48 protein-coding genes, 1 tRNA gene and 1 other RNA gene are annotated in these 57,671 nt (G+C 33.5%); 24 read left to right on the top strand and 26 right to left on the bottom strand.

What is annotated here, in order from left to right; translation table 11 throughout:
- Nucleotides 1-10 precede the first annotated feature (10 nt).
- From ABW636_RS14075 to ABW636_RS14060, 4 genes are read right to left on the bottom strand one after another with little or no spacing between them, the layout of a single operon-like run.
- Entirely contained in the window at nucleotides 11-1,435 is a 1,425-nt protein-coding gene (locus ABW636_RS14075) for a VapE domain-containing protein (protein ID WP_367590700.1), read from the bottom strand.
- A complete protein-coding gene (locus tag ABW636_RS14070; protein ID WP_367590699.1) occupies nucleotides 1,419-1,943 on the bottom strand; it encodes a hypothetical protein in 525 nt (174 codons plus the stop codon). Before ABW636_RS14070 ends, ABW636_RS14075 begins: the two co-directional genes overlap by 17 nt.
- Complete coding sequence (locus ABW636_RS14065) at nucleotides 1,936-2,151, bottom strand: hypothetical protein (RefSeq protein WP_367590698.1); 216 nt, start codon at nucleotides 2,149-2,151, stop codon at nucleotides 1,936-1,938. Before ABW636_RS14065 ends, ABW636_RS14070 begins: the two co-directional genes overlap by 8 nt.
- Nucleotides 2,152-2,163: 12 nt before the next feature.
- The gene (locus tag ABW636_RS14060; RefSeq protein ID WP_367590697.1) at nucleotides 2,164-2,442 is read right to left on the bottom strand and encodes a helix-turn-helix domain-containing protein; all 279 of its coding nucleotides are present in this window, start codon (nucleotides 2,440-2,442) and stop codon (nucleotides 2,164-2,166) included.
- Between the two features lie 714 nt (nucleotides 2,443-3,156).
- Between ABW636_RS14060 and ABW636_RS14055 the strand changes: the two genes are divergently transcribed.
- Nucleotides 3,157-4,059 (top strand): hypothetical protein, encoded by a 903-nt coding sequence (locus ABW636_RS14055; protein ID WP_367590696.1) that lies wholly within the window; start codon nucleotides 3,157-3,159, stop codon nucleotides 4,057-4,059.
- A gap of 144 nt (nucleotides 4,060-4,203) precedes the next feature.
- Here ABW636_RS14055 and ABW636_RS14050 read toward each other — a convergent pair whose 3' ends face one another.
- Nucleotides 4,204-5,505 (bottom strand): tyrosine-type recombinase/integrase, encoded by a 1,302-nt coding sequence (locus ABW636_RS14050; protein ID WP_367590694.1) that lies wholly within the window; start codon nucleotides 5,503-5,505, stop codon nucleotides 4,204-4,206.
- 324 nt (nucleotides 5,506-5,829) lie between these two features.
- Between ABW636_RS14050 and ABW636_RS14045 the strand changes: the two genes are divergently transcribed.
- Nucleotides 5,830-7,749 carry an FG-GAP-like repeat-containing protein gene (locus tag ABW636_RS14045; RefSeq protein WP_367590693.1) on the top strand — a complete coding sequence of 640 codons (1,920 nt, stop codon included), beginning with the start codon at nucleotides 5,830-5,832 and terminating at the stop codon, nucleotides 7,747-7,749.
- A gap of 208 nt (nucleotides 7,750-7,957) precedes the next feature.
- Here ABW636_RS14045 and ABW636_RS14040 read toward each other — a convergent pair whose 3' ends face one another.
- The 10 genes from ABW636_RS14040 to ABW636_RS13995 all read right to left on the bottom strand — a co-directional run bounded on the left by ABW636_RS14040 (nucleotide 7,958) and on the right by ABW636_RS13995 (nucleotide 17,263).
- Nucleotides 7,958-8,263, bottom strand: a complete 306-nt coding sequence (locus ABW636_RS14040) for a hypothetical protein (RefSeq protein WP_367590692.1) — start codon at nucleotides 8,261-8,263, stop codon at nucleotides 7,958-7,960.
- A 158-nt stretch (nucleotides 8,264-8,421) separates the two neighbouring features.
- Nucleotides 8,422-9,609 carry a hypothetical protein gene (locus ABW636_RS14035; RefSeq protein WP_367590691.1) on the bottom strand — a complete coding sequence of 396 codons (1,188 nt, stop codon included), beginning with the start codon at nucleotides 9,607-9,609 and terminating at the stop codon, nucleotides 8,422-8,424.
- Between the two features lie 170 nt (nucleotides 9,610-9,779).
- Nucleotides 9,780-10,151, bottom strand: a complete 372-nt coding sequence (locus ABW636_RS14030; protein WP_367590689.1) for a VOC family protein — start codon at nucleotides 10,149-10,151, stop codon at nucleotides 9,780-9,782.
- 172 nt (nucleotides 10,152-10,323) lie between these two features.
- Nucleotides 10,324-11,637: a UDP-N-acetylglucosamine 1-carboxyvinyltransferase gene (gene murA / locus ABW636_RS14025; RefSeq protein ID WP_367590688.1), complete on the bottom strand. Its 1,314-nt coding sequence runs from the start codon at nucleotides 11,635-11,637 to the stop codon at nucleotides 10,324-10,326.
- Between the two features lie 54 nt (nucleotides 11,638-11,691).
- A complete protein-coding gene (locus ABW636_RS14020; RefSeq protein ID WP_367590687.1) occupies nucleotides 11,692-12,339 on the bottom strand; it encodes a DUF4290 domain-containing protein in 648 nt (215 codons plus the stop codon).
- A gap of 283 nt (nucleotides 12,340-12,622) precedes the next feature.
- Nucleotides 12,623-12,907, bottom strand: coding sequence for a DUF493 family protein (locus ABW636_RS14015; protein ID WP_367590686.1), 285 nt, complete (start codon nucleotides 12,905-12,907; stop codon nucleotides 12,623-12,625).
- A 59-nt stretch (nucleotides 12,908-12,966) separates the two neighbouring features.
- Nucleotides 12,967-13,581, bottom strand: a complete 615-nt coding sequence (locus ABW636_RS14010; protein ID WP_367590685.1) for a nucleotidyltransferase family protein — start codon at nucleotides 13,579-13,581, stop codon at nucleotides 12,967-12,969.
- Nucleotides 13,559-14,614 carry an XdhC family protein gene (locus tag ABW636_RS14005; RefSeq protein ID WP_367590684.1) on the bottom strand — a complete coding sequence of 352 codons (1,056 nt, stop codon included), beginning with the start codon at nucleotides 14,612-14,614 and terminating at the stop codon, nucleotides 13,559-13,561. The genes ABW636_RS14010 and ABW636_RS14005 overlap by 23 nt, the downstream gene beginning before the upstream one ends.
- Nucleotides 14,615-14,627: 13 nt before the next feature.
- Nucleotides 14,628-16,781, bottom strand: coding sequence for a xanthine dehydrogenase family protein molybdopterin-binding subunit (locus tag ABW636_RS14000; RefSeq protein ID WP_367590683.1), 2,154 nt, complete (start codon nucleotides 16,779-16,781; stop codon nucleotides 14,628-14,630).
- 20 nt (nucleotides 16,782-16,801) lie between these two features.
- A complete protein-coding gene (locus ABW636_RS13995) occupies nucleotides 16,802-17,263 on the bottom strand; it encodes a (2Fe-2S)-binding protein (protein ID WP_367590682.1) in 462 nt (153 codons plus the stop codon).
- Nucleotides 17,264-17,424: 161 nt separating this feature from the next.
- On the opposite strand from ABW636_RS13995, the gene ABW636_RS13990 reads away from it, so the two are divergent.
- The 5 genes from ABW636_RS13990 (at nucleotide 17,425) to ABW636_RS13970 (ending at nucleotide 21,983) form a co-directional block, all read left to right on the top strand.
- A complete protein-coding gene (locus ABW636_RS13990; RefSeq protein WP_367590680.1) occupies nucleotides 17,425-17,973 on the top strand; it encodes an AAA family ATPase in 549 nt (182 codons plus the stop codon).
- 1 nt (nucleotide 17,974) lies between these two features.
- Nucleotides 17,975-19,876 (top strand): RecQ family ATP-dependent DNA helicase, encoded by a 1,902-nt coding sequence (locus ABW636_RS13985; protein WP_367590678.1) that lies wholly within the window; start codon nucleotides 17,975-17,977, stop codon nucleotides 19,874-19,876.
- Between the two features lie 4 nt (nucleotides 19,877-19,880).
- Complete coding sequence (fmt, locus tag ABW636_RS13980) at nucleotides 19,881-20,828, top strand: methionyl-tRNA formyltransferase (RefSeq protein WP_367590676.1); 948 nt, start codon at nucleotides 19,881-19,883, stop codon at nucleotides 20,826-20,828.
- Nucleotides 20,829-21,014: 186 nt separating this feature from the next.
- Complete coding sequence (locus tag ABW636_RS13975) at nucleotides 21,015-21,287, top strand: HU family DNA-binding protein (protein ID WP_367590675.1); 273 nt, start codon at nucleotides 21,015-21,017, stop codon at nucleotides 21,285-21,287.
- Between the two features lie 135 nt (nucleotides 21,288-21,422).
- Nucleotides 21,423-21,983: a YqgE/AlgH family protein gene (locus tag ABW636_RS13970; protein ID WP_367590674.1), complete on the top strand. Its 561-nt coding sequence runs from the start codon at nucleotides 21,423-21,425 to the stop codon at nucleotides 21,981-21,983.
- Here ABW636_RS13970 and ABW636_RS13965 read toward each other — a convergent pair.
- Together ABW636_RS13965 and ABW636_RS13960 are read right to left on the bottom strand one after the other, a co-directional pair.
- Nucleotides 21,980-22,828, bottom strand: coding sequence for an aminotransferase class IV (locus tag ABW636_RS13965; protein WP_367590673.1), 849 nt, complete (start codon nucleotides 22,826-22,828; stop codon nucleotides 21,980-21,982). The genes ABW636_RS13970 and ABW636_RS13965 overlap by 4 nt on opposite strands.
- A gap of 64 nt (nucleotides 22,829-22,892) precedes the next feature.
- Nucleotides 22,893-23,285: an START-like domain-containing protein gene (locus ABW636_RS13960; RefSeq protein ID WP_367590671.1), complete on the bottom strand. Its 393-nt coding sequence runs from the start codon at nucleotides 23,283-23,285 to the stop codon at nucleotides 22,893-22,895.
- A 176-nt stretch (nucleotides 23,286-23,461) separates the two neighbouring features.
- Here ABW636_RS13960 and ABW636_RS13955 point away from each other — a divergent pair.
- Nucleotides 23,462-23,535 (top strand) — tRNA-Met (locus ABW636_RS13955).
- 290 nt (nucleotides 23,536-23,825) lie between these two features.
- Here ABW636_RS13955 and ABW636_RS13950 read toward each other — a convergent pair.
- The gene (locus ABW636_RS13950) at nucleotides 23,826-24,626 is read right to left on the bottom strand and encodes a helix-turn-helix domain-containing protein (RefSeq protein WP_367590670.1); all 801 of its coding nucleotides are present in this window, start codon (nucleotides 24,624-24,626) and stop codon (nucleotides 23,826-23,828) included.
- Nucleotides 24,627-25,189: 563 nt separating this feature from the next.
- Nucleotides 25,190-26,050, bottom strand: coding sequence for a helix-turn-helix domain-containing protein (locus tag ABW636_RS13945; RefSeq protein WP_367590669.1), 861 nt, complete (start codon nucleotides 26,048-26,050; stop codon nucleotides 25,190-25,192).
- A gap of 791 nt (nucleotides 26,051-26,841) precedes the next feature.
- On the opposite strand from ABW636_RS13945, the gene ABW636_RS13940 reads away from it, so the two are divergent.
- The 11 genes from ABW636_RS13940 (at nucleotide 26,842) to ABW636_RS13890 (ending at nucleotide 35,031) form a co-directional block, all read left to right on the top strand.
- A complete protein-coding gene (locus ABW636_RS13940) occupies nucleotides 26,842-27,552 on the top strand; it encodes a helix-turn-helix domain-containing protein (RefSeq protein WP_367590668.1) in 711 nt (236 codons plus the stop codon).
- Between the two features lie 149 nt (nucleotides 27,553-27,701).
- On the top strand, nucleotides 27,702-28,247 hold the full coding sequence (locus ABW636_RS13935) for a YceI family protein (protein ID WP_367590667.1): 546 nt from the start codon (nucleotides 27,702-27,704) through the stop codon (nucleotides 28,245-28,247).
- A 1-nt stretch (nucleotide 28,248) separates the two neighbouring features.
- Entirely contained in the window at nucleotides 28,249-29,397 is a 1,149-nt protein-coding gene (locus tag ABW636_RS13930) for an NAD(P)/FAD-dependent oxidoreductase (protein ID WP_367590666.1), read from the top strand.
- Entirely contained in the window at nucleotides 29,394-30,095 is a 702-nt protein-coding gene (locus ABW636_RS13925) for a methyltransferase domain-containing protein (RefSeq protein WP_367590665.1), read from the top strand. Before ABW636_RS13930 ends, ABW636_RS13925 begins: the two co-directional genes overlap by 4 nt.
- On the top strand, nucleotides 30,096-31,148 hold the full coding sequence (locus tag ABW636_RS13920; protein ID WP_367590664.1) for a type III polyketide synthase: 1,053 nt from the start codon (nucleotides 30,096-30,098) through the stop codon (nucleotides 31,146-31,148).
- Nucleotides 31,142-31,936 carry an SDR family oxidoreductase gene (locus ABW636_RS13915; RefSeq protein ID WP_367590663.1) on the top strand — a complete coding sequence of 265 codons (795 nt, stop codon included), beginning with the start codon at nucleotides 31,142-31,144 and terminating at the stop codon, nucleotides 31,934-31,936. The genes ABW636_RS13920 and ABW636_RS13915 overlap by 7 nt, the downstream gene beginning before the upstream one ends.
- 2 nt (nucleotides 31,937-31,938) lie before the next feature.
- Nucleotides 31,939-32,373 carry a 3-hydroxyacyl-ACP dehydratase FabZ family protein gene (locus ABW636_RS13910; RefSeq protein WP_367590662.1) on the top strand — a complete coding sequence of 145 codons (435 nt, stop codon included), beginning with the start codon at nucleotides 31,939-31,941 and terminating at the stop codon, nucleotides 32,371-32,373.
- 1 nt (nucleotide 32,374) lies between these two features.
- Complete coding sequence (locus ABW636_RS13905; protein ID WP_367590661.1) at nucleotides 32,375-33,649, top strand: beta-ketoacyl-[acyl-carrier-protein] synthase family protein; 1,275 nt, start codon at nucleotides 32,375-32,377, stop codon at nucleotides 33,647-33,649.
- 18 nt (nucleotides 33,650-33,667) lie between these two features.
- Nucleotides 33,668-33,922 carry an acyl carrier protein gene (locus tag ABW636_RS13900; protein WP_367590660.1) on the top strand — a complete coding sequence of 85 codons (255 nt, stop codon included), beginning with the start codon at nucleotides 33,668-33,670 and terminating at the stop codon, nucleotides 33,920-33,922.
- Nucleotides 33,919-34,497 carry a 4'-phosphopantetheinyl transferase family protein gene (locus ABW636_RS13895; protein ID WP_367590659.1) on the top strand — a complete coding sequence of 193 codons (579 nt, stop codon included), beginning with the start codon at nucleotides 33,919-33,921 and terminating at the stop codon, nucleotides 34,495-34,497. Before ABW636_RS13900 ends, ABW636_RS13895 begins: the two co-directional genes overlap by 4 nt.
- A 99-nt stretch (nucleotides 34,498-34,596) precedes the next feature.
- Nucleotides 34,597-35,031, top strand: a complete 435-nt coding sequence (locus tag ABW636_RS13890; protein ID WP_367590658.1) for a hypothetical protein — start codon at nucleotides 34,597-34,599, stop codon at nucleotides 35,029-35,031.
- Nucleotides 35,032-35,160: 129 nt separating this feature from the next.
- Here ABW636_RS13890 and ABW636_RS13885 read toward each other — a convergent pair whose 3' ends face one another.
- The gene (locus ABW636_RS13885; RefSeq protein WP_367590657.1) at nucleotides 35,161-35,595 is read right to left on the bottom strand and encodes a doxx family protein; all 435 of its coding nucleotides are present in this window, start codon (nucleotides 35,593-35,595) and stop codon (nucleotides 35,161-35,163) included.
- A gap of 457 nt (nucleotides 35,596-36,052) precedes the next feature.
- On the opposite strand from ABW636_RS13885, the gene ABW636_RS13880 reads away from it, so the two are divergent.
- Complete coding sequence (locus ABW636_RS13880) at nucleotides 36,053-36,928, top strand: sterol desaturase family protein (protein WP_367590656.1); 876 nt, start codon at nucleotides 36,053-36,055, stop codon at nucleotides 36,926-36,928.
- A gap of 75 nt (nucleotides 36,929-37,003) precedes the next feature.
- On the opposite strand, the gene ffs is transcribed toward ABW636_RS13880, so the two are convergent.
- An RNA gene (ffs, locus tag ABW636_RS13875) (signal recognition particle sRNA small type) lies at nucleotides 37,004-37,102 on the bottom strand.
- Nucleotides 37,103-37,190: 88 nt separating this feature from the next.
- On the opposite strand from ffs, the gene ABW636_RS13870 reads away from it, so the two are divergent.
- The 4 genes from ABW636_RS13870 to ABW636_RS13855 all read left to right on the top strand — a co-directional run bounded on the left by ABW636_RS13870 (nucleotide 37,191) and on the right by ABW636_RS13855 (nucleotide 44,145).
- Entirely contained in the window at nucleotides 37,191-38,243 is a 1,053-nt protein-coding gene (locus ABW636_RS13870; protein WP_367590655.1) for a glutaminyl-peptide cyclotransferase, read from the top strand.
- A gap of 144 nt (nucleotides 38,244-38,387) precedes the next feature.
- Entirely contained in the window at nucleotides 38,388-40,154 is a 1,767-nt protein-coding gene (locus ABW636_RS13865) for a DEAD/DEAH box helicase (RefSeq protein WP_367590654.1), read from the top strand.
- A 129-nt stretch (nucleotides 40,155-40,283) separates the two neighbouring features.
- Complete coding sequence (locus tag ABW636_RS13860) at nucleotides 40,284-41,051, top strand: carboxypeptidase-like regulatory domain-containing protein (protein WP_367590653.1); 768 nt, start codon at nucleotides 40,284-40,286, stop codon at nucleotides 41,049-41,051.
- Nucleotides 41,052-41,157: 106 nt separating this feature from the next.
- Nucleotides 41,158-44,145, top strand: a complete 2,988-nt coding sequence (locus ABW636_RS13855) for a fibronectin type III domain-containing protein (RefSeq protein ID WP_367590652.1) — start codon at nucleotides 41,158-41,160, stop codon at nucleotides 44,143-44,145.
- Between the two features lie 62 nt (nucleotides 44,146-44,207).
- Here the strand turns inward: ABW636_RS13855 and ABW636_RS13850 are convergent, their stop codons facing one another.
- From ABW636_RS13850 to ABW636_RS13830, 5 genes are all read right to left on the bottom strand, one after another.
- Entirely contained in the window at nucleotides 44,208-44,873 is a 666-nt protein-coding gene (locus tag ABW636_RS13850) for a TrmH family RNA methyltransferase (protein ID WP_367590650.1), read from the bottom strand.
- A gap of 2,594 nt (nucleotides 44,874-47,467) precedes the next feature.
- The gene (locus ABW636_RS13845) at nucleotides 47,468-48,283 is read right to left on the bottom strand and encodes a mechanosensitive ion channel family protein (RefSeq protein WP_367590648.1); all 816 of its coding nucleotides are present in this window, start codon (nucleotides 48,281-48,283) and stop codon (nucleotides 47,468-47,470) included.
- A gap of 398 nt (nucleotides 48,284-48,681) precedes the next feature.
- Nucleotides 48,682-50,658: an OmpA family protein gene (locus tag ABW636_RS13840; protein WP_367590647.1), complete on the bottom strand. Its 1,977-nt coding sequence runs from the start codon at nucleotides 50,656-50,658 to the stop codon at nucleotides 48,682-48,684.
- 14 nt (nucleotides 50,659-50,672) lie between these two features.
- Nucleotides 50,673-51,629, bottom strand: coding sequence for a PorP/SprF family type IX secretion system membrane protein (locus ABW636_RS13835; protein ID WP_367590646.1), 957 nt, complete (start codon nucleotides 51,627-51,629; stop codon nucleotides 50,673-50,675).
- A 66-nt stretch (nucleotides 51,630-51,695) separates the two neighbouring features.
- Nucleotides 51,696-57,671 (bottom strand): T9SS type B sorting domain-containing protein (locus ABW636_RS13830; protein WP_367590645.1); only part of this gene is annotated, 5,976 nt, incomplete at its 5' end.

The following is a 57,671-nucleotide window of genomic DNA, read 5'->3' as shown; positions in this document are numbered from 1 at the left end:
AAAGAAGGTGCTAATTTTGATCTGTAAATAAGTCCGGGTCATCATTAGTCTCTGAATCCTTATCCTTGTCAGAAGGTTTAGGCTCTTCTTTCTTTTTTAAACTGTCTTTACGGCTCTCTTTTCTGCTGTCCCTTTGAAATTTATTTTCCTCTTCATCTGACACCCTACAAACACTATATACCTTTCTGGGGCTTCTGCCATCGATACGTTTTGAAATAGGTGTGCCATATCCTAATTTTTCAAAAGCTTGTGATAGTTTTTTATGATTCAATTTTAATCCTGAAAAAGCGCATAGGGTAGATAAGATTTCAGAAGACATTAAAAACATGGCTTTTTTAGAGGTAGGTTCGCAAGGTTCATAAATCTTTGCTAACCATTCCTGTTCTATGGTTGTTGTTTGAAAATGCTCATTCATTTTATTGAGTTGTTCGATTTCTTGATGAGAAAACCAATACGCATACCCTTGATTTAGTAAGTGTAATGCTTGCGCCCAAACCTTATGCATATCAATAGTATGTTTAAAATTTATGTTCTCCGTAGAAAATACCAAGTACCTACGGTTTGAGGTATCGGTTAAAAACTGTGGATTGTTGACCGACCCCATAAAAGAGCATACCCTTGCCCTTGTTTTGGTTAATCTGGCAAAAGCTTTCCTATTGGTCACATTAGGGGCAGTAATAATAGCCTTTAAAGAATTGAAATCTTTAAAAAAGATATTCTCTAATTGGTCATCAATATTAACTAACCATTTTTCGGCAAGTAAATTAACAGTTCTATTATCGGTCATAGAGGGGTTAATATGCCCACAAACGGCAAAGTCCTCCATTCCTATAGGACAAAGTTTATTGAGCCATGTTGTTTTACCACTTCCTTGCCCTCCGACCAGGATAAGGCAAGTGTGGTTCGTTCCTCTTCTTAAACAGTTTGCCACGCTTGCCACTAACCATTTTTCTAAATAGGTGCGCCACAATTCTTTTAGTAGCAAATCGTCTGCTGATAAATCAGTAATTTCTATGGTTTTTGCTAATGCTCCTATATAATCGTTGCCATCATGTGGGGCTAATTTTTCAAAGTAATTTCTAAGAGGGTGGTATGATTTGGTATATTCCGACCTCATTATTTTATCAAGAGTTTTGTCAGAACACTTAATACCTTCTAATTGTAAGTTTATCCAAATGGTATTAAGTGCCCTATCATCTAAAGTTTCAAACTTCTCATCTTCGATTTTTTTAAACTCTAGTGTGAGGGTTAGCAGATTAAATCTTATATCGTAGTTCTTTTTTAAATACCTCTGAATAGCCGTAATTACATTCTCGTTATTTTGGGAAGTTTTAGGTTTATTTTCTCTGCTTACATCTTCTATCGAATAGTTATTATTTTCTTGTTGGTTGTTGGATTCATCATCGCCACCAATTTCTTTATATTCTAATGCCATCTTTTAGTATTTTGTTGTTCTTTACTCCTTTGAGTAGGGTATTAATTTCGTCATGTACATTTTTAAACAAGATATCTTCAAGCAATTTGCCCTTATCTGTGGGCAGTTCTTTAAAAAAGTCTATTTGCATATCTGAATACAAGAACCTATTTTCTTTGTTCAGACGCTTAGCCCAATCAATTAAAACAAATTGAGGTAAAGCGATAAAACGAGGGAAATCGATAATACCGTGCATAATACAAATGGCTTCAAATTGTATAATACGGTTCTCTAATTTCTCCCGATACAAGCCATTGGCTTTTTGGGTATCGATAAGCTCTGATTTAAAAAATAGAATCTGTTCTTGGGTATGATTGTAATAATAAATAAGGGCTTTAAGTATGTGATTTTGTTTTTTTACAAACCCTTTACTTACATTGCCCTTATCTACTAAATACTGTAAATCTTTTTGCATCTGATGAACTGCCCGTTCGAAGTCTAAAGAAATATCATGGTGATTTTTAGACACAAATTAAATTTGAACGTTCTGGCATTCCCAAAATAGAAACAATGGTTTCTATTTGTCTGGGCGTATAGCACCGTGAAAGATATTCGCCAATTTGTTCTTGATGGGGAGATAACCATTTGTTTAATGTCTTATCCGTAACATTATAGGCATGAGCCAAAATCTTTTTGGTTGTGGATTTAAAACTATGTGTTTCTATTTTTGTTTTCATGTGATACTTCAATTATGAGATTTTACTTTCTTCCAGAAATTCTAAAATGCTTTTTCGGCTATAAACAATGGTTCTACCGTGTTGTGATGCACAGATATATTTGTTACTCACTAACTGTTTTAGTTTACCATTGCTTTTAATCCCTAATAATTCTTTAGCTTCTTTAGAGGTTACCCATTCCTTTTGTTCTGGTTCTTTTTTAGGTTTCATTTGATTAGTTACCCTACTGGTAACTTCTTCAATAAGCTTATAAAATGCTTTGGTTTCAAAGGCTATAAATTTTCCTTCCATTTACTTTTTAAATTACTCTTTTAAGTTTTTAATTGACTTTGCAAAGTCTGACGTTGGCTTAAGCTGTTGTAAATTTTGACTAAAAAAGATTAAAAGTCAATACCCAAACCGGTATCAAACCTGTTATGGCTTGAAAAGGTTCGTAATGGTTTCAAATGATGGGTTAAAATTATGTTAACGTATTCCAATGGTACATAATGACACTTGAAAAAGCCCATTTTTAAGTACGTTTTCGAGCCTAAAAGCTATATTTTAAACTCGAAAACATCAGGTTTGGGTATATCCCATATAAAAACTGATTAAAAATGAAGGGTAGGAAATCACTTTTGAGGGTACAGTTACTATACTTATCTTAAAATCTTAATTACTCTTTTTATAGGTGTTTTATAAACTTAAAATGTTACTGTTTGTTACAAGTAAAAAACATTCGATTAAATACAATATTAAAATTGATGCAGTTTATTTTTAATCTTACATATCTTAAAAAACAAAATATAAAACATAAAGCAATTTAGATATTCATTCGAAAGCCCATGATTTCTGTGATGTCAACAAATATAAAATTTGGTATTTACAAAGAATGATAAACACAAAATATTTATTTTTGACGTAATCTTAATTCGAAACGTATTTCATATCTCTTATCCTACGATTTTTTATACTTAAAGTTATATGTTCTTGAACTATTATTGAATTAAACCTTAAATAACTGGAATGAAAAACTCAAAAATATTTTATCTAATATTATTAATAACAACTAGTATTTATAGCCAATCCCCTGGTAGAGATCCTGGAATAAATATGAATATTCTAAGTAATATTAGGCAATATCTAAATCTCCAGAAAAATCTTTCAAAAGTAGAAACACAAAAAATTACACGGCAATTGTCTAAAGGATATAACACAACAATAAAGCTATTAGATAATAAAAAATTAAAGTTATACCATGATAAAGAATTAATTAACTTTTATAAAGAAGTAGAACCCAATGATTATTTTTTATTCAAAGGTATTCAGGAAAATTCAAAAGGTTTCATCTATAAGTTTGAAAAAAACTCAATATATTATTATTCTGATTTGAATACAATGGACCATATTGATACATTCAGCGATTCTTATGGTTTATATTATATTCATACTGTATTAAAAGATATAATTTCCGACTATCAGGAAAAGGATTTTTTTCATTCCAATTTAGCCCCACTAAAACCAGTCGACTCAAATTTTGACTCTCCAGAACTAATTTTTGATTTATTCTATTTCATAAAGAGAAAAAAGAAAATAAAATCACCTTTAAGTTTAGAAATTAAATTGACAACAAAAATCAATAGTTTAGCAGAAGTTAAAGGTAGAGGTGAAATAGAATTAAGAATAAATGATCTTAATTACTTAGTGAGACCTAGATACACGCATGGAGCTTCTAATGATAAGACTGAAATTTTCTTTTTTGAAGAACAAAATTATGGGATGCTCTTCGGTTTGAATAAAATTAATTCCATCGAAACAATAAAGGTTACTATTAAAAGTGGAGGGTTTTATGCTGTATTTAATTTACCAAAAAAATATATTGATAAAATAGAAAATATGATAAATACTCATCGAAAATTAGTTTTTTAATTTTCGATGAGTATTTATCATATAAAAATTAGGTTCGGAGATAATCTGAAAAGTCAAGATCTTTTTTTAGATATTACTTTCTTAAACAAGATCATTCATACTAATTTTTCAATTGTCATATTTGGTTAAATAGATTTTAAAAATCTATATTGCAATAGTCTTCGTGACGCTATCCTTCTTTTCAGTTTCAAAATTTGCTAGATAGGTTCTTGTAGTATCTACTGAATCATGCCCCATTTGCTCTGATATTATATTTTCATCGACCCCAGAGTGTTTTAATCCTGTCGCAAAAGAATGACGCAACACATACGAAGTTACATTTTTATCTATCTCGCAAATAGATGCTATTTTCTTAAGATTCTGGTTAAAAACCTTTCTTCTACTTTCATATAAAGTTACTTCTTTTCTCCCTTGCCCTATTATGTTTTCAGGAAGTATCGGAAAAATCAATTCATTTGAGTTTACCTTTTTATCGCCTGCATAGTACCTTAAAATATCCTTAGATTTTCCTGCAATAACAATATCAAAATCACGGTGGGTTTTAGCCCTATTATACACCACCCTTTCAAAATCACCAATGATTTGGTTCATTCGTAAATATGCTAAATCCCTAAAGTTTATTCCATTGGTATTAAACATAAATATAGCTTGCTGCTGTGTATGCCAAATACTTGTCTCTTTTTCTAATTGTACCGTAAACAATTGTTTAACAACGTCGATATTTAAAGCTCGTTTGGTCGTCTCTTTTGGAGTTCCAACCGTAAAATATTGAAACCCATAATTACCATCTTTAGGCAACTTATGGTCTTTGATACCATGATTTATAATTGCTCTTAAACCTCTTAAATATGCATTATATGAGGTATCCTTCATAGGTTTATTGCGCATATTAGTTTTCCATTCTTCTAAAACTTTTGAAGTAATTTGTGCAAAGGTTATTTCTTTATCATAATTAGTAAATTTTATAAAGGCACTTAAAGCTTGTTTATATGACTTAGCCCTACCATACAACTTTAAACCTTCGCAATGTTTTATCAACTCTTCTCCATACTCGAAAAGTTTAATTGTTTTTACTCCTTTTGGTGTTGTAAAGGTAGTATTGGTTTTATTTTGATTCTTTTCTCTTTTTTCAATTTTACTTTTATCTATTGTATCCGCAATAAAATCTCGTAATTGTTTACAGCTCCAAGTACGTATTTCAACTTCATAATCACTTAGCATATTTTCTGCCAGAGTTAAATAATTTTGTAAATCAAGGTTCTCCTTTTTATATCCTTTATATTTACTATTTAACTTCCCATTTTTCCAATGCTCTAAAAGAGCATATCTCTTTAAATTAAGTGGCAAATGTTTACCCTTATGTTCTACTTTCATTTTAATAGGAAAAGAACCATCCTTACGTTGATTATTCTTCTTGGTATCTAAAACTATTTTGACTGTTGCCATTTATTATTTTTAAAAATTGCCCGAAAATTGCCCGAAAACAAAAATCTGTAATATTTTTCAATATTACAAAAAAATGCCTTAATACCAATAAAAACAATACATCTAAACAACATTAGAAATCATTACCCATCATTAAGAATCAAAAATAATCTGCCTTCTAAGCAGACGGTCACAGGTTCGAATCCTGTCGCGATCACGAAAAGCCAGACGTAATGTCTGGCTTTTTTGTTTTTAGTATTTTTTAGTGAAAAATATCATTTTTTTGTGGTAACATTTTTAAATACCAAAACATAAACCCTTATAGAATAACAAAAACAAGAAACTATGAAAAATAGCTTATTTGCTTTACTATTAACACTTATTCTTATGAGCTCAAGTTGCACCAATGACGAGTTAGAACAAGAATTAACCAATGATCTACAGAACGAAAAAATAAAACCAAAACAATTAATTAGTAACAATTGCTCATTCAATTATGGAGTTGATGACGTTGGTAACCCTATTGGGGGCGGTAATCCTATTGGGGGTGGTAATCAATATAATGATATTGTTGATGAAAGTATTGCAGATTTTATAGTAAATGATTTAATAGAATTAAAAAATGCTTTAAATAATCCTGAGCTTTCGGCGGGAAAAATCATATATATATCAGATAATGTAATAATTGATATAGAAAGTGAAACATTTTCTATTCCCACAGGTATTACTTTAGCTAGCGGAAGAGGAAATAACAATGGTTCTTGTGGTGCTTTAATTAAAACAAATATAACAGATGCTAGAACAATATTTAAATTTTCAGGAAACGCGGGAAGAATTACTGGGATTAGGTTTAAAGGTCCTACAGGAGAAATTAGTAGCGATACTATAACAGGAATAGATACAAATGGGTATAATAATTTAAAAATAGACAATTGCGAACTTTATAATCTTCCGCAAATAGGAATTCTTGTATCAGGAAACTCATATAATAAAATAGAAGTGCTAAATAATAGTATTCATTCAAATAGAGGAGATGGATGGGGATATGGAGTCGCAGTTGGAAGAGAAGGATTTGCTTTGATAAAAGGTAATAGGTTTTACAAAAACAGACATGATATAGCATCTTCAGGAGTTAGAGATTCTGGTTATGAAGCTTCGTACAACTATTTTGAAGGAGCAGGAGATTCTTACAATGTTGATGTTCATGGAGGACAAGATCATGGGTGGACTGGTGAAGATAGCCATATTGCAGCAACATTTACATATATTCATCACAATATTTTTGATAATATTGATCCTGATCATCCCAATATAAAACTTAGAGGAATCCCTACCTACATTTGTCTTATTGAAGATAATATATTCAAACACTCTAATATTAATGATGCAATAGCACATAATAGAAATATTACTTACAAAGAAAATATTTTTGCCTGGAATAATATTTATGATTGGAATGGTTCTACAGGTAATTATAAGGGGTTATATATGTCAAAAAACTGGGAAAGCTCGCAAAACAGCACTACTTATTTACCTTTTGAAGATAATGAGTTAATGACATACCGATTAGGTGATTTTGATGGAGATGGAAAAACGGAAATATTTAAATCTATAAAAAGAGATGGATCATCAGTAGGAGAATGGTCTATCGCAGAAATACCTACACCAAACAATTATTCGGATTACCGAAATTGGGCATGGCAAAAAATCAACTCTTCTAACAAAACGGTTGAACAACTTGGGTTTGGAGATTTTAACGGGGACGGCACAACCGATGTGTTTAATGCTAATGGTAAAGATTGGTATATTTCTTTTGGAGGAAGCTCTGGATGGGATCTTTTAAGTTCTAACACCACCATTACATTAAACAAATTGAGATTTGGTGATTTTAATAACGACGGAAAGACCGATGTTTTTAAGGCCAATTTAGAAGGATGGTATGTTTCTTATGGAGGGAGTTCTGGATGGGAAAGAATAAATTCATCAAGTAAATCTATTGAACAGCTTGGATTTGGAGATTTTAATGGCAATGGAACAACAGATGTATTTAGTGCTAATGGTAAGGATTGGTATGTTTCTGATGGAGGGAATTCTGGTTGGCAACATTTTGGAACTTCAGGCGAAACTATTAATAAATTGTTTTTCGGAACATTAAGGAGTACGGGTGAATTTGGAAATCAAACCAATATTTTCATAAAAAATCACTCCTACTATCAAATAACAGAATCTCCTAGCTACATCTGGACTCCATTGATTTTTCAATAAAAAAATAGATTAGAATAGCAAAAGGCTATCAATAAGGTTTGATTCTCTTTTAAATAAGTAGAGGTTTCTTCTAAAGGTTTTACCAAAGAAATTGAACTTTAGATATTTGTTATCAAAAAAGCCGGACATTACGTCTGGCTTTTTTGTTTTTTGTTATTTCTCACATACACTATTCCTATGGTAATTTCAACATTATAAAAAATCGTATTTAAGAAATAGGACGCGTATGATATCCATTATCATAATATATTTCGCAGGAACCTCCTGGTGATGCTGTTCCAGAAGCTAATAGTTCATCAAATAATGCTGCTTTAAACCATTTAATCCTATAGCTCTTGCATTTATCTCCAGCTGATTTAGTCCAATCCAGCGTATTTCCGTTCGAAATAGTCCCTACCCCTCCTTCTACCGGAAATATCTGAGCCGCATCCTTTGCATTATAAATACAAAATTTAAGACTATCTTTTCCCGTTTCACCTTTTGTTGTTCCGTTTTTAAGCTTAAGTGTTGACATGATTACGTTATTTTATATGATTTAGAGTAAAAGTATGAAAATCACCATTCTTCTTAACTAGCTGAAAAACATATAAAAACAAGTAGATATACGCTATTTATGAAATTTATTCTGAACCTATCTTTAAATACAATAGATTTCAAAAAACAAAATAAATTTCACTCTACATGAACCCCACAATACTTCATATAAGCAGACCCGTAGGATCGTATTTTAGAATATTCATCACAGCTTTGATGATTACACATAGGTGTATGCTCTAAACAATAAGGCGTTTGTAGTTTTTTTGCTCCAAAACTATCTATCCGGGCAATATTATAACAACCATCCACTTTACAAGTATTTTTATGAGTCGCGCAGTATTTTTGATAACCAGATCCAAAGTAACTTACCTGTGCATGATTGTTACAAGAAGGGTTACTACACTTGGGAGTATGCACGTTACAATAACTGGTTTGTTCACTTTTATAACCAGAATCATCTACTCGGGCACTGATATAACAATTATCCACTTTACAGGTATATTTATGACCTCTGCAATATTTCTGATACCCCGATCCAAAATAATTTACTTGTGCAAAATTGGAGCAAGAAGGATTAGCGCATTCGGGAGTATGTAAATCACAATAATTTGTTTGCTCTCCTCTCTTTATAGAAGTATCTATTCTAGCGATTCTATAGCAATCATCCACTTTACAGGTATATCTATGATTTTCGCAATATTTTTGATAACCCGATCCAAAATAATTTACTTTGGAAAAATTAGAACAAGAAGGGCTACTACATTTTGGGGTATGCAGCTCACAATACTCTGTTTGTTCTACCCTATGTCCCGAATCATCAATTCTAGACATATTATAGCAATTGGTAATTTTACATGTATGGGCGTGCTCTTTACAAAAATCTAAAAATTGTGGCCCTAAATAATTTAATAATCTTGGTTCTTTGCAATTATGGATAGAGCATTGCGGAGTATGTATTACACAATATATCGAAGACTTATACATGTATCCAGAATTGTATACCAGCCTTTTTTCTTTACACTGTGAATTGGTACAAATTTTCACATTTTCCTTAGTTACATCTACCTGATTATTTGTGTCGATCAATGGATTTACACTCGACCTGGAGTGCCTTTTCTGATCTGCGTACGGATTGATTTTTTCTAAATTAGAAAGGACACTGGTGGTACCAATATCTGGAATAATTTTATAATGTGGTTGCACATAAGTTCCGTCGCTATGATAATACCCTTCTACCTTTACATAATTAGAATCTGTTTGGGCAGAAATCCAAATGGCGTTAGCGATTAAGAAAATAAAAGTGAATATAATTTTTAACCTCATGTAGTGATTTATTTTTATAAACCTGCATACTACTTGTATACAGTAATAAACTCACTACCAACTATCTATTTGCTCAATAATTATTCACAAATCTACAACCACTTTTTAAGCAATCACTTACGGAAAACCTTAACGGATAATACTATTTTTTTTGTAAGGAAAATATATTTTTAAACATGCTGATCTACTAATATTGTATTTCCGTCGGGATCCAATACTACAAAACTTGCCGGTCCCGAAGTACTTTCATCAGCTTTCTGAACTAATTTAACACCGTTTTCTTTTAGGTTTTTCTGTATCTCACGTACATCATCAAAACCATCAAGTGGTTTAGCATCTGTATCCCAACCAGGATTAAATGTTAAAATGTTATTTTCAAACATCCCTTGAAACAAACCTATTAATGAATTTTCGTTTTTCATGATTAGATATTTTTTTTCCATATCTCCTGCAAAAACTTTAAATCCAAGGTTCTCATAAAAGTTCTTTGAAAGTGTAAGATCCTTAACACTAAGGCTTACCGAAAATGCTCCTAATTTCATCTTATTTATTTTTGTGATTTTCTATAATATCGGTATCTACACTTCAATATAGCTATTAGAAGTCGTTTTTCAACATAATCAAAAAAAACATAAGCCTCTATTAGACCACATAAATCATCGAAACAAACACAGCTACCCTTCTAAAGAACAATAACTAGAAACAAAACTTTACTTAATCCAACCGAACAATTTTTGCTCCTATTGCTCTTAAACGCTCATCGATATTTTCATATCCACGATCAATTTGTTCTATATTATGAATTGTAGAAGTTCCTTTGGCACTTAATGCCGCTATTAACAACGATATCCCTGCTCTAATATCAGGAGAGACCATGGTAGTTGCTTTTAATATCGACGCAAAGTTATGACCAATAATAGTTGCCCTGTGCGGATCACATAAAATAATCTTTGCCCCCATATCAATCAATTTATCGACAAAAAACAAACGGCTTTCGAACATTTTTTGATGTACCATTACTTCTCCCCTTGCTTGCGTTGCTACCACTAATACAATACTTAATAAATCTGGAGTAAACCCAGGCCAGGGTGCATCAGAAATTGTCATAAATGACCCATCTATATAACTTTCTATCTGATAACCATTTTCATGAGCAGGAATATAAATGTCATCATTTACTTTTTCGAGAGTTATCCCAAGTTTTCTAAATGTACTAGGTATAACTCCCAGATTTTCCCAACTAACATTTTTAATGGTAATTTCGCTTTTGGTCATGGCCGCTAATCCAATCCATGAACCAATCTCTATCATATCTGGTAATATTCTATGTTCACAACCTTGTAATACACTTACGCCTTCAATGGTTAGTAAATTAGATCCTACGCCAGAAATCTTGGCTCCCATAGAAATCAGCATTTTACATAACTGCTGTAGGTAAGGTTCGCAAGCTGCATTATAAATTGTAGTTGTTCCTTTTGCCAATACGGCTGCCATTACAATATTTGCGGTACCTGTTACTGATGCTTCATCCAAAAGCATATAGGTTCCTACCAAACCTTCGGGTGCTTCGACACCATAAAACCGTTCTTCTTTATTATATCTAAACTCGGCTCCAAGATTAATAAATCCTTCGAAATGAGTATCCAAACGTCTTCTTCCTATTTTATCACCACCTGGACGTGGAATATACCCTTTCCCGAATCGTGCTAATAAGGGTCCAACAATCATTATAGAACCTCTAAGTCCACTACCCTCTTCTTTAAATTTTTGACTTTCTAGATATGAAAGATCTAAATCGTCACTTTTAAAAGAGTATTTACCCTTTTCTAATTTTTGAATCTTTACTCCTAAATTCCTTAAAATATCAATTAATTTGTTGACATCTCTTATATCTGGTATGTTAGAAATTATAACTTCTTCTGAGGTTAACAGTACAGCACAAAGTATCTGTAAAGCTTCGTTTTTTGCACCTTGAGGCGTGATTTCACCTTTAAGTTGATATCCTCCTTCTATTTGAAAAGTACCCATTAAGCAGTAAGTGGTTAGTAGTTAATAAAATTGAAGTATGATTATGTGTAATATCTAGTATCGCTTTTTACCGCGATTGTTATTTCTGTAATTCTTTTTACCTCCAGAATTGCTTTGCTTTTTCTTTTTACCTCTCATTAAATCTGACGAACCTGTAAGATCTTCACTACTTCCTTTTAGGTTTATTCTACCATCACTCAATTCATAAAGGTGGTTAAAAATAGCTGCATCTTCTACTGTATCTTTGTTCCAGTTTAAGTAGCACTTTTTCATATGATTGGCAATCGTATAAGTAAGTGCTGTTTTCAACTCTCCCTCTTCCCATTCATTGGCAACATCGATCATTCTCTTTATATTATTTCCATAAAATCGATATTTTGGAAAATTTTGAGGGTATTCTAGCGGTTCTGGTCTTTCCTGTAGCTTTTCTTTGGTCAGTACCGGAAAAGGAGTATCAACATCTAATTTAAAATCGCTAATAATAAACAATTGATCCCATAATTTATGCTGAAACTCGGGAACATCACGTAAATGTGGTTGTAAATTTCCCATTACAGCGATAATTGACTTTGCTACTTTATTACGCTCTTCTCTATCTTCAACACCAACTGCATAGCTGATCATTTTTTGTAAATGACGCCCATATTCTGGAATAATCAGTTTTTCACGTTCGGTATTATATTCTATATTATTAATATCCATAAAAGTTATGTAAAAATTGTGTAGATATAGTCAAAAAATAAATCTATAAAGTGCTGTCAGAAAATTTATAAAGGACTGTTTTGCAAGTAACATCCATATAACCTATCGCTACTATAAGGTTACGACCTGATCATTGATTTGTATTTTGGGCTATTCTAATATTTGTTTCGCAAAATACTAAAATAAAACAAGTATGTTATCCTCATTCGAAAATTTATTTATTACCAAATAATTTTGAACGATAACAAAGATAAAGGTACCTTTTTGGCAGCCACTCAAATCTCTATAATGAAATTACTCCTTCAACCTTTGTTGCTACCTCTTTATATTTGATAATAACATGATCTGGGTCCTTCATTCGAACCTTTATAGAAACACTGGTATACTTACCATTTTTTGACTGTTTTGTTTCTATTACAGCTCCTAGGTTATTAAAAATCTGTTCGATCTGTTGTATTTTCTCAATATTTGTAGGAACTATAAACTTATATAGGTAGGCTGATGGCCAATTTGACGTTTCTTCTAATTGGCCTTTTAGTTTTTTATAAAACTCTTCTTGATCTTTCATATATTTTAACAAAGCAAATGTTGCAACAAAGATACGGTTATGATTTATAAAAATAAAGCTTAGACAAAATGGTCTTTTATCAATAGTTGATATTCTTCAAAAGTATCGATGTCAATATTTTTGTTTTCTAAAGAAACCTCATAAATCTCTGTCGTATACTTCTTTAAAATATGCCGTGCTCCATAGTCAGAATCAAGCTGCCGTAACTCATTAAAATAGCCTTTAGACAATAACACTGGCACCCCCACACCATCTTTATTACTTGTAGCAACTATTGTTTTATCACTATTTATATATTTATTAATTAATCCTGCATAATGATTAGTATCAATCAATGGTTGATCCACAAGCGAAATTAAAACTCCATCATATGATTCTTCGTCTTTTTGAAGTGCTATAATACCGTTTCGAATAGAAGTTCCCATCCCTAATTGCCAATCTTTATTCTTAATTATTTCTACAGGAAAAACCTTAATCTGATTGTAAATTTCGTTATAATACGCTCCTAATATTACATATGTTTTTACAGTATCTAAGTGTAATGATTGCTCTATAGCGTGCCCTATTAAGGTGGTAGATCTCCAGGGCAACAATTGTTTGCACCTTCCCATTCTATCAGACTTTCCTGCTGCCAGGATCAAATGTGCTATCTTAGGCTTTATAGATGATGACATTTTTATCTTTCTTTTTTGGGGTGTCATGTATAGCCCCTTTTTTCTTATGTAAAGGTATTGGGTCCTGTTCTCTAATTACTGATAAGATCTCTGCAATGATAGAAATTGCAATTTCTTCTGGGGTTTCTGCTCCCAAATTTAATCCCGCAGGGCCATGAATAAGTGCTATAAATTCTTCTGTGATATCTGTCGAATAGTCCAACAAACCCGAAAGTAATTTTTCTCGGCGCTTTGCTGGTCCTAACACACCAATGTATATCGGTATCGCATTTTTAAGAGCCTGTAAATACAATAAGTCTTTTGCAAAATTATGATTCATCAAAACAATTGCTGTTTGGCGATCCATAACTTCTATTTCTAAGTCCTCTGGGGCATTATACAAAATTTTATTTGCTCCAGGAAAACCTTCTAGTGTTGCTGTATGTTGGGGAGAGCACACAATAGTAACTTCCCATTTGGTAGCCGCAGCCAACTTACATAATTGCTCTGCATCATGTTCTGTACCTATAATTACTAACCTAAAACAAGGTTGCATGTCCCGATCAAAACTTTCTAAAGTATCATCCAGAATACCGGTTTCAGAAAAGTAATATTGCTGATCATCTCCAAAACGCAGTATTGATCCCATACCTATCTCTTCTACCATCGTTTTAGAATATAGAGTTTCTATACGAAACGGGATTCTTGCAACCAAATATTCCTTAATAGCATCGATGGTAACAAACGTAATATCAAATTTCTCGATCAAAATATACAATAACCCTTCACAACCCAATCTATATTTACCATCATAGGTCATCATTCTTGATTTCCCTGATACAAATACGTATTGCGCCTGTCGAAGCACTTCTTTTTCTACACACCCACCACTTACTGCTCCAATCATCTTATTATTTTCCAGAATAAGCATTCCGACTCCAGGCCTTCTATATGAAGAACCTTCTATATCGACAACTGTTGCCAAAACAGCAGACATTCCTAATTGTTTGGCATTAGAATATGCCTCTATTATTTCTTTAAACTCATGTGTCATACTTCACTCCTCTTTATCCTAAAGGTGCTTTTGTATCCATATTTTTAATAAATGGTTGCTTATATATTCGTATGCCTTTTGCAGCTTTAATGGCGTTAGCTACAGCTCCGCCTGCTGGTGGCAATGTGGGCTCACCTAATCCTGTAGGAGCAATATCGCTATCTACAAAATACGTTTCTACGAGTGGTGCTTCATTAGCACGTATAAGTCTATACGTAGTAAAGTTTTGATCCTGTGGCACTCCTTCTTTAAAAGAAAAGTCGCCATACATTGCATGTCCTACCCCATCAATTACACCGCCCTCAATTTGGTTTTTTGCCCCCAAAGGATTTACTACGACTCCACAATCTACAACACAAATCACTTTTTTTACTATCGGAGCATCGTTTTGAAGAACTACCTCGGCAACCTCTGCAACATGAGTATTATGACAATAGTACGCACTAAAACCTTGATAAACTCCGCTTTTTGCATTACCCCATCCTGATTTATCAACAGCAACTTTAATCACATTTTCTAATCGCTCTGGAGAATATTGAATCCTTTCATCGGTGGTTCCTTTCACTTTTTGCAATAAATCCAAACGAAGTTTTATAGTATCAACTTCTAATACTTCTGCCAGTTCATCAAAAAAACTTTGCTCTGCAAAAGATAAAAAATTGGTATAGGGAGCTCTCCAGGCTCCTGTGGTAATCTTACTATTATAATTTGCCACGTCTACCTGGTAATTTTCTATGGCACCTGCCGGAAAAAAATTAGGTATTAACCCATACATATTCGAGTTTACAGAAGCTTCTGTAAGATGGTACCCGGTAATAGCACCATCTTTTATAGAGGCACTAATTTTATATTTGATAGCAGGACGATATATACCTGCAGACATATCATCCTCTCTAGAATACACTACCTTGATTGGCTTTTGGGATATTTTTGATATTTCTGCCGCTTCTAGCGCAAAATCACCATATAATCGCCTACCAAAGCCACCTCCCATTCTGGTCATTTCTACTGACACCTCTTCTGGATCACGTTCTAATAATCTAGCAACTCTTCTTGCGGTGCCAGCAGGAGTTTGTATAGGGCCTACTAATCGTACCTTATCCGATGTAACCTCTGCAAAAAAGTTCATTGGCTCCATGCAATTGTGTGGTAAAAAAGGAGACTCATATACTCTCTCGATCACTTTATCAGCTTGTGCAAAAGCCTTCTTCACATTTCCATCTGCACGTAATGTTTCAAATTTATCTCCATTAAGAAGGTCTGTAAGTGCTTTTTCAATACCTTCTGTACTTTCTAATTTGGTATCGGTAGTCCAACTTGTTTTTAAAGCTTTTTTACCTTTCATGGCAGTCCATGTATCTTTTGCCAGTACTGCTATTTTATCTCCAAACTTAACAACACTATGAACTCCATCTATCACAGTTGCTTCTGTATCATCACAGGATGCAAGTTTTTGCCCAAAAGCTGGTGGCCTTAACACAGATGCATACAACATTCCTTCTTCCTTATAATCCATCCCATAAAGTGATGCTCCTGTAATGATCTTTTCTACATCTACATTGGGAATATCTTTGCCTATGATTTTAAAATCTTTTGGATCTTTTAGAGTGACATTTTCTGGAATTTCTAGCGTTGCCGCTGTTTTAACCACATCACCATATCCTAATGTATCTCCATTTGCGTTTGAAATTACTCCATTATTTGTTGTACACTCTGATGGGTTTACACTCCATTTTGCAGCTGCCGCATTAATAAGCATTTGTCTAGCGGTGGCCCCTGTTTGCCTTAATGGCTCCCAACCTTGCCTTAAAGATTGACTTCCTCCTGCTACCTGTCTTGTAAAGTTTTTGGTATCCAAAGCTCCTTGTGCTACTATAACACGATCCCAGAGAACATCTAATTCTTCTGCAATTAGCATGGGCATCGAGGTTTTTACTCCTTGTCCAATTTCTGGATTAGGTGAAAAAATAGTAACCATTCCATTGTCTGCAATCTTTATAAATGCATTAAAATCGTTAAAATTTAATTTAGAAATATCTACTGGCGGGGTTACTTCTGGTTTGCATGCCTGAAACAAATTGAACCCTATTAGCATCCCTCCTCCTGCCAATGCCGAGGTTTTTATAAAAGACCTTCTGCTTATTGAAGGTGTTATTACATCTTTCATGTTCTAAAAATTAAAAAGGGTTAATTGGTTTTCGTTGCTGCAAGTGCTACTGCTGCTTCTATTCTATTATAAGACGCACATCTGCAGATATTACCACTCATTGCATCTCTTATTTCTGAAGTATCCGGTTTAGGATTTTGTTTTAGGAAAGCTACCGCAGACATGATCTGCCCAGCTTGACAATATCCACATTGTGGTACATCTATCTCTTTCCAGGCTTGTTGCACCGGATGAGTACCTTCTTTAGACAATCCTTCTATAGTTGTAATTTCCATATCTTCTACCATCGATACTTTTAGCAAACAACTTCTTGTTGCAGAATCATCTACATGTATTGTACATGCACCACATTGCCCTACACCACAACCAAATTTGGTACCTACCATATCAAGATGATCTCTTAACACCCATAAAAGAGGAGTATCCTGATCTGCCTCAACACTATGAGACTGACCATTAATTTTTAGATTATAAATTGGCATGAGTTTATTTTTTATAATTAATTTCAGTAAGAACAGCTATCCTTCAGGAAGGTACTAAAAAAACATTTTCATCATCCAACTTTAACAGACCTTTATACTTCATTGAGTCAAGATTTCATAAATCCCTTTATAATTACGAGATTTGTAGTAAAATTATTCCTTTGGCAAAGAAAAGAATCGTAATTACAGGAGGTCCCGGTACAGGTAAAACATCGATCATTAATAAATTAGAAGCATCTGATTTTTTCTGTTTTCATGAAATCATACGAGATATGACAAAAGAAATACTTAAAAACAATGTGATCGACTCTAATCCTATTATCTCGGTATCTGATCCATATCAATTTAATAGTATGATTCTTAATGGCCGAATTGATCAATTTAAAAAAGGATTATCTCAAGAAGATACTCTTATATTTTACGATAGAGGTATCCCTGATGTATTAGCCTACATGAGGTATTTTGATCAACCTATCGACAAACTCTTTACAGATGCCTGTAAAGAAAACAAATACGATCAAGTTTTTCTTTTACCCCCCTGGAAAGAAATCTATGTAGAAGACATTGGCAGGTATGAAAGTTTTGAACAAGCACAAGAAATACATAATCATTTGGTCATGATGTATGAAAAATTTGGGTACAAATGTCATGAAGTACCCTTTGGAAGTATTGAAAATAGATTCAATTTTATCATTCAAAACATAGTGTAATTTGATAAATCCGCCTATTAAAATATTACAGCAGTACTGGAATCATAACACCTTTAAACCATTACAGGAAGAGGTTATCAATACTGTTCTTGAAGGCGAAGATGTTTTTGCATTGCTACCAACAGGAGGTGGAAAATCGATATGTTTTCAAGTTCCAGCCTTGCTTAAAGAAGGAATTTGTATCGTTATCTCTCCACTAATAGCCCTGATGCAAGACCAGGTACAACACTTGTCAAATAAAAATATAAAATCGATTGCTTTACCTAGCGGAATAAAATATGCCGAATTAGATGCCTTGCTGGATAATTGCATTTATGGCAATTATAAATTTTTGTATCTATCTCCAGAACGGCTTCAACAGGACATTGTACAAGAACGATTAAGAAAGATGAATATTAATCTAATCGCTGTCGATGAAGCACATTGTATTTCTCAATGGGGAAATGATTTCAGACCTTCTTATAAAAAAATTGAAATCCTCAGAAACATTCACCCTTCTGTTCCTATTATTGCGCTTACTGCATCTGCTACTCCAGAGGTCGTAGAGGATATTATTACCGAATTAGATCTTTTTCAACCTAAAGTATTTAGGCAATCTTTTTTCAGATCAAATCTTGGGTATAGGGTCGAACATGCAGATGACAAAAACTATTCACTGATACGAATTTTAAACACCTATCCAGGAACCTCTATAGTCTATGTTCGCAATAGAAAATCTGCTATAGAAATAAGTAATTTCCTTACTACAAACGGTTATACCGCAACGTACTACCATGGAGGTGTTGACTCTAACGAAAAAACGAAACGTTTTAAACGGTGGATGCAAGAAGAAATCAGAGTAATGGTAGCTACCAATGCTTTTGGAATGGGCATCGACAAATCAAATGTTCGTACGGTTATTCATTACACCATTCCTGAAAGCATCGAGAGCTATTTTCAGGAAGCTGGAAGAGCAGGAAGAGATGGAAAACCTTCGTTTACATTTTTATTAAAAAACGAAAATGACCATTATCGTTTACGCAATCAGTTTATTAAAGTATTGCCCGATATCGATATGGTAAAGTTGGTTTACAGAAAACTATGTAACTATTTTCAGATTCCGTATGGCGAAGGAGAACAAACAAAATTTGACTTCTCTTTCACCAATTTTTGTGCAATCTACAATTTACATACGCTTACTACATATGCCACTTTACAATTTCTTGATCGCTGCGGAGTAATACGTTTTATGCAACGATTCACCAAAAAAACAAGTGTACACATAACTACTTCTGGAAATCAACTTTTGAACTTTCTTGAAAATCATAAAGAACATCAATTAATCATCAAGGCAATTCTAAGAACTTATGGTGGTGTTTTTGATGAAGAAACGGTTATCAACATATCACAAATAGCTTCTAAAACCAATCAATCTGAGACTAGAATAGTACAAACCCTAGAACAGTTAAAAAAAGTTGATTTATTAGAGTTTACACATCAAATATCTGATGCAGATATTATATTTTTGGTACCCAGAGAAGATGAGCATACAATTAACCGCATAAAACATCATCTTACCAAGCAAAATGCTTCTAAGGTAAAAAAGATAGAAGCTATTCTCGAATTTACAAATGATAACCATACGTGTCGAAGTAGACAACTGCTGCATTATTTTGGAGAAAACGACACTAGCGATTGCGGAATTTGTGATTATTGCGAATCAAGAAACAATAAAACAGGCACCGTTAATCTAGACGATATTAAAGAAAGTATCATAGAATTATTAAAAACCAAAAATTTATCTTCTCGTGATTTGCTTTCGGCGTTACCTTATTCTGAAGAATTAGTACTTAAAGTACTTCGCGAAATGAATGAACATCAAATTATAAAAATTAATTACGATAATAACTACCAACTAGTATAAAACAATGAGAGATTTACGAATTCTTTTTATGGGAACTCCTGACTTTGCCGTAGAAACTTTAAAAACAATTATACAAAACGAATATCATGTAGTTGGAGTCATTACAGCACCCGATAGGCCTGCTGGAAGAGGAAGAAAACTAAAAGCATCTGCGGTTAAGGAATATGCATTGTCCAAACACATTCCCATTCTACAACCCACAAATTTAAAGGATGAAAGTTTTATAGCAGAATTAAAAACACTAAATGCAAATCTACAAATCGTAGTTGCCTTTAGAATGCTACCTAAAATTGTCTGGGACATGCCTGCGTATGGTACTTTTAATTTACATGCATCTTTGTTACCAGACTATAGAGGTGCCGCTCCAATAAATTGGGCTATTATTAATGGCGAAAAAAAGACCGGAATCACAACATTTTTTATTGATGAAAAAATAGATACTGGTCACGTGATCTTGCAAAAAGAAGTTGTAATCGAAAATACAGATAGTGCAGGTGAACTGCATGACAGATTAATGACAGAAGGAGCTGGGTTGGTTATAGAAACTTTAAAAGCTATAGAAAATGATGCTGTGGTGGTTACACCGCAGCCTAATACTCAAAATCTTAAGACTGCATACAAACTAAACAAAGAGAACACCAAAATCAACTGGTCAGAGGACATGTACACCATTCACAATCTAATAAGAGGCTTATCCCCTTATCCTTCTTCATGGTGTACACTACATAACAATAATACTTCTGAAAATGTCAAAATATATGACACCATTCCCATTGAAGAACCTCATAGCCTAGAGATTGGTAAAGTTGTTGTTGAAGACGCCACTATAAAAGTAGCCGTTAAAAATGGTTTCATAATAGTTAATAAACTCCAACTTCCAGGAAAAAAAGCAATGGATTCGAAAGCTTTATTAAATGGGTATGTCTTTTATAGAGATGCAAAAATGAGCTAAGACCAGCTATAGCAAGGGATTCATAATCAATACAAAACACCAATGTTTATTAACAATCGTATTGAGTTATCAACAAATCCCTGTATTTACAGGGGTAATACTTGCATGAATCATAAATCCGTATAAATTTGTAGAGCGTTTAATATAAAGATTGGTTTAACCAACAATTAATTTAAAAACAGAATTATGAACAAAACAGAATTAATCGATGCAATGGCAGCTGACGCTGGAATCACTAAAGCAGCGGCTAAAAAAGCCTTAGAATCTTTCTTAGGAAATGTAGAAGGTTCTCTTAAAAAAGGAGACCGTATTTCTTTAGTTGGTTTTGGATCTTGGTCAGTATCTCAAAGAGCTGCAAGAGAAGGTAGAAACCCTCAAACAGGTAAAACGATTAAAATCGCTGCTAAAAACGTTGTTAAGTTTAAAGCTGGTACTGATTTATCAAACTCAGTAAACTAATCAGTACTTTTTCAATATTATTTAGAAACTCCCATTTCTGGGAGTTTTTTTTTGTAGTGTTTTGTCAAAAAACCACTCAACTCCTTTGATTATTAGAAATAATTATTTAGCTTTAAGATAAGTAAAGTAACTAATATGATATCACTTCAACCATCAAAAGGACATTTATTAATTGCCGAGCCATCTATAATTGGAGATGTATCTTTTAATCGTTCGGTTGTTCTTTTGGCTGATCATAGCGATCAAGGCTCTATTGGTTTTATCATGAATAAACCGCTTGATTATTTTCTTTCTGACCTTATTCCAGAAATAGAATTCGAATTTAAAATTTATAATGGAGGACCCGTAGAACAAGATAATCTATATTTTATTCATAAAAGACCCGATTTAATACCTAATAGCGTAGAAATATCTGGTGGCATATATTGGGGAGGGGATTTTACCATTGTTTCTCAACTCATCGCTCAAAATAGAATTACCGCTAATGAAATTCGATTTTTCTTGGGGTACTCTGGGTGGGACTCTCAACAATTAAACCAAGAATTAGAAGCTAACTCCTGGGTTATCGTAGAAAACAATTACAAAAAGAATATTATCGGAAAATCTTACAATTCTTTCTGGAAAGAAAAAATGATAGAACTTGGTGGTGATTATATCCTCTGGTCAAATGCTCCAGAAAATCCTACTTATAATTAGTCTCCCAGTCGTATTCTAGCATTTAGCGCACCTAATATCCTTTTACTTATCACAGTATCGTATTCTTTTTTTCTAAACTTTGTGATAGGTTGTATACCGGTTACAACATTTGTAATAAATAATTCATCTGCTTTTTGTAGTTCGAATGGAGAAATAGAAGCTTCCTCTACCTCATAATCTGGTAATTTCTTCAGGATTTTTAACAATTGAGTTCTTAGCACACCTCTTAAACAACCATCGGATAAGGGCGGAGTTTTTATAGTACTACCTTTCACCAAAAATAAATTTCCGTTCAGAGCTTCTACAACCATTTTATTTGAGTTTAACAGCAAACAATTTTCAAAGGAGTTTTCTTTTGCAAAAATACCTCCTAGAATATTTATAATCCTGTTATTCGATTTTAAGGTTGATAATAGGTCTGCTACTACATAATGATCTTTAAACAAAGTGACCTCATGTTTCTGATCAGAAATGGTATAAAACCCAGATGATATTGAAGAAACTACTATTGTATATTCAACTTCATTAGAATCGGGAGTATATAAACCACCCGAAACTCTATTAACAATTAATTTTACTCTGGCTGTTGCATTTGTTAACTCATTTTTTTCTACCATGCTTAGAATTTCTTCTTCAAGAAACTCTGGGGTGAACTGCATAGGAATTTGCATCCTAAGAATACGCATCGAAGCCATTAGTCTAAAATAATGATCTTCCCAAAATAATATGCTTCCCGAATTAACTCTGATCGTTTCAAACAACGCATCTCCATAGGCATATCCTCTATTGTTTATAGCGATTACTGCCTCTTTGTCCTTTACTAATTTTCCGTTACTATTAATCATAAAAAAAACTCCATAAAACTATACGTTTATGGATTTATAAAATTTGAAGTGCAAAAATACGGAATTATGCCGAACCTAATACATGTTTTAGGTTACTGATCATGTTATCCCAAAGCATTTTATTTTCATCTATTTCATCATCTTCAGAATAATCAGTAATCATCAAAGAAACATCTTTGGTAATTTCGTCTACTTGAATACGTATTTCAAAGAAATAATCGTTCCCATCCTCTTCATCAGCCAACCATCTAAACTTAATTCTTTCCCCGCTCTTTCTACTTAAAAGCTTTGCTTCTTCTTCAGAATCATCCCAAATAAAAGTAAACAGTTCTCCTCTAGAATTTACGTTATCGGCAAACCACTCAGAAAGCCCAGAAGGTGTTGATATATATTGATATAGTAATTGTGGTGACGACTGTACCACAAACTCTAGTTCATATTTTGTTTTTTCAGACATATCATTAATTGTTGGTAAGCCAATATATAGATTAATTAGCTACTTTAAAAGGACAATGAAAAAAAAATTAAAATAGTAAGAATTGTTTGTAACAATACATTTTGTTTTTATATTTGCACCCTCCTAAGCGATACTATTAAAATTTAGTATTCTTTTTTAGGAGATTTTATTTAAATGGCGAGGTAGCTCAGTTGGTTAGAGCGTCGGATTCATAACCCGGAGGTCGGGGGATCGTGCCCCCCTCTCGCTACAAAAAGAGGCTGTCTAAAAACATTTAGGCAGCCTCTTCTTATATTTTCTCTATCCCAATTCTAGATTACCCTACCATAGGATTTAGATAGAGAACTATGATAAAATATAAAGCTTGTTTTGTACTAGTGATGAAACCTACCCCATATAGTTCTCTACCACCGCGAAGTAATAAAATACTCCCTTACCCTATATTTCTGAATTTAAGAACACTCTCCTTCTCTTAAATTCTCTACAAAAAAAGGTTCTTAAAACTAATTATCGTACCAATGGAAGCATTGGCACCCATTTTTACAAAAATTGTTTCTTATATAAAGAGGGAGAAGTACCTACTGTATTTTTAAAAATACGATTAAAACTCGTTTTCGAATTAAAACCACAGTCATAGGCAATAGCTAATATTTTAAGATGATTATTTGCCGGGTCGCTTAGCTTTTCTTTTACTTCATTAACCCTATATTCATTAATATAGGTATAAAAAGAAATATCTAAATATTGATTTAAAAATGCAGACAACTTCTTTTCTTTAACCTCTAGCAATTTAGCCAATGATCGTAACGATAAATCGGGATCAAGAAAAGGTTTTTCATTTTCCATAAGATGTATCAGCAATTGCTTTAGATCTTGCACCTCTGTTTCATTATAGAATGGTTGTGTTTTCTCTTCGTTTTCTTCTATACTAATTACTGGTTCTTTTCTATCTTCTTCTATAGAATTATGTTTATCAAACAAAAAGTTGGGGACCAGTACTCGAGATTGCATCAATCCGTGATATCCCAGGTATACTAATACAAAAACGATCCCAGTAGCGATCAAATAAAAACTATTCCAGGATAAGGCTCCCCAAATCAACTCTCCTATAGTAAAAAGAATATCGACCCCTACAATAGATAAAGCACCGATCAACATTTTTTTTATCCATCCCAAATGAACACTATCGGTATTAGAATGGTAATGCAAAATAATATGTTGTGCTTTATTCAGAACTTTAAGAGAAATAAAACAACAGATTACAGAATAGATATCTATAATAGGGATATAATCATCACAACTATTTAAATATTCGAAAATATATCCTTCTTCTCTAAACATTGAAATAGAGTAAGGCATCGTAAAAAAAATGAAATATAAAAAAGGAACTACAAAATATATAGCACTTTTTTGAAACAATTTTTTGGAGGGTAAAAAAATAGATTTTACATATAATAATAATAAAGGTCCTATTAAAGTAGCTGCTGCATCTTCTACTATAAAAGTAATGCGATAAAGTAACTGGTACTTATGCAAAATGGCATAAAAATAAACCAGCGTAAACAGAATTATAGAAAAAATAACAAAAAGGATTTTCTTATGATACCCCTTTTCTTTCTTCTTTAAGAAAAGGTACAGAATCACTAAATTACTAAAGAACCCTAACCAAAAAACAAAATCTAATACTAACTCCAATACTAATTTAATTAATGTGTTGCTATCAACAAAAATGAAACAAAAGCTTTATTCTCTCTCTTTTATACAAAAACATATACTCTATTAATTCAAACATACCCAAATTTTCTCTTATCCACATGGTGTTTTTTATCAAAAAACTAAAACTCATCCATAGCAAAATTAGTATGTAATAGATTTATCCCATCGACTGCTTATCGTTGTAGTTCTTATCTTTCAATAATGTTTATTTTAAACTGAGAAGGAGAAATTCCTACGGTATTTTTAAAAATACGGTTAAAACTAGTTTTCGAATTAAAGCCACAGTCATAGGCAATGGTCATCATTTTAAGATGATGATTTGCCGGGTCACTTAACTTTTCTTTTACTTCATTAACCCTATACTCATTTATATAGGTGTAAAAAGACTTGTCTATATACTTATTAAGTAATGAAGAAAGCATTTTTTCTTTGATGTTCAATACATCTGCCAATGATGACAATGATACATCGGGGTCTAAATATGGTTTTTGATGATTCATTACGTCGTTTAGCAATACAACCAAACCCTTCATTTCTGATTCATCATATTGTGATTGCTCTTTTTCTTTTTTATCTGGCGAAATAATAACACTATCTTCATTTTGTTCAGGTGTATTGTTTTTTAATAAAAAAACAGGAAGCAAAACCCTTGATTGCGTAATTCCGTAATACCCTAGATGTGTAATAACAAAAATTACCCCTGTAACAGTAAAATACAATACATCAAAAGCCAGTTCTCCCATAATTAATTCTATTATAGTAAAAAGAACATCTATACAAATCACAACAATAATACCTAGTAGTATCCTCTTTATCCACCCTACATTCACAATATCATTATTAGAATAATAATGCTTTATAACATGTTCTACTTTGTACAAAAGTTTTAATGCTAAAAGACAATAGAACAAAGAATATAGGATCATTAATGATATATAATCCTGAAATACCTCTATATAACTAAAAACATATTCTTCTTTATAGAAAAAAAACCATATCGGGATCGAAAATAAGAATATATACAACAACGGAAAAACAAAGTTCTTCATATTGTCTTTCAACAAGTTATGAGATGGCAAAAAAACAGATTTAACATACAACAGCAACAACGGACCAATAAAAACTGTCAAAGAATCCTCAAATATGAAAGTACTAAAAAATAGTATTCCGTTCCTATGAAAAAAACCATAGAAACAAACGACGGCTAGCAATATCCATAAAAAAATAACAAAGAGTACCTTTTTATGAAACCCGTTCTCTCTATTCTTAAAAAGAAGGTAAAGTATCAGAACGTTGATAAAAAAACCCAAATACAAAATAAAATCTAAGGCTACCTCCAAGACAAACCAATTGTTAATTTAAAGCAAAAAAACTACAAATAATTGATGAAACAAAGCACCCTTAAAAACAATTAGTGAAACAACTGATATACTATTGTTGAATTATAGAGTGTTTTTATAAATATGTTAATTTTGCTTATTAAGATTGTTTTGTAGTCATTACCATTTACTTCACTTTAGTAGTTTGCACAACTTTATTCTTGTATATTTTTTTACATTTAATAACTATCAAAAAAATTTCACAAACATAGAAGAGGTTACCTTGTCCAACTACTCTTAATGATATTAAAAAAATAATTTTAGATAATCTCTCGTAAGGTTCATATATCAAAAAATAACATAAATAAGTCCGATTTTGTTCAATTTTAAGGTATTAAAACCTGAAAAAAAGTTGATTTTGATACGTTTGTTTTCGGCAAAAGTTAACATCAAAAAACAATGTTTAACAACTGTAGTCGTAAATATATCAACAATAATATCAGGCTCAAGTCCCAAAAAATATGATAAAAACAAAACCATTATTTTATGATAACAAAGAGTATATTTATGATAATACTTTAACTATAAATCAACAACTCATAAGTCATAAAACTGTAAATGACTTTTACAAATTACATACTACTCTACAAAAAAACACAAATGAAAACCTAAACATTTCTAATATCCTTCATGCAAAAACAGGAAATATGGTTTTTATCTTCTTAATAGCTATTCTTATATCATTATTATATAGAAATTACGATCTTAGAAAAAATCACCAACAAAAGCTTGAGGATTTCATTAATACTAAGGGCACCTCGCAAAAATGTAATATAGAAGCAGAGATCATTGTAACAGAAATATTATCTAAAAAAACAATTCGTAAAATAGAGAAAGAATTAACCACTTTTATTTTGAAGCAAGAGTATTTACAAAAGAAAATTTCGATTAGTGTACTAGCAAAAAAAATGAATACTAATGGAAAATACTTATCACTATATATCAATCATTATGAGAAAAAGAAATTTACAGATTATATTAATGAATTAAGAATATCGTATGTCGTAGAAAAGATTAAGAGTGATCAAACAATAAGACAATATACAGTCAAAGCTATATCAGAAATTGCAGGCTTTAGCAATCCTGTATCTTTCTCTCAGGCATTTTTGAAGAAAATGGGAGTTAAACCGTCTTATTTTATACAAAAAATAGAACAAAATATCTCATCCTAACAGAATAGTTTAGTTATATCAACAATAAAGTTACGTTCAACTAAAAAGTCATTTATAAAAAAATAATTTGGGGGCTCTTTGACGAGAATCCCACTTTATTTTTTACTAATCTGTAATTTTAGACTAAATTGTAGGACTAAAGGACACAAATGATGATAAAAACAACTCTTTTTTCTCTGGTTTTGTTTATTTGTGCATTCTCCCTTAATGCGCAAAATCTATCCCAAAACATATCTAAGACTACTGTCAACTTTAAAATTAAAAATCTAGGACTAAACGTTGATGGACACTTTTCTGATATCAAAATCGAAAGTAACTTTAATATCAACGCACTAAATGATAGTTATTTGAACGCTACTATAAAAGTAAGTTCTATAGACACAGGAAACAAAACAAGAAACAAAAGCTTGTCTGAAAAAGATTATTTTGACAGTAATACCTACCCAGAAATACAATTGAAATCTACTTCTATAAAAAAGAAAACAGAAAGCACCTATCTCTTAACTGCACAACTCACCATAAAGAATACCACCAAAACGGTTACAATACCATTACAATTATCAGAAAATGGTTCTTCTGTAACATTAACTTCATACTTCGAACTGAATAGAAGAGATTACAACGTAGGAAAGAAAAGTTGGGTAATGTCTGATATCGTAAAAATAAATGTAGTATACATTGCAACTCGTTCATAATTTGACAGAACATAACGATAAAAATCAGGTAATAATAATTGGTGGGGGTCTTGCTGGTTTGGTAAGTGCCATTCACCTTTCTAAAAAAGGATTGCAGGTACTTGTTATAGAAAAAAACACCTATCCAAATCATAAAGTATGTGGTGAATATGTTTCTAATGAAGTATTACCATATCTAGAATCCATTGGCTTTATCCCAGATACTTTTGACGCCAAAAAAATAAAAAAAATTGATCTAAGTAGTACTAAAAGTAATAGTATACAAGCCAATTTACCCCTAGGAGGTTTTAGCATTAGCCGATATACTCTGGATCATGAATTGGCTAAGAACGCAATCAAAAATGGAGTTACTATTAGTATTGATACTGTTGTTAACATAGAATTTAAGAAGGATACATTTTTTGTTTATACCAAAAATAATGAAATCCACACCTCTAGAATAGCTATTGGAGCGTATGGTAAACGTGCAAACATAGATGTTAAATTGAAACGAACATTTATTCAAAACGATTCTCCGTACTTAGCTATAAAAGGGCATTATAAAGGAGATTTTCCCGAAGATTTGGTTGGGCTTCATAATTTCAAAGGAGGATATTGCGGGGTTTCAAAAATTGAAAACAATCATATCAATATATGCTACATTACTACTTATAAATCGTTTAAAAAGTATAAAAACATTGATGACTTTCAGGATCAGGTATTATGTCAAAATATACATCTAAAAAAACTTCTTAAAAACACAGAAGTTGTATTTTCTAAACCGATAAGCATTAGTCAAATTTCATTTTCATCAAAAAATCTTATAGAGCAACATATATTAATGTGTGGAGATACTGCAGGTATGATTCATCCATTATGCGGTAACGGTATGGGAATGGCAATTCATGCCGCACAAATACTATCAACGCTTATATTAGAGTATTTTAATAATAAAGCGATATCTAGGCAAACCCTAGAAAAAAAATATACTCTAGCCTGGGAAAAAGAATTTGGACAACGATTAAAAATGGGTCGAATTTTGGCAGTATTGTTTAGAATAAATGTTTTTTCTGAGCTTGTAATATGGGGACTAAAAATAATGCCTTGGTTGTTGCCATTGATTATAAAGCGTACGCATGGCAAACCCTTAAAACCCTTAACAAGTCTATGATAAACACAAAACAACGAAGTGATTGTTCTGAAATCATGGATGACTTTGCCTTAACCGGTGAAGTTTTAAAAAATACGCTGGATCAAATCGCTACCATCAACAAATTATTGGGAGGTAATAATATAACCTTAAACGGAATAAAAAAAATACTCCCGAAACAACCTGAAAAAAAAACAGTCGTTATTGTAGATTTGGGATGCGGAAATGGTGATATGCTAAGAGCTGTAGCTCGTTTGTGTAAGAAAAGAAAACAACCCTGTAAATTGATAGGAATAGATGCCAATGAATATACGTTGAAATATGCTCGGGATTTATCAAAAGAATATCCCGAAATAAGTTACATAAATCAGGACATTTTATCTGATAATTTTGATGGACTATCTTGTGACATCATATTGTCTACATTATTCTTTCATCATTTTACAACCACTGAAATTGAAAATGTAATAACTGTACTTTTAAAAAAAGTACAGTTAGGTATCGTTATTAATGATTTACATAGACATCCTGTAGCGTATTACCTATTCAAACTAATATGCATTTTTATCAAGAACCCAATGGTGAAAAATGATGGGTTAGTATCAATTTTAAGAGGATTCAAAAAAAAGGAATTGCAACAAATAGCGACTCAATTCGAAGAAAGAAGCAACATTAAGTGGAAATGGGCTTTTCGCTATCAATGGATAATAAAAAAATAAATGAGTGTAAAAATAGTTTCTGTTGCTAAGCAACTACCACAATATAGTCGGTCTACAAAAGAAATTCTTCCTTATATAAAAGTTTGGTTAGAAGGACAAGAAAAACGTTTTCAACGTAAAGTATTAAAAATATTCGAAAATGCGGGAGTGGATCGACGATACTCTATTATGGATGCTCATGAGGTTTTTCTGAACACTTCTTTTGAAGAAAAAAATGAAATTTATAAAAGAGAGTCTATTACACTTGCCCAAAATGCTTTGACCAAAGCACTCACAAAAGCGCAATTAAAGCCACAAGACCTGGATTATATCATTACTGTAAGTTGTACCGGGATTATGATTCCTTCATTAGATGCTTATTTAATAAATAATCTGGATATGCGACAGGATATCGTGCGATTGCCGGTAACCGAAATGGGGTGCGCCGCAGGGGTATCGGGGATGATTTATGCAAAAAACTTTTTAAAATCTAACCCCAATAAACGAGCTGCTGTAATAGCAGTAGAATCGCCTACTGCAACTTTTCAGTTAGAAGACTTCTCTATGGTAAACATTGTGAGTGCTGCAATTTTTGGAGATGGAGCTGCAGCGATGATTGTTTCTTCTCATGAAAATGACCAAGGCCCTAAAATTATAGACGAAGCTATGTATCATTTTTATAATGCAGAACACATGATGGGATTCCAACTACGTAATACAGGCCTTCAAATGATATTAGATAAATCGGTACCAGAAACCATTGCTAGTCATTTTCCAAATATTGTACACCCCTTTTTAGAGAAAAACAACCTAACGATTGAAGACATTAATCATTTAATTTTTCATCCAGGCGGAAAAAAAATAGTACAAACCATAGAAGAACTTTTTGGATCCCTTGGTAAAAATATAGACGACACCAAAGAAATCCTTAAATTGTATGGAAATATGTCTAGTGCCACTGTATTATATGTATTAGAACGGTTTATGGATAAAAAACCAGCAACTGGTGATAAAGGGTTACTATTAAGTTTTGGCCCGGGATTTTCTGCACAACGAACATTAATAGAATGGTAAAAGATACAACACACAATAATTGGGCTATTATTTTGGGAGGATCTAGCGGATTGGGCCTTGCCAGTGCACAAAAACTAGCACAACATGGCTACAACATATGTATAATTCATAGAAACCGAAAAACAGAACTCAATCATATTGCTCAGGAATTTGAGCAAATAAAAAAACGTAATGTATCGTTTATATCCTTTAATATAGATGCAACTAATAAAGAAAAACGTACCGAGGTAATTTTGGACTTAAAAGAAATATTAGGTAAGAATGCTAAGATCAATGTTTTGATACATAGCATTGCCAAAGGTAATCTAAAACCGATGGTTTCTGATTCTAAAAACACGTTGCTTAACGACGACTTTCGATTAACCATTAATGCGATGGCTATTAGTCTATATGATTGGGCTGTCGACTTGTTCGAAGCAAAATTGTTTGCTAATGATACTCGAATCATCAGTTTTACTAGTGAAGGTAACACCAAGGCCTGGCAACATTATGCAGCCGTTTCTGCCGCCAAAGTAACCTTAGAAGCAATTACACGAAATATTGCCCTCGAGTTTGCTCCATATGGAATTAAAGCAAACTGTATTCAGGCGGGTGTTACAGATACCCAATCATTAAGAAGGATACCGGGGAGTGATCAGATCATAGAGCATTCTATAAAAAGAAATCCATATCATAGACTCACACAGCCCAATGATATTGCTAATGTTGTTTATCTTTTATGTACAAAAGAAGCAGCATGGATAAATGGTACTACGATACCTGTTGATGGAGGTGAGCATTTAAGTTAATTATGGAAACAACAGAAATTATATCTCTACTCCCCTATCAGGCGCCTTTCTTATTTGTGGATGCAATCGAAACCGTATCAGAAAATAATATTAAAGGCTCTTATACTTTAAAAAAAGATGAATACTTTTATAAAGGCCACTTTAAGAATAACCCCATTACTCCAGGTGTAATTTTAACCGAAATTATGGCGCAAATTGGAGTAGTTTGTCTCGGTATATATTTAATGAAAGATACTATAGAAAAGCAATACAAACCTTCAATAGCACTTACGTCTAATAGTGTTGATTTTTTCTTACCTGTTTTCCCTAACGAAAAAGTAACAGTGGTTTCAGAAAAAGAATATTTCAGGTTTAATAAATTAAAATGTCATGTAAAATTATTCAATGAAAAAGAAGCATTGGTATGCAGAGGGTATATCGCTGGCATGATTAAATAATATGGATAAGAAAAGAGTTGTTATAACAGGTATGGGGGTTGTTGCTCCAAATGGGATAGGTCTTTCCTCCTTTACCAATGCCATTAAAAATGGTACATCGGGTATTCAATTTTACAAAGAGCTGGAAGAGCTTGGCTTTTCTTGTTGTATCGGTGGAATTCCAAAAATTACTGAAGAACTTAAAGAGCACTATTTCACATCACTACAATTACGTAATTTTAATAGTTCGGGTATTCTATACGGCTGTATTGCAGGTATCGATGCCTGGAAAGATGCAGGATCAGAAACAGATGTAACTGATGTAGACTTTGATAGCGGAACCATTTTTGGTACAGGAACCTCTGGTGTAGAAAAATTTAGAGAAGCAATCTACAAATTAGATGACAAGAAGGTAAAACGATTAGGAAGCACAGTTGTTGCGCAAACAATGGCTAGTGGTATAAGCGCATATCTTGGAGGTATGTTAGGTTTGGGAAACCAGGTTACTACCAACTCATCGGCATGTAGTACGGGTACCGAAGCTATTATAATGGGATTCGATCGCATTCAATCTGGTAAAGCAAAACGTATGCTAGTTGGTAGTTGTAGCGATCATGGCCCTTATCTTTGGGGCGGCTTTGATGCTATGCGCGTAATGACCTATAAGCACAATAATACACCAGAAAAAGGGTCCCGACCTATGAGTGTTTCGGCATCTGGTTTTGTGCCTGGTAGTGGTGCTGGTGCAATGGTACTAGAATCGTTAGAAAGTGCCAAAAAAAGAGGAGCAACTATATATGCAGAAGTTTTGGGAGGAGCCATCAACTCTGGAGGACAAAAAAACGGAGGAACTATGACAGCTCCTAACCCCAAAGCGGTAGTACAATGTATAAAAGATGCACTAAAAAACTCTGAGGTAATTGCCCACGAAATTGACTTAATAAATGGTCACTTAACAGCTACATCAAAGGATGCACAAGAAATAGAAAGTTGGACAAAAGCATTGCAATTAAAAGGTACTAATTTTCCTCATATCCAATCCTTAAAATCTATGATTGGACATTGTCTTGCGGCTGCAGGTTCTATAGAAAGTGTATCTTCTGTACTACAATTAAGCCAAGGTTTTATATTTCCGACAGTTAACTGCGAAGATATTCATCCAGAAATTTCTACCATGATCAATAGCAATAAGCTATCCGATAAATTGATTTCTAAACCTCTAAAAATTATTGCCAAAGCAAGTTTTGGTTTTGGTGATGTAAATGCCTGTGTACTTTTTAAAAAATTTGATTCATAATAACTATAGAATATAAAAATGACCAAAGAAGAATTAATACCATCGTTAAAAACAATTGTAAAACCATATATCCAGGATGAAGAAGCATTTAATAACCTAACAGAGGAAACCGACTTTATTAATGATTTGAAGATTAACTCTGCCAATCTTGTAGATGTTGTTTTGGATGTAGAAGATAAATTTGACATCGAGATCGATAACGATTCTATGGAAAAGATGCTATCGGTAAAAGCCGCAATAGATATTATTACCAACAAATTAAATCAAAAATGATCGGTAATGATATAATAGATTTACAGTTGGCTGCCCAAGAAAGTGACTGGCAACGAAAAGGTTTTTTACAAAAGATATTTACTGCTTCAGAACAAAACCTTATTCTATCCAGTAAAAATTATTTTCAAGTAGTTTGGCGATTGTGGAGCATGAAAGAAAGTGCCTATAAAATTCATGTTCAGCAACATTCTAAACGTTTTTTTGCTCCTCAAAAATTCGAATGTTTCATACAAAGTAAAACCAATGGAATGGTATGTTTTGATAGCACAAAGTACCTCACAACATCTGTAACAACTCCCCAATACATCTACTCGATTGCAACCACAAAAACAATTCAAAATAACTCAACTTCATGTTTCAAAATTAATTCGACATCAAGACTCAATCAACGACAAGCAACTTATCATAACCTAAAATCTACTATTAGTAATCGTCATAAAACACTTTTTGATACGTTAGCACTAAAAAAGAACGCTGCAGGAGTTCCTTCGTTATATCAAAACGATCAAATATTAACACTCTCTTTTTCAATTTCACATCATGGAAACTATGGATTAGTTTCTATCCAAAATTAAATCAGACACCATGAAACAAACCATATCAAAGTTTTTATACACAACAAAAATGATTGTTTGGTGAGTGCTATGTAACATCTAAAAAAATATCGTAAACACATGAAAGAATTTATATCCTATGCCAAATCAAAATTTAACGTAGACAAAAAACTAATTCTTATATACATTCTGATTTATTTTAGTTGGGGAATGGGGATGAATGAATTTGGTGCTACCATGCAAATAGCAAAATTTACTTTTTGGTGGCAAGTAATTACCTGTTATATCTTATATATGATCCCCATTTCTTTGTTATTAAGAGGTTTACCATTTCATATGCAATACGCTTATGGTTTGGTTGCCATGGGATTATTAGAATTTGGGGGGTATGCTCTTAAAACTTCATATGCATACCCTAATAATATCCTAGATCAGTTTTTTAATATCAGAAACTTTAGTTTGGGAATGGCTTTGTTTTTTGCTTTATATTTTCCGATCGGAAATTGGGCTGTTTCTAAAATTTATAAGCTATTATTTAAAAGTGATGACGAATAAAGCTATTTCTATTAGGTCACATATTTGTTATTAAACAAGTTTAATAATAAGAATGCCATGTTTAAAATAAACATGGCATTCTTATTAAAAAGTTTACTGCTATGACCTGTAATCATTCAATACAGTATACTATAAACTTTTTAATCTTACTCTCAATGCTTCAGGAAACTTATACAAGGTTAATAAAGCTCCAATAATGATAATGTTTTTGAAAATATATTGTCCTAGCAATGTAAATACGAGAGGAGAATTAGAAAATGATTCCTCTGGAAACAAAAACAAAGGCGCAAAAGTAAATAGCATATGTATAAGTGCTAAACTAATTGTAAGCTGTCTTCGAATATTAAAAATTAATAATAAACCAATGATGGTTTCTGATATTGCCAATAAAATAATGGATACATCAGGGGGTACTAACCCAAACGTTAAAATATCTATAGTATTCTTGGCTAATTTTTCTGCATGACTGGTATTAGGAAAATATTTTAATACCCCAAACCAAAGATAGACCAAACCAATACTAAAGGTTAAAAACCGACTACTTGACACTCTTTTTAAATTCATAATTTGTTGTGTGATTTACGTGATTAATCTTTTTTTTGCAAATCATTAATTAGTAAGTTTAGTATACATTATTATAAGCCATACAAAAGCCTTTAGAATACTAACTCTAGTGTTAAGTTTGTGTTATTGAAAATTCTATAAAATACTTAGTTTCCCTACGATCAAATGTATTACTAATAGAAATTATACAAGTATTTTTTAACACCAATTTAAGGGGAATAACCCCAAATGAATATGTTTTTTCCACAATCACTATTTAGGTCGACAACGGCGAATAAAAGTTTCTTTTTAAGGTAATCTAATGGTTAATTTTATGCTATTAAATACGACGAGAGCACTTTTTTAAACCATCTTGTCAAATTGATTCTATAGTGGTATTTTTAACTACCACATACTTCCAAAATCAAAAACACCGATTGAGGTGTTATTTTTAAATATTTATAATGACTATATAAGCATGGAAAACTACACAACAGCATTTGTCAATTCTTTTATAGGAAATGTACAATGGATCTGGAAATCTATACTTTTCGAAGTTCCATGGTATCTGAACTACTTTTGGGGACTTATCGTGATATCCCTTCTTATATGGGGACTAGAAATTATGTTTCCCTGGAGAAAAAATCAATCAATACTTAGAAAAGATTTTTGGTTAGATGCATTCTATATGTTTTTTAACTTTTTCATTTTTGCCGTTGCTATAAATGGAGTGTATAAAGTTTTAGAGATATTATTTAAAGAAACAGGAATCTCTTCACAATTTTTTGTACTAATTAATCTTTCTTCTCTTTCTAACTGGTTACAATTAGTTCTATTTTTTATCATTTTGGATTTTGTACAATGGGTTACTCATATAGCACTTCACAAGTTCCCTTTTCTATGGAAATTTCACAAAATACACCACTCTGTTAAAGAAATGGGATTTGCAGCTCATTTACGCTATCATTGGATGGAAAACATTTTTTATAAGCCTCTAAAAACTATAGGAGTTATGCTACTTGGAGGTTTTGAACCTGAACACGCATACATAGTTCATTTTATCGCTATTATTATTGGGCATTTAAATCATGCTAACGTTAAGATTACCTGGGGTCCTTTAAAATATCTTATTAACAATCCAGTAATGCATTTATATCATCACTCTTATGAACTTCCAAAAGGGTCTTATGGCGTTAATTTTGGAATAAGTCTAAGCATTTGGGATTATATTTTTAAAACTCAGCACATTCCAGAAGATAGCGGGACTATAGAAATTGGATTTCCGGGAGACGAAAACATTCCTAAAAATTTTATTCAACAACTAATTTACGGTTTTAGAAAAACCAAAGATTAGTAATTAACAATTTTCTTGGGTAGCGTATAATTTTGGAGTAAGATTAGTTCTAGGAAAGTAACTTTTAGGCACAAAAAAAGGCAAGCTACCTACATCACACCGCTACAACCGTCTACCTTTGCTGCGTTCCCGCCCTGGAGGATTCAACAGGAGCTAGTTGTGTAGGACTTGCCGCTGCAAAGATACAATCTTTAAGAGATAAAACAATGATTTTTTAAACCCAATTAAAATAAATATCTTGCTTTAAATTATAACAACCCTAATGAAAACACATAACTTATTAATCATCATTATATTAAGCACATTCTTCTTTTCTTGCAGAAGCAATCAAGATCAAAGAAAAAAATATTTTTCTATCAATATTGTTAATAATCAAACCAAATTTAAGCTTGGTGAAACCATAAAAGCTAGTATTAGTAACACTCAAAACATTCAAATTGATTCTGTAACTTATGTGTTGGATTCAAAAAAAATTGCTTCAAAAAGTAATTTTGATTTAGAAGAAAAGATAGATGAGGAAAAATTAGGGAAACATATACTAACAGCGCAAGTATTTTATGATGGTACTATCGATACTATTAGTAAAAAAATAACTTTACTAAACAATATTGCACCTAAACTATTTTCTTACGAAATAGTAGCTACTTACCCTCACGACAAAAATGCTTTTACTCAAGGTCTAGAATTTGTAGGGGACACGCTATATGAAAGCACGGGTAAAAATGGAAAATCCTCATTAAGAAAATTAGATTATAAAACAGGTAAAATATTACTACAAAAAAAAGTTCCTGATGCTTACTTTGCAGAAGGAATAACCATTTTGAACCATAAGATATATCAATTAACATGGACCTCTCGAGAAGGGTTTATTTATGATTTGTCATCACTAGAAAAAACAGGAAGTTTTGCCTATAATAAAAGTAAAGAAGGATGGGGACTGTGCAATGATGGTACTTATATATATAAAAGTGATGGTACCGAAAAAATATGGGTTTTGGACTCACAAACGCTTGCAGAAAAGGAGTATATAGAAATTACAACTAATAAAAGTGTTAAATCAAAATTTAATGAATTAGAGTGGGTAGATGGTAAAATCTATGCAAATACATGGCAAAAAGATGGTATTGCTATTATTAATCCAAAGAATGGTGCATTGGAGGCTGTAATAAACCTTTCTGGGCTAAGAGAAAAAGTATCTCAACATCAGGAATTAGATGTCCTAAATGGTATTGCCTATAAAGAAGATACAAAACAGCTATTTGTAACAGGAAAAAACTGGGACAAACTTTTTGAGATAAAAATTATCAAAAAGTAATATGTTTCTTTCTTATTTTTAAATCAAAAATTTAGTAAAATTCCTTCTTTTTTAAAACAATCCTTATAGCAAACATCATAATTAATACCTTGTTATTATAATAGACAGATAATAAAACGTACATTTGCGGCTTATTTTAGCTATATGAACAAATTTGAAGCATTAGGCCTTGGTGATGCCATTGTAAAGGCAGTGAATGAAATGGGTTTCGAAACCCCGAGTGAAGTACAAGAAAAGGCAATTCCTATTTTGCTCAATGAAGATACCGACATTGTTGCTTTGGCACAAACTGGTACAGGAAAAACAGCAGCTTTTGGTTTTCCGTTAATCGAAAAAGTTGATAGTTCTAGCAGGATTACGCAGGGATTAATACTTTCTCCTACTCGTGAGCTTTGCTTGCAAATCACAAACGAGTTAAAAAACTATTCTAAGTTTGTACCGGGATTACATACCGTTGCAATTTATGGTGGAGCCAGTATTACAGATCAGGCAAAGCAAATAAAAAGAGGAGCTCAAATCGTTGTGGCAACTCCTGGACGAATGCAAGATATGATTAATCGTAAAATGGTGGACATCACCAATATCGGTTATTGCGTACTGGATGAAGCTGATGAAATGCTAAATATGGGATTTTATGAAGATATTAATTCTATTCTTTCTCATACTCCTAATGAAAAAAGTACCTGGTTATTTTCTGCTACCATGCCAAAAGAGGTATCTACCATAGCCAAACGGTTTATGCACGAACCGGTAGAAATAACTGTAGGACATAAAAACACAGGATCAAAAAACGTATCTCACGAATATTATGTTGTTAATTCTCGAGATAGATACGCTGCTTTAAAAAGATTAGCAGATGCCAATCCAGATATATTTTCGGTAATATTTTGTCGTACAAAAAGAGATACGCAAAAAGTTGCAGAGAACCTTATCGAAGATGGTTATAATGCTGCAGCATTGCATGGGGATCTAAGTCAAAATCAGCGTGATCTGGTAATGAAAAGCTTTAGAAACCGACAAATACAAATGTTAGTAGCTACCGATGTTGCTGCCAGAGGAATTGATGTTGATGATGTTACTCATGTAATTAATTACCAATTACCCGACGAAATTGAAACCTATACCCACCGAAGTGGACGAACAGGTCGTGCAGGTAAGAGTGGTGTCTCTATGGTGATTGTTTCTAAAAGTGAAATTAGAAAGATTAAATCGGTAGAACGTATTATTAAGAAGAGTTTTGAGAAAAAAGAAATTCCTAGTGGAGAAGAAATATGTCAAGTACAACTTTTTCATTTAGCCAATGATATAAGAAAGGCCGAAATAAACCACGAGATTGATAGTTATTTACCTTCAATTAATGAAGTTCTTAAGGAATTTTCTAAAGAAGAATTAATCAAAAAGTTCTTCTCGGTAGAATTTTCTCGTTTCCATAATTATTACAAAAAGGCAAGAGATCTTAATGTATCCAATGAACAAGGAAACGACTATAGCAATAATGGTAGCACCCGTTACTTTATTAATGTAGGAGAAAAAGATGGGTTTGATTGGATGACACTAAAAGATTTCTTGAAAGAAGTTCTTGAAATTGGTAGTGATTCTTTAAGTCGAGTAGATGTTAAAGAAAGCTTTTCTTTCTTTAACACGTCTACAGAACATCAGGAACGTGTTCTTCAGATTTTTGAAGACTTTAGAATGGAAGGACGAAAAGTAAACGTCGAAATTTCTAAAGATTCTGGACGTAGAGGTGGCGGTAGACGTCGTCGTGATGGTGGTGATAATAGTTTTAAAGGAAAAAGAAGAAGCGATGGTTTTAAACCTAAAGGAAGAAAACGTTTCGACAACAAGGATAACAAAGGGAATGAAAGCGGGAATAGAAGAAGAGACCGAAGAAAACGTAGTGATCGTAGATAATATTATTAGATAAGTAAATCTTAAAATATCAATATATTGATTCATCGTTTTTCTAAAATACCACAGTGAGTAAAAACATTTATTAGTTTTTATGTCACTTTGTAGAAAATTAAGCGTCATAATATGTACATGAAAAGAATATTATTTTACATAGTATTAATAGTAAGTATCACAATTAATGCTCAAGACGAAGCCCCTGTGGATGTTGTATCTGGAAAAGTACTAAATGCTGCTACGGACCAAAAACTGGAAAGTGTACATATTGTTAACCTTAGCCAAGTTAGTGGTACTATTACTAATAAAAAAGGAGATTTTAGCATTCCGGCCAAGGTAAATGACACCTTATATTTTAGCTATATTGGTTATAAACCTTTGCGTATAAGAGTCACAAATGATTGGATAAAATACGGTGATGTCAAAATTAAAATGACCGAATTAGGTATTGCGCTAGAAAAAGTTGTTGTTTCAGAGGTTCAGCTTACTGGTTATCTTGAAATTGACGCCAAGAAAATACCTGTGTATAATAACTATCGATACAGCATCTCTGGACTTGATTCTGGATACGAAGGAGGTAACAAACAACCTGGGGCTGTTAACAAGGTTTTAGGCGCTATTTTTAACCCTGCGGACTTTTTATACAATATGTTTAGTAAACGCTCTAAAGAGCTAAGAAAGTTGCGTAAAATGAAGAAAGATGATGAGATTAGAAATTTACTTGAAACAAAGTTTGATCGTGCTACGTTAATGGCTTTGTTACAAGTAGAACGTATGGATATTGATGAGATTCTGCGCAACTGTAATTATTCTGCTGATTTTATAAAATTTGCCAACGATCTTCAAATTCTTGATGCAATTAGTGAGTGTTACGAAGAATATAAAATCTTAGAACGAAAATAAAAGGAGGTAACAATAAATCAACATAAAGTTTTTATTCATCTAAACTTATTTTAACATTCATTTTTTTAGAAAGGGATACCTTCTATTCTCATTAAAACCTAAAAAAATGATTCTAAAATACTCAACTTTTTCTTATATAATAGCTACGCTATTATTCACATCTATTCCTACAATCGCCCAAGATTTTGTCCTTAAACCATACTTACAAAACAACGCTCAAGATAGGATCGTTATTATGTGGGAAGTCAAGAGATCTGGACAATGCTTCGTCGATTGGGGTACGAATCCTTTTTCTTTAAACAACACAACTAGTAGTATTTCGATTGCATCAAGAGGGATAAATCGCATCCATACAGCAAAAATTACGGGACTTCAGCCAAATACAAAATATTATTACAAGGTTCGTACTTCCTCAGGAGCTTTATCTTCTTTATATAATTTTAGAACTCATCCTTCTGCAGCTTCAGAAGAGAGCCTCAAGTTTGTCGCTATGTCAGACATGCAACGAGACAGTAATAACCCCAATGTATTTAAGAGCATTGTAGAACAAGGAGTATCGGTAGTTGCCAACAACTCCTATCCAAACGGGATAGAAGACCTTGATGCAATTCTTATCCCTGGTGATCTGGTAGTACAAAGCACTCATAGTTCATGGAAAAATGAATTCTTTGACCCTTCTAATGCTATAACTCCTTATTTACCGGTATACCCAGCTCCCGGCAATCATGATGTTCTTGGTTCTGGTGGACTTGGTTTGTTTTTAAAATATTTTGATTTGCCACGAAATGGTTCTTCTTCTAACCCTGAAGAATGGTGGTATAAAGATATTTCTAATGTTCGTCTAATAGGATTAAACTCGAACGCTTCTTCTTCAAACAAACAACAACAAATAAATTGGTTAAAACAAGTATTGCAAAATGCCGGTATAATATCCACTATAGATTTTGTATTCGTTCAATTACATCATCCTCATAAATCAGAACTTTGGACTCCTGGAGAATCTGATTTTTCTGGAGATGTGGTTGCAGAGCTTGAAACGTTTACTTCAAACTATGAGAAACCTTCTATTCACTTTTTTGGTCATACTCATGGATATTCTCGTGGACAATCCAGAGATCACAATCATGTCTGGATGAACGTTGCTACCGCTGGTGGAAACATTGATTACTGGGGCGAATTTGCAAATGCCGATTATGATGAATTTACCTATACCGAAGATGAATACGGTTTTGTTATGCTAGAAGTTGAAGCAGGTAATGATCCTAAATTTAAACTGAAACGATACTCGAGAGGAGACGAGAATGTTACAAAAAACAATACGCTATCTGACGAAATTACCATCAAAAGATACGATATAGCACCTTCTACTCCAACAGGAATATCTCCTATAGGAAAAACGCCTATTAACTGCATTACGCTAAAAGCATCACCTTTTAGTCATCCAAATAGCACGCACCAAGCGACTCATTGGCAAATTGTTGAAGGCTGTGATTTTTCTAGCACAAATATTAGAGACATCTGGAAACAATTTTATAATTGGTACAATGAAATAGATACTCAAAAAAACGACGACCTTACCGATGAAAAAGTAAATGATCTTATTGCCAACAAAACATATTGCTGGAGAGTACGATATAGAAATACTAATCTTACCTGGAGTCAATGGTCTGACCCAATATCCATTACAACTGCACCTGACAATGATGCTATTACAGGCAATCTTCTTTTAAATAGTGGTGCAGAATCTGGTACATCAAACTGGACAGGTGATATAGAAGCAATACCAAGCAATGGTTGTAACTCTATCCCTTCTCATATGGGAGCCCATCATTTTGCAGTAGGCGGGGTTTGTGCAAATGAACAAGCCACAGGGATCGCAAAACAAACAATAGACTTATCATCCTATACCACAGAAATAGAAACTACCGGCATTGCATTAAAATATACCGCTTATCTACGATCGTATAATGGAACGGATCAACCCGAAATGTATATCGAATTTTTAGGCAACGACAATCAAATGATTGAGCAATCACCATCCTTAATTAACAAAACTCCACAATGGAAAAACATTGCAAAAACAATCCCCATTCCTTCTGGTACTAAATCATTATCAGTGATATTAGAAGGAACCCGAAACGGTGGTACAGATAATGACAGTTATTTTGACACATTACATGTTTCTTTATCCAGATCAAACAGTTGTAGTATTACAAGTTGTTTAGACGGCATCAAAAATGGAGACGAAACCGGAATAGATTGCGGAGGCTCATCTTGTCATCCTTGCCTACCTTGTGAAGTTTCTAACCTACTCATAAATGGAAACGCAGAGAATGGTACCAATAATTGGTCTGGAGATATAGAATCCTTAATAAGTAATGAGTGTTTTGCTGTACCCTCGTATCAAGGGCAAAGACTTTTTGCTGTAGGAGGAGTATGCACCAACGAAAAAACTGTAGGGATAGCTAGGCAATCTATTGACGTTTCCTCATACACAGAAGGTATCAACAATAACCTTTTTACAGCAGAATTATCGGGATTTCTTAGATCTTACCGAGATGGCAATGACAAACCAGAAATGTATCTTGAATTTATAAATGCAAATAACACGTTAATAAAAACTTCTACTCCTATATCTAATACCAGTGCTACATGGCAAAAACTAACAGATCGAATTACAATACCAACAGGCACCAAAGTAATTAATGTCGTATTAAAAGGTAATAGATTGATAGGAACAGATAATGATAGCTATTATGATGCACTTAGTTTAACATTACAAAACTCAACCTGTTCTAAGGCACAACAAAAAATTGCTACAGAAAGATATGAAGAGAATAAAATAATTATACCTTCAAAAAGTAACATCATAAAATTACACCCAAACCCATCTGCAGGTGTTGTTTATTATAATTCTTCTATAAATATCAATACCATTAAAATATACGATACTAATGGTAGACAACTGATACAAAAAAAGTCTCTGTTCAAAAATGGAAGCATCAACCTTTCTGGCTTAGAAAATGGCACTTATATCATTTTGTTTTCTGGTTCAAAAGCTTCTGTTTCTCAAAAATTAATACTTTTAAAATAAAACACAAAATGTAATAACATCATTATAATCTAAATGCCCTGCTATACTTTGGTAGCAGGTATTTATTTATGATCTAAATCCTTATAATAACGTTCTATAATCTTTTCGTGGCTTTTAATAATTTTCTTTGCCCATTGCATTCTTTTTTGCAATATTTCTTCATGAGACAATTGCCATGGTATATCTGATGCTCTCAACCGGGAAGTTACATGTTGTAATATAATTGCTGCAGAAACAGAAAGATTAAGGCTTTCGGTAAACCCAACCATCGGAATATGTAATTTACAATCTGCTTTAGAAATAACCTGTTCACTTAATCCATGTCGTTCTTTTCCAAAGAAAAAAGCGGCAGGTTTTGTGATATCATAATCTTGTAAAACAACAGATTCATCATGTGGTGTGGTTGCAACAATTTGATACCCTTTGTTTTTTAAACGTGTAATGCATTCTTTTGTAGAAGCATATCGATTTACATCTATCCATTTCTGAGCTCCCATAGCAATCTCTCTATCTATTCGCTTTACATTTACCTCCTCAATCACATGTACATTTTGCACCCCAAATACATCGCAACTTCGTATAACTGCACTTGTATTATGCAATTGGTACACATCTTCTATAGCTACAGTAAAATGGTTTGTTCTTTGGTCTAGGATTTTTTTATTTAATCCTAATCGTCTTGGTGTAAGAAACGATTCTAAATATTCAAGAAGTTTACTATCTGTCATAACCGCTAAAATATAAAAAACATCCACTATTATTAGGTACAACAAAAAAGTTACCCAACTTTTACATTGGGTAACTCATCAAACAATCTACTTAATTTAATCTAAAACAGTCTTTTTCTTTTAAAAACCTCCTGAAATTACCCCTAAAAACAGGAGGTTATTAACGTAAACACATTGTCAAAATGTAACTTTATACCTACTTACTACAACATATGAGAGCAGGTTGTATTTTTTAACTAATGATTTTTTAAAAACCTCCCGAAATTACCCCTAAAAACGGGAGGTTATTAACGTAAACACATTGTCAAAATGTAACTTTATACCTACTACAACGTATGAGCAGGTTGTATTCTTTAACTGTGATTTTTTAAAAAACCTCCCGAAATTACCCCTAAAAACGGGAGGTTATTAACGTAAACACATTGTCAAAATGTAACTTTATACCTACTACAACATATGAGAGCAGGTTGTATTTTTTGACTGTGATTTTTTAAAAACCTCCCGAAATTACCCCTAAAAACGGGAGGTTATTAACGTAAACACATTGTCAAAATGTAACTTTATACCCGCTACAACGTATGAGCAGGTTGTATTTTTTAACTGTGATTTTTTAAAAAACCTCCCGAAATTACCCCTAAAAACGGGAGATTATTAACGTAAACACATTGTCAAAATGTAACTTTATACCTGCTACAACGTATGAGCAGGTTGTATTTTTTAACTGTGATTTTTTAAAAAACCTCCCGAAATTACCCCTAAAAACGGGAGGTTATTAACGTAAACACATTGTCAAAATGTAACTTTATACCTACTACAACGTATGAGCAGGTTGTATTTTTTTACTGTGATTTTTTAAAAACCTCCCGAAATTACCCCTAAAAACGGGAGGTTATTAACGTAAACACATTGTCAAAATGTAATTTTAATATCTATTACAACGTGGTAACAGATTTTTATCTTAGTATGCTTTAAAAACCTCCTGAAATTACCCCTAAAAACAGGAGGCTATTAACATAAACACATCGTCAAAATGTAATTTAACAACTAATCATAATATTTTAAATAATCTCCATCACCCGAACAACTACATTTAAATCTTTAAATCATTTATCCTATACATTTCATTAGCTACGAACTTGCATAGGTAGTATTATCATTACTAATGATCAACATTAACAAAACACTTATATATTGTTTTGATACAGCTTTCTGTATTCTTATTAAAGGCTTAGAAAAAAAAGTAATGAAACTACTTGTTTTGCAATTAGTTAAAAAAAAGTGAAAAATCACACTGAATGACCTGACTAAAGACAAAGAATTCTTACTTTTAAAATCAGCATATGTTTTAGAAAGAAAAAAGAATATTGAATAAATTAGATTTTCACACTTATGTTGAAAAGAACTCAACAATGAAAACCAATTTATAAGTATATGAGATAATACTCTTATCATATGGTTAATTTTTAAATTAATCGTTATTCAGACCCTGCTTTCGTTGGCTCGCCAAAGTTCTACAATTGCCGGGTTGTTTAATTTTTAGTGATCTAATTTATTTCACTAAAAACGTATTCTTCAAAACTATTTTTTTGGACGCCTAATTTTTAGTTTTATACATGTAAATTTTTAGTTAAAAACTAATAAATCTTACGTAAATACTAAGATTTTGGCTACTAAAATATTACTATTAAAAAGTAATACTTAAATATAATCACAAATTACCAAAAACCAATACACTAAAAACACATAATAATTACGGTATAACCATAACCTAAAAATATCTTAAAAAAAGCATAAAAACCCGATGTCAATTATATCTTTTTTTAACAAAAAATAATTATAAATTTCTGATTATAAGTCACTTAAAAACAAATCTTGAATTTTTAAAATAATTTTTTTAGTAAGAATTTTCATTCATAAAACATATAACAACTAGCATTTTAACGTAAAAAAATCATTTTAATCCAATTTTTATTTTTTAATAAAACGTCAAATATCGATTGATAAACCGTAAAATTTTGTTAAAAACAGAAGGTTTCTACATGTAAATATATATATATACTTAATAGTCTGATAGTTATGTAAAATACAAGTAAAAAAAATACAGTTTCCTAAGATTAGACGTTCACCTGTCAAACTTTGTTATTTTTTAAAACCTAAGTGATCTTTTTTGAAGTAAATACAGTACGAAAATTATCTCCGTATATTAAATTGTAGAAAAGAATACTTGTTATCATTTGAGTTTACCGATAAAAAAAGTTTAGTATACCTATACTTTGAGAGATCAGTAAAACAAATGTCGTTTCAACAAGTAAATTCAAATTAAACGGCATGTATAAATCACATAGAATCAAACCTTAAACAGCAAGGATTTAATTTATTTTCATTATACAGCCAGCTTGTAGTTATCTCTTAAAAAGTAATGTTTTTATAAGGAAAACGAAAAATAAAGTAACAGAGGTCACTAGTTGTTATTAAAACTATGCTATATAACATTTTACATCTCTTATAAATTCTATTATGTAATAGATAAACTACATTACCCATTGATTACTTTTACTTTTTTCTTTAAAAAAACTTGAGTTAAGTTACCTAACCTAAGCTTGTTTTTGAATTTCCACAGAATGTGGGTAAGGAATTTCGATACCTGCATTATCAAGAGCCACCTTACAATTTTCTAATGTATCAAAATAAACACTCCAGTAATCTTCTGGCTTACAATAAGGTCTTACAGCTAAATCTACAGAACTATCACCCAGATTACTAACATTAACAGAAGGCGAAGGATCATTTAATACTTGTTTATTTGTAACTAAAACTTGTAGTAAAACTTCTTTAGCTTTTTTAATATCTTCATCATATCCAATACCAATCGTAAGATCCACCCGCATCTTTCCTTCTGCTGTAAAGTTTATTATGTTGCCATTAGCCATTGCTCCATTAGGAATAATTGCCAATTTATTACCAGGTGTTATAATTTTGGTTGTAAATATTTCTATTTGTTTTACAGTACCAATAACCCCCTGGGCTTCTATAGTGTCTCCTATTTTATAGGGTTTAAATATCATAATAAGAACTCCCCCCGCAAAATTGGACAACGAACCTTGTAATGCAAGTCCTACCGCCAAACCTGCAGCGGCAATTACTGCAGCAAATGTGGTTACATCTACTCCAAGTCTGGAAATAACCAAAATAATTAGAAATATTTTTAAAGCCCAGCTAATAAGATCTAACAAAAACTTCTGCAATGATTCATCGTATTTGCTTTTGTTCATTAGCTTTTTTAAGCTACTAATGATTTTTTTTATTACCCATGAACCAACAATATAAATAAGTATTGCTGTAATAAGTTTTGGTCCGAATTCTTTTGCTAGTTCAATTCCATAATTGAACCACTCCTGAGCTTTCTCCATCGTTGATATTTTGTGTTTTGCGAATATAATTATATTTTATGTATATTTTAAGAATCTAATAACATTAAACATTGTATTAATTATCCAAAATCAGATACAATATTACTAGGGTATCAAATACTATGTTATCTGCAAAAATATCATCTATATTCTCCTAATAGTTTGGTCAACTATTTTTTATACTTCTTATAAAATTATGATCTAATAAAAAACTACCAGATAGCCTATTAGATCCGGTAGTTTTAATAATCTATTCTTCTAAAAAGAATAGATCAAAAAATACAATTTTGCAACCCTATATTTTACAATGAAATCGAGGTTAATTGTAGCAAATTTAAGTTTCAAATTAAATAGTGATATTTTTTTGTAGCACTATTTTTATAGCTGGCAAACATCTTCTATTGTTGCAATACTATAAATTCACTTCTTCTATTACGCTGATGTTCATCATCTTCACAAGGTTTTCCGTTTGCACATTCATTAACCAGATTAGATTCTCCATAACCTCTACCTGAAATACGAGATTTATCAATCCCTCCTTTTTCTATAATATATTTGATGGTACTTTTTGCTCTTCGTTCACTTAGGTACATATTGTAGTTATCTCCTGCTCTACTATCGGTATGCGAACGGATATCTATTTTTAGGTTTGGATACTCTTTGAGAGCCGCAATAATTTTTTGCAACTCTACTTCTGCATCAGATCTGATAAATGATTTATCCAAATCAAAGTATATGATTTCTAAACTCAATAATTTGGCCAGATCATCTCCTGGTTTTACCTCTTTTCCTGTTAACCCATTACCCATTCCTAATTGTAATGGTAATTTAAATTCATATTCTAATACTTTATTGGTTGCTAAAGTAGCTTCGGTAGGATTGTATGACTCTTTGCTAGCACGAACAACATAAGAAGTTTCGCAATCAATATCGAATTTATACTCTCCTCTGGCATCTGTTCTGGTACGCTGTAACTCACTATTATTTGCATCTAATAAAAAAACTTCTGTATCTGGAAGAATATTTTTAGAATTCGCATCGGTTACCACTCCTATTACATATTGATTACATGAAGTAATTAATTCTTTTGTTTGTTTAAAACTGTAGATATCATCATTTCCTTTTCCTCCTGCACGGTTACTAGAAAAATATCCTATTTTTGTGGCTTCATTTAATACGAACGTAAAATCATCTTCTGGGCTATTTACAGGCTTACCTACATTATAAGGTATAGAAAACATCCCAAACTCTTCTGGAACTGAAACAAAAATATCTAACCCGCCTAGTCCAACATGTCCATCACTGGCAAAATACAAACGTCCAGAATCACTTACGTATGGAAACGTTTCTCTACCTTCTGTGTTAATCTTATCACCCAGGTTTTTTGGTTCTCCAAAAGTACCATCATCGTTTATATCGATGACATAAATATCAGAAAGCCCACGACTATCTGGCATATCACTAGCAAAATACAATTTGGTGCCATCGGCACTCAACGCAGGATGTGCCACAGAGTATTCATCGCTGTTAAAAGGAAGTTCTTCTATATTTTTCCATTTTTCACCATCTAATGTTGCCCTATATAACTTTAACAGCGTGGTTCCTTCTTCATTTGTTTTTAATCTTTTCCTGGTATAATTATTTCTGGTAAAGTAAACCGTTTGTCCGTCCTTACTAAAAGAGGTAGAGGATTCATGAAACTTGGTATTTATTTTTCCTTTTACTTTTTTCGGAGTTTGAAGTATTCCGTTCGCTTCTATAATGTTTGAAGAAAACAGATCTAAAAAGGGCATTTCATTCCATTCATGAATATTTTTGGAAAAAGTATTTCCTCCGCTTCTCGAAGAAGCAAATATCAATTGCCCCTGATGATTAAAACTAGGCGCATAATCAGAATACTTTGAGTTTACTCCTAATTTTAGTAATCTAAATTTACCCGATTGCATTTCGATGAACTTAAGATAGTCTCTGGTATTGATAAAGAATTCTGCTCTTTGGTCATTTCCTGTCAGGATATTAAAACGTTCCATAGCTTCATCAGCCTCTTCATATCGTTTTACACTTTTAAGACTTTGAGAATATCTAAATAAATACTCTGGATCTATTTCATGCTGATAATCTGATGTTAGTTTTTCATACCAGGGAACTGCTTCTTCTAGTTGTGCATTAAAATAGTAGGAGTCTCCCAGTTTTTTAAACAGATCCGAAGATTCATAACCACTCTTTGCTACATTCAAGTATATCTTGCGAGCATCTACAAAAGCATACCGCTCAAAATCTTCATTAGCCTTGTTCATATTTTTTTCTTGAGAAAAGACGATACCAGGTAGTATCATGATGAAAGGCAATATCCAATAGTATTTTTCTACATTCATAATTACCATTTTTTTTAAAAGAAACGTGGTGTTAACATCCTATTATATTTTCTAAACAATTCGAATCGTAGCATCACTTCATAACTACCATCATTAAATTGTGTTTGTCCTAATTCTGTAGTCTCCCGATCATATGCAAAACCGATCATAAGAGCGTCTGATATCTGAAAACCAACCATTCCACTTACCGCCGCACTCCATCGATAGGCAGCTCCTAATGTCAATCGTTTGTATAGTAAAAAGTTGGCAGACACATCTACCTGCAAGGGGGCTCCAAAAACTAACTTACTCAATACTGCTGGTTTAAACTTTACATCTCCTCCCAAATCAAAAACATATCCACTAATAAAGTAGTAGTTGATTCTTTCTTCTGCCAAAAAGCTTTCTGCAGTACTATCACTACTTGTCGAACTCTCATCAAAATGATCAGTTTCTAACAAATTTGGTGCACTTAACCCAAAGTAAAACTTATCGGTATGATAATAGACACCTACTCCTACCTGAGGGCTAAACTTATTATCGACATTGGCTTCAAATAGTCCGTCATTCGCATTATATTTTGTTAAGCCTAACAAATCAATATTTAACAAATGAGCTCCAGCTTTAACTCCAAAACTTAACTTACCCTGGTCAGAGGTCGGAATGGTATATGAAAAATCAATATCAAAATAAGTTTCGTCGGTAGGACCTATCTGATCATTTATAATGGATAAACCAAGTCCTAAACGCTCCTTACTTCCTATAGGCGTATTGGCTGTAAGTGTTTGCGTTCGGGGTGCTCCATCCAGGCCAACCCATTGACTACGATGTAGCCCCGTAATACTCATTACTCCACGGCTTCCCGCATATGCAGGGTTAACACTAATGGTATTGTACATATACTGTGTGTATTGAGCATCTTGCTGAGCATAACTATGGTAAAACACAATGCTCAAAAGTGCTGTAGCAATTATCGTGTGTATTTTTTTCATCCGCTCTTATTTAATATTTTAAAGTTTAACCCACAGATGATTTCTATCTGTGGGAATTTTGGTTGCTTATCTGTTGATATATAGGTATCCTGCTCTACTCTTAGTCACTCCAGACTCGGTAATATATTCTAATACATAGTAATACGTACCTACTGGCAATCGATCTTTTTCTTCTATAGTACTTCGTCCATTAGATATACCTCTAAAGAAGTTATTATCTCTACCATAATTCTTGGCACTATATACTTTTACACCCCAACGGTTATAAATCTCGATAGAGTTTTCAAGTCTTTCCAGGCCACTAATTACAAACACATCATTTACACCGTCTCCATCTGGCGACATCCCATTAAATATCGTAATACCATCGTCTCCTGTAATAGGCTCATTAGGTTCTAGATAATCTGGTGTTCCATTTCCATCTGTATCCACAGCATCTTCGGGATTACCATCTCCATTTGGATCAGGGCTTTCATCTATTGTTAGAAGACCATCGTTGTCATCATCTTCATCCAAATAGTCTGGAATACCATCCTGATCTGTATCGGTATCTGAAGGATCATTATCTCCGTCATAATTTTCTTCAGAAGTATATACTCCATCTCCATCATCATCAATATCTCGATAATCTGGTTCATCTTCTGAGTCTGTATTATTAAGATCGGTATCAGGGTTGGTACTTACCACATCTCCGTTAGGATTTCCAAATCCAGTGGTATCCGCATCATACGCATCATCCAGTCCATCATTATCTATATCATTCCCGCTTGGTACGGTATCTGCTATTCCATCATTATCATAATCAAAGCCTTCAGTCATATCCGGAATTCCATCATTATCAGCATCTTCATCCAAATAATCAGGAATATTATCTCCATCTGTATCCTCTGGAGTGATCCCTTCATCACCTGCACCCTCATAAGCATCATCTAATCCATCACCATCACTATCATTTCCAGAAGGAGGCACATATCCGCTTGTTGTTTGCCCTTCTACGTTATCGGGGATTCCGTCATTATCACTATCCTGATCAAAAACGTCTGGTATACTATCTCCATCAGAGTCAACAGAACTTTCTAATACATCTAGGATTCCATCATTATCATCATCAATATCAACGCTATCTGATATTCCGTCATCATCATTATCTCCATCGATTACAATGGTTTCTTCTAAGTCATCAGGAACAATATTCAAATCAATTTGATCTAAATCAATATCTGTAATAACATTGGTTATACTATTACCTGCGGTTCCAGCATTTACAGAGAAAGTAATAGTAAGCATTCGAGTTTGAAGTGCAGGTATAGTTCCTATAGTCCATACCCCGGTTGCGTTATCATATACTCCCTGATCAGGTACATCTGATACATACGTTATTCCAGCTGGTAATTGATCTGTTATAACAACATTAGTAGCTTGAGCTGGCCCTTCGTTAACAGCAATAATACTATAGCTATACGTTCCTCCTAATACATAGGGTCCTGGTTCTACTACAGATTTTGAAACTACAAGATCTATTTGTCCAACCACCTCTATATCTTCTTCAAGATCATTATTGGTAAGATCTGGATCTGTTTGATCCATAGTAAAGGTAATCGCATTAGTTATAGTAGTTCCACTGGTTCCTGTATCTACTGTTGCTGTAATCGTTAATATTTCGGTAGCTCCAGCATTTAATGTTCCTATAACCCAATCTCCTGTTACATTGCTATAAGTACCTGTACTTGGGACATCAGACACAAATGTTATTCCAGCAGGCAATAGATCATTCACAATTAATTGAGTTGCTTGTTCTGTACCATTGTTTTCTACCACAATCGTATAACTAATAGTATCTCCTTCAAGAGGGGTACTATCATTTACTGTTTTACTCATTACCAAGTCTGTTATATTAGTAACGATAATGTCCTCTTCAAGATCGTTATTAGTAAGGTTTGGATCATTCTGATCTGAAGATACGGTAATGGTATTGGTTATGGTATCTCCACTGGTACCCACATCAATACTCGTTACAATGTCTATTGTTGCTGTTGCTCCATTATTTAAGATACCAATATCCCAGTCTCCCGATGCAGGCGCATATGTTCCTTGAGAAGGAGTATCGGTTACATATGTTACTCCTAACGGAAGTTGATCATTAATTACCAAGTTTGTTGACTGTGCTACCCCATTATTAGTTACTGTAATGGTATATATAATGTTGTCTCCTTCGCTTGGATTCGCATCACTTACTGTTTTACTTATGGCTAAATCCGAATCATTATTTACAGTGATATCCTCACTTGGATCATCGGCCGTAGTATTGTTATCAGTCTGATCTAAGGTTACTGAAGTAACTGTATTAGTAATCGTATCTCCACTAGTACCTACATCAACACTTGCAACAATATCGATCGTAGCATTGGCACCACTATTTATCACACCTATGGTCCAGATACCTGTTCCACTCACATACGCTCCTTGACTTGGTGTGTCACTTACATAGGTTACTCCGGCTGGTAAAACATCTGTTAAAGATACCGTAGTAGCCTGAGCTGGACCGTTATTGGTAACCAAAATTGTATAGGTAACATTACTTCCCTCATCTGGAGTACCGTTATTAACTGTCTTGTCAACAACCAGATCAACCTCATTATTCACCACAATATCTTCACTTGGATCATCGGCCGTAGTGTTATTATCGGTCTGATCTAAGGTTACTGAAGTAACTGTATTAGTAATCGTATCGCCACTAGTACCCACATCAACACTTGCAACAATATCGATCATAGCATTGGCTCCATTATTTATCGTACCAATCGTCCAAATTCCTGTACCAGGAACATATGCACCTTGACTTGGTGTATCATTTACATAGGTTACACCGGCTGGTAACAAGTCGGTTATACTAACATTGGTAGCTGCAGGGGCTCCATTATTAGTAACCGTAAGTGTATAGATAACATTACTTCCCTCATCTGGAGTACCGTTATTGACTACCTTGGTAACCACTAAATCCACTTGATCATCAATATCTCTCCAATCTGGTTCTGGAGTTGTAGGATTATCAGTATTTGGGAAAGGGTTTGTTGCGGTTTGTCCTCCATTGGTAGGGTCAGGATCGGCATCATCTGTATCAAAATTATCATCCAGACCATCATTGTCTGCATCTGTACCAGCTAATGTAGTGTCAGCTACTCCATCATCGTCAGTATCATATGCCTCAATAGTATCACTCTCTCCGTCACCATCAGAATCCGTATCAATATAGTCAGGAATTAAATCAGGATTTGGATTTGCAACATCTGTATTTACAGGTGTATTTAATAAAGTAGTACCTGGTACATCACTGTCATACGCATCATCGATACCATCGCCATCGGCATCGGTACCTAATGGAGCAACATAACCTGCGGTAGGCTGTGCTTCTACATTATCAGGAATACCATCATCATCGGCATCGATATCCAAAAAGTCTGGATTTCCTGTAGTATCCGTATTGGCAGGGGTAAGGGTCGTATTGTCATCCAAGCCATCTCCATTGGCGTCGGGATCAGCAGTATCATCAATACCATCACCATCAGTATCGGTACCACCCGTCTGATCTACATCGGCAGCATCATCAATACCATCACCATCGGTATCGGCACCACCGGTCTGGTCGATATCGGCACTATCTGGAATACCATCATTGTCACTATCTAACTGGGCATCTACAACACCATCGCCATCACCATCGGTACCGCCTCCTTCTACTAAGTCTGGGATACCATCATTATCACCATCCAAATCAAACTGGTTGATCACTCCGTCACCATCGGCATCAAAACTATCGATAACTCCATCGCCATTCACATCGGCTCCACTATCCGGATCTAAATAATCCAGAATACCATCGCCATCAGTATCGGCTAGTGGATCACCGCTACCAGCGTTCTCTACTGTATCTGGGATACCATCGTTATCATCATCAATATCGATACTATCGGCAATACCATCATTATCGTTATCCTGGATGTCTCTGTAATCTACTTCGCCATCACCATCTTCATCGCCTAGGTTCGTACCACTTGGTGGGTTGATACCATCATTCACTGTCGAACCGGCTATTGCACTGTCATCATTATCATCAAAGGCATCATCTAATCCATCACCATCGGTATCAGTACCACTGGCAACGTTATCCGTATCGCCATTTTCTATGATATCATTGATACCATCGTTGTCGGTATCGGTATCTATATAATCTGCGGTATCGGTACCGTCTGTATTTTCTGGAACATTTAGTAAGGTAGCTCCCGCCTGGTCACTGTCATACGCATCATCGATACCATCACCATCGGTATCAGTACCTAATGGAGCGACATAACCTGCGGTAGGCTGTGCTTCTACATTATCAGGAATACCATCATCATCGGCATCGATATCCAAAAAGTCTGGATTTCCTGTAGTATCCGTATTGGCAGGGGTAAGGGTCGTATTGTCATCCAAGCCATCTCCATTGGCGTCGGGATCAGCAGTATCATCAATACCATCGCCATCAGTATCGGTACCACCCGTCTGATCTACATCGGCAGCATCATCAATACCATCACCATCGGTATCGGTACCACCCGTCTGATCTACATCGGCACTGTCTGGAATACCATCATTGTCACTATCTAACTGGGCATCTACAACACCATCGCCATCACTATCGGTACCGCCTCCTTCTACTAAGTCTGGGATACCATCATTATCACCATCCAAATCAAACTGGTTGATCACCCCGTCACCATCGGCATCAAAACTATCAATAACTCCATCGCCATTCACATCGGCTCCACTATCCGGATCTAAATAATCCAGAATACCATCGCCATCAGTATCGGCTAGTGGATCACCGCTACCAGCGTTCTCTACTGTATCTGGGATACCATCGTTATCATCATCAATATCGATACTATCTGCAATACCGTCATTATCGTTATCCTGGATGTCTCTGTAATCTACTTCGCCATCACCATCTTCATCGCCCAGGTTCGTACCACTTGGTGGGTTGATACCATCATTCACTGTCGAACCGGCTATTGCACTGTCGTCATTATCATCAAAGGCATCATCTAATCCATCACCATCGGTATCAGTACCACTGGCTACATTGTCCGTATCGCCATTTTCTATGATATCATTGATACCATCGTTGTCGGTATCGGTATCTATATAATCGGCAGTATCTGTACCGTCTGTATTTTCTGGAACATTGAGTAAGGTAGCTCCCGCCTGGTCACTGTCATACGCATCATCGATACCATCACCATCGGTATCAGCACCTAATGGAGCGACATAACCAACGGTAGGCTGTGCTTCGATATTATCGGGAATACCATCATCATCGGCATCGATATCCAAAAAGTCTGGATTTCCTGTAGTATCCGTATTGGCAGGAGTAAGAGTCGTATTGTCATCCAAACCATCTCCATCGGCGTCTGGATCAGCAGTATCATCAATACCATCGCCATCAGTATCGGTACCACCCGTCTGATCTACATCGGCAGCATCATCAATACCATCACCATCGGTATCGGTACCACCGGTCTGGTCGATATCGGCACTATCTGGAATACCATCATTGTCACTATCTAACTGAGCGTCTACAACACCATCGCCATCACCATCGGTACCGCCTCCTTCTACTAAGTCTGGGATACCATCATTATCACCATCCAAATCAAACTGGTTGATCACTCCGTCACCATCGGCATCAAAACTATCAATAACTCCATCGCCATTCACATCGGCTCCACTATCCGGATCTAAATAGTCTAAAATACCATCGCCATCAGTATCGGCTAGTGGATCACCACTACCAGCGTTCTCTACTGTATCTGGGATACCATCGTTATCATCATCAATATCGATACTATCTGCAATACCGTCATTATCGTTATCCTGGATATCTCTGTAATCTACTTCGCCATCACCATCTTCATCGCCCAGGTTCGTACCACTTGGTGGGTTGATACCATCATTCACTGTCGAACCGGCTATTGCACTGTCGTCATTATCATCAAAGGCATC

This window comes from Aquimarina discodermiae (assembly GCF_040786235.1).
In the GTDB taxonomy this organism is placed as follows: Bacteria; Bacteroidota; Bacteroidia; order Flavobacteriales; family Flavobacteriaceae; genus Aquimarina.
Note: the sequence above shows the minus strand (reverse complement) of the source record. Positions and strands in the feature narration are given on the sequence as shown.

What these genes read in the sequence shown, in the direction of transcription:
- ABW636_RS14075 (WP_367590700.1), bottom strand. Translation starts at nt 1,435, where the DNA reads ATGGCATTAGAATATAAAGAAATTGGTGGCGATGATGAATCCAACAAC.
- ABW636_RS14065 (WP_367590698.1), bottom strand. Translation starts at nt 2,151, where the DNA reads ATGAAAACAAAAATAGAAACACATAGTTTTAAATCCACAACCAAAAAG.
- ABW636_RS14060 (WP_367590697.1), bottom strand. Translation starts at nt 2,442, where the DNA reads ATGGAAGGAAAATTTATAGCCTTTGAAACCAAAGCATTTTATAAGCTT.
- ABW636_RS14055 (WP_367590696.1), top strand. Translation starts at nt 3,157, where the DNA reads ATGAAAAACTCAAAAATATTTTATCTAATATTATTAATAACAACTAGT.
- ABW636_RS14050 (WP_367590694.1), bottom strand. Translation starts at nt 5,505, where the DNA reads ATGGCAACAGTCAAAATAGTTTTAGATACCAAGAAGAATAATCAACGT.
- ABW636_RS14045 (WP_367590693.1), top strand. Translation starts at nt 5,830, where the DNA reads ATGAAAAATAGCTTATTTGCTTTACTATTAACACTTATTCTTATGAGC.
- ABW636_RS14040 (WP_367590692.1), bottom strand. Translation starts at nt 8,263, where the DNA reads ATGTCAACACTTAAGCTTAAAAACGGAACAACAAAAGGTGAAACGGGA.
- ABW636_RS14035 (WP_367590691.1), bottom strand. Translation starts at nt 9,609, where the DNA reads ATGAGGTTAAAAATTATATTCACTTTTATTTTCTTAATCGCTAACGCC.
- ABW636_RS14030 (WP_367590689.1), bottom strand. Translation starts at nt 10,151, where the DNA reads ATGAAATTAGGAGCATTTTCGGTAAGCCTTAGTGTTAAGGATCTTACA.
- murA (WP_367590688.1), bottom strand. Translation starts at nt 11,637, where the DNA reads ATGGGTACTTTTCAAATAGAAGGAGGATATCAACTTAAAGGTGAAATC.
- ABW636_RS14020 (WP_367590687.1), bottom strand. Translation starts at nt 12,339, where the DNA reads ATGGATATTAATAATATAGAATATAATACCGAACGTGAAAAACTGATT.
- ABW636_RS14015 (WP_367590686.1), bottom strand. Translation starts at nt 12,907, where the DNA reads ATGAAAGATCAAGAAGAGTTTTATAAAAAACTAAAAGGCCAATTAGAA.
- ABW636_RS14010 (WP_367590685.1), bottom strand. Translation starts at nt 13,581, where the DNA reads ATGTCATCATCTATAAAGCCTAAGATAGCACATTTGATCCTGGCAGCA.
- ABW636_RS14005 (WP_367590684.1), bottom strand. Translation starts at nt 14,614, where the DNA reads ATGACACATGAGTTTAAAGAAATAATAGAGGCATATTCTAATGCCAAA.
- ABW636_RS14000 (WP_367590683.1), bottom strand. Translation starts at nt 16,781, where the DNA reads ATGAAAGATGTAATAACACCTTCAATAAGCAGAAGGTCTTTTATAAAA.
- ABW636_RS13995 (WP_367590682.1), bottom strand. Translation starts at nt 17,263, where the DNA reads ATGCCAATTTATAATCTAAAAATTAATGGTCAGTCTCATAGTGTTGAG.
- fmt (WP_367590676.1), top strand. Translation starts at nt 19,881, where the DNA reads ATGAGAGATTTACGAATTCTTTTTATGGGAACTCCTGACTTTGCCGTA.
- ABW636_RS13975 (WP_367590675.1), top strand. Translation starts at nt 21,015, where the DNA reads ATGAACAAAACAGAATTAATCGATGCAATGGCAGCTGACGCTGGAATC.
- ABW636_RS13970 (WP_367590674.1), top strand. Translation starts at nt 21,423, where the DNA reads ATGATATCACTTCAACCATCAAAAGGACATTTATTAATTGCCGAGCCA.
- ABW636_RS13965 (WP_367590673.1), bottom strand. Translation starts at nt 22,828, where the DNA reads ATGATTAATAGTAACGGAAAATTAGTAAAGGACAAAGAGGCAGTAATC.
- ABW636_RS13960 (WP_367590671.1), bottom strand. Translation starts at nt 23,285, where the DNA reads ATGTCTGAAAAAACAAAATATGAACTAGAGTTTGTGGTACAGTCGTCA.
- ABW636_RS13950 (WP_367590670.1), bottom strand. Translation starts at nt 24,626, where the DNA reads ATGTTTAGAGAAGAAGGATATATTTTCGAATATTTAAATAGTTGTGAT.
- ABW636_RS13945 (WP_367590669.1), bottom strand. Translation starts at nt 26,050, where the DNA reads ATGAAGAACTTTGTTTTTCCGTTGTTGTATATATTCTTATTTTCGATC.
- ABW636_RS13940 (WP_367590668.1), top strand. Translation starts at nt 26,842, where the DNA reads ATGATAAAAACAAAACCATTATTTTATGATAACAAAGAGTATATTTAT.
- ABW636_RS13935 (WP_367590667.1), top strand. Translation starts at nt 27,702, where the DNA reads ATGATGATAAAAACAACTCTTTTTTCTCTGGTTTTGTTTATTTGTGCA.
- ABW636_RS13925 (WP_367590665.1), top strand. Translation starts at nt 29,394, where the DNA reads ATGATAAACACAAAACAACGAAGTGATTGTTCTGAAATCATGGATGAC.
- ABW636_RS13920 (WP_367590664.1), top strand. Translation starts at nt 30,096, where the DNA reads ATGAGTGTAAAAATAGTTTCTGTTGCTAAGCAACTACCACAATATAGT.
- ABW636_RS13915 (WP_367590663.1), top strand. Translation starts at nt 31,142, where the DNA reads ATGGTAAAAGATACAACACACAATAATTGGGCTATTATTTTGGGAGGA.
- ABW636_RS13910 (WP_367590662.1), top strand. Translation starts at nt 31,939, where the DNA reads ATGGAAACAACAGAAATTATATCTCTACTCCCCTATCAGGCGCCTTTC.
- ABW636_RS13905 (WP_367590661.1), top strand. Translation starts at nt 32,375, where the DNA reads ATGGATAAGAAAAGAGTTGTTATAACAGGTATGGGGGTTGTTGCTCCA.
- ABW636_RS13900 (WP_367590660.1), top strand. Translation starts at nt 33,668, where the DNA reads ATGACCAAAGAAGAATTAATACCATCGTTAAAAACAATTGTAAAACCA.
- ABW636_RS13895 (WP_367590659.1), top strand. Translation starts at nt 33,919, where the DNA reads ATGATCGGTAATGATATAATAGATTTACAGTTGGCTGCCCAAGAAAGT.
- ABW636_RS13890 (WP_367590658.1), top strand. Translation starts at nt 34,597, where the DNA reads ATGAAAGAATTTATATCCTATGCCAAATCAAAATTTAACGTAGACAAA.
- ABW636_RS13885 (WP_367590657.1), bottom strand. Translation starts at nt 35,595, where the DNA reads ATGAATTTAAAAAGAGTGTCAAGTAGTCGGTTTTTAACCTTTAGTATT.
- ABW636_RS13880 (WP_367590656.1), top strand. Translation starts at nt 36,053, where the DNA reads ATGGAAAACTACACAACAGCATTTGTCAATTCTTTTATAGGAAATGTA.
- ABW636_RS13870 (WP_367590655.1), top strand. Translation starts at nt 37,191, where the DNA reads ATGAAAACACATAACTTATTAATCATCATTATATTAAGCACATTCTTC.
- ABW636_RS13865 (WP_367590654.1), top strand. Translation starts at nt 38,388, where the DNA reads ATGAACAAATTTGAAGCATTAGGCCTTGGTGATGCCATTGTAAAGGCA.
- ABW636_RS13860 (WP_367590653.1), top strand. Translation starts at nt 40,284, where the DNA reads ATGAAAAGAATATTATTTTACATAGTATTAATAGTAAGTATCACAATT.
- ABW636_RS13855 (WP_367590652.1), top strand. Translation starts at nt 41,158, where the DNA reads ATGATTCTAAAATACTCAACTTTTTCTTATATAATAGCTACGCTATTA.
- ABW636_RS13850 (WP_367590650.1), bottom strand. Translation starts at nt 44,873, where the DNA reads ATGACAGATAGTAAACTTCTTGAATATTTAGAATCGTTTCTTACACCA.
- ABW636_RS13845 (WP_367590648.1), bottom strand. Translation starts at nt 48,283, where the DNA reads ATGGAGAAAGCTCAGGAGTGGTTCAATTATGGAATTGAACTAGCAAAA.
- ABW636_RS13840 (WP_367590647.1), bottom strand. Translation starts at nt 50,658, where the DNA reads ATGAATGTAGAAAAATACTATTGGATATTGCCTTTCATCATGATACTA.
- ABW636_RS13835 (WP_367590646.1), bottom strand. Translation starts at nt 51,629, where the DNA reads ATGAAAAAAATACACACGATAATTGCTACAGCACTTTTGAGCATTGTG.